The following is a 55,062-nucleotide window of genomic DNA, read 5'->3' on the forward strand; positions in this document are numbered from 1 at the left end:
CGGAGGAGGCCGTTAGAGACGTCGGATCATAGCCTGCAGGGAACGGCGAACCTTTGAAACCGGTATAGTCAGAGTGCCCACCGAATGGCGTTGTGTAGGTCACAGCGCACGCTAGTGCATCATTGACTTTGTACTTCGCAGCCACCGAAGGAATAACGTATGTCGGGTTCTCAAAACCGGACATCTGGTACGTAGTGCCACCGACCTTAAAGGTATCCTTGCCACGGTTTGGCTGGACAACCGTGACGCCGGCCCTTGCCGCATTGCCTTCTTCAAACAGAATATCCGTATCGGCCGTGCCGCGCGAAAAACCGCCGGCCTGGGCTGCGCCTGCCGCAACGATCGTCAGCGCCGTTGCCCCCAGCAGCGCTTTGAGACGCGAAATGTTCATGGTGGTCCTCTCCCGAATGCCTCGTGACGAGAATTGAACGAATTCAGCCTGCTCACGCAACATTGATTTTTTGCAAACAATGGCCGCCCTGCGGCAGCGGCGTGACCGAGGTCCTCGCCTTCCGCTTACGCAAACGTCAATTTTAGCCAAATCCGTATCAATCGATCCTGAATTCCCAAGGAAATCCGGCTTCAGAATGCAAAAACAGCCCGAAATCGGGCTGTTTTGGAGGCTTGTTACATTATGGCAACAATCGGGCGCAAAATGGTTACATTGGCCACAATTTACGCTGAGGCATGCCGTTTCTGACAGCACAAGCAAAACCTGCCGCAAGGTCATGGCGCGGCAGGTTTTGAGCTTCGAATCGTCAGCCGGCGTCGCGGACGCGGGACAGCGCGGTGTCGAGCTTCTCCTGCGTCCGGCGGTAGTCCTCGAGCTTCTCGCGCTCGGCCGCGACGATCTCCTCAGGTGCCGAAGCCACAAACTTTTCGTTCGACAGCTTCTTGTGCAGCCGGGCGATCTCCTCGGTCGTCTTGGCGAGCTCCTTCTGTAGGCGCGCAGCCTCTGCGGAGAGGTCGATCAGGCTGCCGAGCGGCAGGCAGGCGGTTGCTTCGCCAGCGACGATCTGGGCCGCGCCCTTGGGTGCGGCCGCCTCATGCGTGATCTCGCCGACGCGGGCCAGGCGCGCAATCGCCGACTGGTGTCGCTTCAGGCGCTCAAGCGTCTCGGCATTGGCGCCGACGAAGACCAGTGGCGCGATCGCTGCCGGCGGCACGTTCATCTCGGACCGAACCGAGCGGATGCCGCTGACGAGGTCGACGAGCCAGTTGATCTCGGCAGCCGCGCCCACGTCCTCGAAATCTGGCGCCGGCCAGGCGGCATGGCACAGCAGCGACGTGCGCTCCTTGCCCTCGCCTGCCGTGTGCGCCCACAGCTCCTCGGTCATGAACGGCATCATCGGATGCAGCAGCTTGTAGATCTCGTCGAGCACGAAGGCCGCGACCGCCTGGCTTTCCGCCTTGGCGGCCTCGTCATCACCCATGAAGATCGGCTTGAGCAGTTCGAGGTACCAGTCGCAGAAGGTGTTCCAGACGAAGCGATAAGCAGCACCAGCCGCTTCGTTGAAGCGGTAGGTGGTGATCGCGGCCGTCACCTCGCGCGTCGCGCGGGTAAGCTCGGTCAGGATCCAGCGGTTGACCGTCAGCTTTGCGTCGTTGAGCCAGAACGCGTCATTGCGCGCGACGCCGTTCATCTCGGCAAAGCGCGTGGCGTTCCACAGCTTGGTGCCGAAGTTGCGGTAACCGGCAATGCGCGCCGGATCGAGCTTCACGTCGCGGCCCTGCGCCGCCATGATCGCCAGCGTGAAGCGCAGCGCGTCGGCGCCGTACTCGTCGATCAGTTCCAGCGGGTCGATGACGTTGCCCTTCGACTTCGACATCTTCTGGCCGTTCTTGTCGCGAACCAGCGCATGGACGTAGACCGTGTGGAACGGCTCTTCTTCCATGAAGTGCAGGCCCATCATCATCATGCGGGCGACCCAGAAGAAGATGATGTCGAAACCGGTCACCAGCACGTCGGTCTGGTAGTAGGTGTCGAGCTCAGGGGTCTTGTCCGGCCAGCCGAGTGTCGAGAACGGCCAAAGTGCTGACGAGAACCAGGTGTCGAGCACGTCCTCGTCACGGGTCAGGATCTTGCCCGGCTCGAAATTCTCGAGACGCTCCTCAACCCAGGCCTTCCAAGGCCCTTCGAGCGCCAGATAGTGCTGGATAGCCGCATCGAGCGCCTCTTCTTCGCTGCGTTCGACGAAGACCTGTCCATCCGGGCCATACCAGGCCGGGATCTGGTGGCCCCACCACAGCTGGCGCGACACGCACCAGGGCTGGATGTTCTCCATCCAGTCGAAATAGGTCTTTTCCCAGTTCTTGGGCACGAAGTTGGTGCGGCCCTCGCGCACCGAGCGCAAGGCAGGCTTCGCCATCTCGGCGGCGTTGACATACCACTGGTCGGTCAGGAACGGCTCGATCGGCACGCCGCCACGGTCGCCATGCGGCACCACGTGCTTGTGCGGCTCGATCTTGTCGAGGAAACCGCCCTCTTCCATGATCTGGACGACCAGCTTGCGCGCCGCGAAACGGTCGAGGCCATGCAGTTGCGCCCACACGCCGTCGCGCTTCTCGGTGCGCTCGACGCCTTCGAGGAAGTCGTCGTTGTCGACGATGTTGATGCTGGCTTCGACGGTCAGGATGTTGATCTGCGGCAGGTTGTGACGCTTGCCGACCTCGAAGTCGTTGAAGTCATGCGCCGGCGTGATCTTGACCGCGCCCGAACCCTTTTCCGGATCGGAATATTCATCGGCGACGATGGGAATCTTACGGCCGACGATCGGCAGGATAACGTTCTTGCCGACGAGTGCCGCATAACGCTCGTCCTCGGGATGGACGGCAACGGCGGTGTCGCCCAGCATCGTCTCGGGCCGCGTGGTCGCAACCGTGATGTAGGTGGCCGGGTTTTCCGGATCGTAGACAGCGCCCTCGAGCGGATAGCGGAAGTGCCAGAGATTGCCGTTGATCTCGTGCTGCTCGACCTCGAGGTCGGAAATCGCGGTCAGGAGCTTGGGATCCCAGTTCACAAGGCGCTTGTCCTTGTAGATCAGGCCCTGCTTGTGCAGCGTCACGAACACTTCGACGACGGCCTTGGACAGGCCCTCGTCCATCGTGAAGCGCTCCCGCGACCAGTCGCAGGAGGCACCCAGCCGCTTGAGCTGGTTGAAGATCATGCCGCCGGATTCGTCCTTCCACTCCCAGACCTTGTCGACGAACTGTTCGCGCGTCAGGTCGCGGCGATGGATCTGCTTTTCCATCAGCTTGCGCTCGACCACCATCTGGGTGGCAATGCCGGCATGGTCCATGCCCGGCTGCCACAGCACGTTCTTGCCGCGCATGCGCTCGAAGCGGACGAGGATGTCCTGCAGCGTGTTGTTCAGCGCATGGCCCATATGCAACGAACCGGTGACGTTGGGCGGCGGGATGACGATGGTGAACGGGTCGGCGCCCTCGGGTGCGCCGGCGCCTGCCTTGAAGGCGTCGGCATCTTCCCAGGCCTTGGCAATCCTGGGTTCGACTGTTTTGGCGTCGTAGGTCTTCTCAAGCATCGGAATTGGTTCCGTTTTGGTCCGGATCTGTTGGTCCGGTGTAAATCGGATGGGTGCGGCCAAGTCAACAGCGCGGCCGGCGGCAGCTGGAAACGAAAACGCCGCCCGAAGGCGGCGCTTTCATGTCGGCAAGGCCGAAATCACTGCGCGCCGCGCGCCACGCGTTCAATCTCTTCGCGTACCAGCCGCTCGACCAGCGTCGGCAGGTTGTTGTCCAGCCAGTCCTGCAGCATCGGCCGCAGCATCTCGGTGGCGATGTCGTCGAACGACTTGCGGCTGCGCGCCGCATAGGCGTCGTTGAGCTCACCGAAAGCCGCCGAGATCTGGCGGCCCGCCTGCTCCGAGATGATCGCAGACTTGGGGGCGGCCTGCTCTTCGGTCAGAACAGGCTCCGGCGTTGCTACCACGGCCTGGGCCACGACCTGAGGCTTCTCCGCTTCGCGCGGACCGGCCAGGCGCTCCATCTGCTCGACGGCGATCGTCGATTGCGGCGCCCAGCTTGCAGCCGACGGGCGCGCCGCAGCAGGCGCCTCGACAACGGGCGCTGGAGTTTCGGCAACGGTTGGCCGCAGCGGCATTGCGGTTGCGGCAGCTACCTTCGGCTCCGCCGACGGCCACCTGGCGGGCTCATCGCGACGCGGAGCTTCCTGCTTCGCTACCACTGGGGCGGCCTCTGCCGGTTTCACCTCGACCGGCGCCGCCTTGGCAGCCTGGAACTCAGCCCGGAATGCCTCGACTTCGATGATGTTGCGTTCGCTGCGGTCGTCTTCGGGCTCCGGCCGCATCTGCTCGAAGTCGACTGCCGGACGGCGTCCGGTATCGTTGTCTTCGATGATCCTGCGGATGGAAGCGAGAATCTCTTCCATCGAGGGTTCGCGCTGAGCGCTGCTAGCCTGGGCCATCGTCACATCCGCCGCCTTTGTGACAGGATACAAAGTGCGCCCGCCAAAACGGGCGTCGAATCAGAGCCCAAGCGTAGCTGACTGATTCCCCTTAGAGAATCCCCAATCGGGCACCCCCGGCGATTTCAACAGAATACAGTGTTCCAGCCGCTTGCCGGCAAAACGAAAACGGGCGCCGGCTCCATCGGAGCAGGCGCCCGCCTGATAAGTGCCGGCTCGCTGAAGCTTAGCGGCCGTCTGGCGTCCGGAGACCGATCCACTTGTCCTTGACGGCGTTGTAGTGCTCAGTCGGGTCGTACTTGGTGACCTGCAGGTTGAGCCGGTCGACGGAAAGGTTGCCGGCGGCCGACAGGATGGCGTAGCTCGCCACCACGACATCACGTTCGGCATTTGCCAGATTGATCTGAGCGTCGATGACATCCTGCTGGGCGTTCAGCACGTCGAGCGTCGTGCGCTGACCGACATTGCGCTCCTCGATGACGCCGTTGAGCGCCAGCTGAGCTGCGGAGATCACCTGACGATTTGCATCCACTGCTTCGCGAGACGCGGTGTACTGCGTCCAAGCGGAAGTCACTGCCGCGCGCACCTGGTCACGGCTGACGTCGACTTCGATGCGGGCTTGGCCCAGCGATTCCTTGGACTGACGTACGGTCGCCGAGGCACGGCCGCCCTGGTAAATCGGCACGGTCAGCGTTGCGCCTATGTTCGCCGACGTCGTCCAGCCGTCTTGACTGCCGGGTGTCGGATTGGTGTCGCGATGACTTTGGGATACGCCCGCCGAAGCCGACAGCTGCGGCAGCAGCGCGCCTTCTGCAGACTTCACCGAGAAGCCCGCCGCGTCGACCAGATGCTCGGTCGCCTGGATCGCCGGATGCTGTTCGGCCGCCAGGGCCGTCGCGCTATCGAGGCTCCTGGGCAGAAGCTTGGCGAGCGGCGACGCCGCCTTCAGGTTCTTCGGTTCGTCGCCGATGACTTGACGGTAGATGGCAGCGCTTGACAGCGCCGCGGCGCGTGCCGCGGCCAACTGCGCGAGTGCCGCCGAGCGCGAGGCGTCAGCCTGAGCCACGTCGGTCCGGGTGCCCTCGCCCACGTCGAAACGCGAGCGCGCGGCGCGAACCTGTTCGCCGAGGAACTGCAGATTGCGTTCCCGCAGCGCCGCGATCTGGCGATCGCGGATCACGTCCATATAGGCGCTTGCCGCGTTGAACAGGATGTTCTGCTCGGTGTTCCGCAGGCTCTCGTTCGATGCCCGCACGCGCGCTTCGGCCGCCGCGACATTGTTCTTGGTCTGGAAACCGTCGAACAGCGACTGCCTGATCTCGATACCGAACGAACCGGTCGTCAGACGGCTCGTCGAGGAATTCCGCGAGTTCCGCGTTGTCGAGTAGTCGATGCTGGCCGAACCGTTGATGGTCGGGCGCCAGCCAGACTTGGCGATCGCCACACTCTCGTCGGTCACGCGCACACCGGCGCGGGACGAATTGAGCTGGGAATTGTTCTGATATGCCTTTGCCAAGGCTCCAAGGATCGTTTCCGCGGAGGCTGACAGCGGCGACAGCGCTGTTGCGGAAACCAATGCTACGGCAAACACACTTTTACGGAAAAACGACACGCGCGTCCCTCATTCATTCTGCGGCGAGCTGCCTGAAGACAGCTATAGATGCCCCTCGCCGAATCCGACAACAAGCGACCAATCTGGACCAGAACAGTCCAGAATCAATCACCCTCGTCCGCTCCTTAGATCATCACGGCGCATTGCCCGCCGCAAGAAAAAGGAGATCAGAACTCAAATTCGTGTGTGCGATTGAAGCCGGGTAGTGGCTTAACTGCCGCATTGAAAGCACGGCGGGCCGTCACTATGGCGCCGGCCTTGAGGTAGACGCTGGCGACGCCAGCGTTGCCGCGACCCTCGACGACGACCAGCCGGCCACCATCCTTGAGCTGGGCAAGAAGTGCCTCGGGGACCTGCTCGACGCTGCCGCCGACGAAGATGACGTCATAGGGTGCCTGCGACGGATAGCCGGCGGCCAGAGGTGCCGTGACCACGACGACATTGTCATGGCCGAGCGATGAAAGCGTCGAGGTTGCCTTCGCAGCGAGCGTGGCATCGCTTTCCAGCGCGATAACCGAGCTTGCGAGGCGCGACAGCACCGCCGAGGAATAGCCAGTGCCGCAACCGACATCGAGAACGAAGTCGCTCGACAGGATTTCGGCCAGCTGCGCCAGCTTGGCGAAGGGCGACGGCTCCATGAGATAGCGCGGCTGATCGGCATCGGCGGTCGCGCCGTAGCGCATGTCCTCGTCGATATAGGCAAGCTCGCGCTGGCCGCTGTCGACGAATTCTTCGCGTGGCACGGAAAGCATGGCGGAGAGAATGGCTGCGTCGGTCACATCGGTGGTGCGGACCTGGCCGTCCACCATCTTCACACGACGTTCGGAAAAATCAGCGTTCATGTTCAACTGGCCCGCCTTCGACGCGTGATGCGCAACTGCTACTGCCCGAATGGGTCCTCGGCGGCGGTTGCCGAGGAAGCTGGAGGCCTCGCCCGGAATCGAACCGGGGTGCAAGGATTTGCAGTCCTCTGCGTAACCACTCCGCCACGAGGCCTCGCCGCTTCGGGCGTCTACAGCGCTCCAATAGGTTGCCAGGATTCCGCCGTCAAGCGGGAGACGACTCTTTCTCCGTGGGTTTTGGCTGCCGCCACGGCAAAGGACTGACGGAGCCGCATCAAAGCACTCGATCGCTCACTGCTGCACGAATCCTCACCCCGGCCTCGTCTTGGCTCTCGACGGGATTCGGCCACGCCCAAGGCAACGAGTCCTTGTTCGCCACTGCAGTGTCAGGCGAATCCCTCGTCGCGAGTGCGCTAGTTGGCCGGGCGCTTGCGCCGCTCCCACCAGATGATCAGCCTGCGGCGTACGCGGCGCACGACATGGAATTCGTGCGACAGGACCAGAAGCCCCAGCGGAATCATCCAGAAGCCAAGCACCGGCAGGAAGCCCAGCAGGCCGAAGAAGCAGAGTGCGACGCCGATGCCGATGCGCACCCCTCGCGAACGCGGCATGGCGAATTCGCGGCCGAAGATCGAAATCTTGCGTCTGGGTGGCTGCTGGGGAGTGGAGCTGATCATTATCCCTGCATTTGTTCGGTGAAGCCTGTGCGCCCGAATGACGCGCCAAGCCGGCGAAAGGCTTGGTAAAGCGGACATATGAGGCCGTCCCGGGGTGATTACCAGAAAGCTCTCGGGGAAAAACTCGCAAAAAGCTTCGATTAGCGCTTTGCAAATCGGATTACCGTTGCTATACGCCGCCTCGTTCACACCAGAGCGCTGTTCCCCGGTAGCTCAGTGGTAGAGCAACCGGCTGTTAACCGGTTGGTCGCTGGTTCGAATCCGGCCCGGGGAGCCACTTCATTCTCAAAAGCATTGAAGTCTTGAAAGCTACCCTCGCCCCGGCGTGGTTGCTCATGCGGTTCGTGTCGCCGCGCAAACCCTTCCTGCCTGCCTGCAACCCTTTGTTCGGCCTATATCGCGTTAGGCCGCGCCCGACTCAGTATTGATCGGCCCCGTAAGCCACTGCCACTCCAGCGATTCGCTGATGATTCGTCATCTCAACAATTGCACATGCGGCTTTAAGCAACCTGCAATATGTCATCACTAGATGTGCAACCATATCTACATGTCATTTGTCAGGCGCACGATGATACGCTTCCTTTCACTGGGCATTCTAACGCTGCTGCTGGCCGGATGTTCGGACAGCGATGCGCCACCACAGGGCAATCCTGCTGATTCCTTGAGAACGGACCGCTTCGGATATCAGGTCGGTTCGGACGTCGTTGTCGGAAAGGACAACTCGCTCAGTTGGCTCAAATCAGTCGTCACGGGCTACGCACCCGTCGAAGGCGAGCGCCCGGCCAAGATCGGCTGGATCGAGACCACGCCAAGCTGCAAATTTCCGCTTCCGTCCGTCGGCGACAAGCTCGTCCAGGTCCACACCAACGGGACCAAGCAGGTTTCCGACGTCTTCGCCCTGTCGCAGGCCGATGTGCTCGAACGGGCGCAGAACTATGTCTCGCAATGGCAGAACGACGGAAAGGACCCTGGCATCAACTCGAACCGCTCCGGCGACCGGCTGCGGGTGGTCGACGTGATCGTCACAGAAACAGAGGCGCCGGTCTATCTGGTGCTTGCCGGCGGCTTCGACACGCTCTGGAACATCCAGAAATCGGCCAAGGCCCGCATCTCCCGCGTCGCCATTATCGGCACGCGTAATGCAGGCATCGTCAACCTCGAGCCCGGCACGCCGGTAACCGTGCTGGCTGGCAACGCAGTCAAGGATTGCAAGATCTCGCCGTCGCGCCGCCCACAACCGTTCTGGAGGGTCGTCGAGGCTGCCAAGGGCGGTGACCAGATCTCGAAAGAGGCCGTCGCCAGCCGCAATGCGATCTACAACAGATACGACAGCTGGTTCCGGGCCAGCTTCGGCAAGGCCAGCGAAGAGGTCACCGTCGGCATCGACCAGATGAACCACGCCATCGTCGGGCCGCTGCCGGCGTCACCGGACGAGCGCCTGCCTTACCGCGGCATCACCGACGCCACCGTGCAACTCGCCCGCACCGACTACGCCTTCGTCGCCGCCTCCCGCGACGATTACGATTCGAAGCATACCGAACTCGTCACCAAGAAGGCGCAACAGCTCGCCGGCGGCGACCTCTCCTCACTCAACCGGACGCAGTGACGGCCATGCAGGGCAGTTTCCTCAAAATCGTTGTCGTCGTGCTTCTGCTGTTGGTCGGCGCGCCGCTCATCGGTAGTCTGATCTTCAACGTCGCCGCCGCCGCCTACATCATGCAGATGATGGGCATGATGAGCGGCAGCCAGCAGGAGGCGGCCGAACGCCGCGCCACGGACTTCCATGGCGTCAAGGTCGTGCCCGAGGGCGCGCTGGGTCTGGTGGCGCTGCGCAACTTCGACGACTTCGAGCAGACGCGCACTGTATCCCTCAACATGCATATGCGGCTGACGGACATTCGCCGAGGCGACCAGACCGCGTTCGACGGCAACGACGCCGACGGCTATCTCGCCTCTCGCCTGCCTGTCCTTGCGCGCGCCGAATGCGACCTGATCGTCAAGGCCTTCGCCAGCAAATGCGCCGTCAACAAGGTCTCGGCCCGGCCGACGGAAGATCTCTACCAGGTCAACATGCGGCTGACCTTCGTCCAGCGCGAGCCATTCGGCGAGGTCGCCAAGGCGCCGGAGCTCAACTATGTCGAAATCCCGCTCAACCTGAATGACGGCGACGACAAGTCGATCATGCCCGACAGCTGGGTTTCGCAACGGTCGAAATATTACGACGCCGTCGCCAAGGGCTGCGCCAAGGTCCGAGCCCAGAACAAGAACTGCGCCGTCATGACGGTGACGATTGCCTCGACTCCGCAGCGCGGCAGCTCGGCCATCAAGGTCAACGCCGGCGCTCGCTACGCGATCCTGCAGTGACAGGCTGAGCCGAAGCAACGCCTCGGTGACAGTGCCTCGTTCACTGGAAAACCGTTGGTGCTAGATCGTGTGGAACGGCACCGGGGCGTGCAAAGCCACCTCCCCGATCCATTGAGCTAATTGTCCACGGGTTGACGCGAAGCGTAATATTCAGGCTTGGGAAGGCGGGATTGTAGGCTGGCGCAATGCCTTACATCGACGAATGAGCGTTGCGTCGGCTGCCCGTCACCCCAAGCCTAGCAACAGGCGGTCCGACTTGGCGATGTCCGAGCGGGCCGCTTTTGTTTGCCATCCTCCCAAATGCCGCCCACCCCGATACCAGCCCCGTTGCCACGCATGCGACGGAACCAACCCCGCCTAAAGGAACCCTTGCTCCTTGACGAAACGATACGGGCCGTTTAGTTATTTTCATATAAACGATCCGTTTCGTTTTGTATGAAAGGAGCATTTCTATGATCTACCCCCGTCTCGTCGGCATGGCGGCCTCGGCCCTGCTGCAAATCACGCTTCTTCACGTCCCTCCAGTCAGCGCGGAAACCATGGCAGAAACCAGCACAGCCCAGCTATCGTCCGCCACCACAGCTTCGCCGCAAGGCGTGCTTGCTGCCCTCCCCGTCCCTGCCGGCTATGCCAACGTCGAACAGGGGCCGGTGGAAGTCGACGGCGAAAGCGCCCTGCTCATCCGCATGGAACGCGCCGACGGCCGCAATGGCGGTCTGGGCGGCGAGCATTTCAGCGCCGTGACCGCTCCCTCCGGCAAGCTCAAAGGGTTCGTACGCATGGACCTCGCGCTGCGCGACGGCGCGCTGCCGAGCCAAGATGAGGCGCACGACATCGCCATGCATTTCCTGTCCGTCCATGCCGCCGATCTTCTGCTACGCCATGCGGTCAGCTTCATCGCGCCGCATGACGAGACGATCCGCGCCAATGGCGAGAGCACGGCGCTGACCGGCATGAAGGTGAAAATGCGAAATCTCGCCGACGGCCGCTGGTTCTGGGTGATCGTCGGCGCCGATCGCGAGGTCATGGTGTTCGAGCGCGACATCGTCTGGGCCAACCTGAAAGGCCGCCGCCAGACCGAAAAATGGCTGCATGACAGCTGGCTGGCGGAGCAGCGCAAGGCAGGTGGCGCCTGAGCGAGTCTCTGCCCGGCCGGCGATACTGGCCGGCACAGCCTCAGCGCGAAGCGAAGATCGACCAGTTCATCCTTTTGGTCAGCCGTTCCAGCGCGATCGAGCCCAGCATTGAATTGCCGCGCGCGTTGAGCCCCGGCGACCAGACGGCGATCGAGGCAATCCCCGGCACGATCGCCAGGATGCCGCCGCCGACGCCGCTCTTGCCGGGGATGCCGACGCGGAAGGCGAACTCGCCCGAGCCGTCATAGTGGCCGCAGGTCAGCATCAGCGCGTTGATGCGGCGGGCGCGTTCACTCGACACGATCGAATGGCCCGATGATTCGATGCGTCCGGCATTGGCCAGAAACCGCCCGGCATTCGCCAGCTGCAGGCAGCTCATGGCGACGGCGCAGTGATGGAAATAGACGCCGAGCGTCATCTCGGGCGCGTGGTTCAGGTTGCCGAAACCCTTGAGGTAGTTCGCCAGCGCGAAATTGCGGAAGCCGGTGGCGCGCTCGGAATTGGCAACGTCGCGGTCGATGATCACCGAATCGTCGTCGGCCACCGTGCGCATGAAGCTCAGCACCTCGCCGATCGCCTCGCGCGGCTGGTGGCCGGACAAAAGCACGTCCGAGACGACGATCGCACCCGCATTGATGAAGGGGTTGCGCGGAATGCCGTGTTCGAGCTCGAGCTGGACGATGGAATTGAAGGCCGTGCCGGAGGGTTCGCGCCCGACGCGATTCCACAGTTGATCGCCGACGCGGCCGAGCGCCAGTGCCAGCGTGAACACCTTCGAAATGCTCTGGATCGAAAACGGCTCGTCGGCATCGCCGGCGGCAGCCACCTCGCCGTCGTTCTTGACCACAGCGATGGCGAATCTGGCCGGATCGACCTTGCCCAATTCTGGAATGTAAGACGCAACCTCGCCGCGCTCCGGCTGCGCTGCCATTTCGGCGACGATCTCGTTCAGCGTATCCTGGAGGCTGGGCATGGCACTTCCTGCAAGCTCTTCGACCGGCTCGAACCGGCAGGCCGTTCTACATCAAGTCGCGCGCGCCGCCATCCGTCCCCTCTTCATCAACCACCCATCGCAACCCCAGCACTTTGTGCGCTGTCTGCAGCCGAATCGATAAAAGAAGTGCCGAAAGCGAAACTTTTGTAGCCGCGATTCACGTATCCCTCACGTTGCGTCAACACGGCACTGTTACAAGCAACCTCTAATGTTCGTTCAACCCACCAAACGGAGAAGTTGCGATATGCGTTTTTCTGATGTGCGTGAGAGCCTGCGGAGCATCGGCGTTGTCATGAGCAAGCGTGGCGAAACCATCCGTCTCAACTATTTCGGCGGCCTCGAAGATACGGCCAAATATGCAACCGACCTGCAGGAAGCGCTCGCGCTCGGCAGGGAACTCGCCGGCCCGCGCCGCAGCAACAGCTCGTCGGGGCGCTGAATCTTCACGACTGGCGACGCGACAGCGCACGATCTGCGCGTCGCGATCACCGAGGCGATTGCCTAAACACTTGGCGCGTGAGGGATATGTGCCCCATTTGATGGCCCGCCAAAACAGCATTTCACGGCTGCTTTGACGTTTCACTCACGCCGCAATCACCCCGCCTACCCTAACGTCCTTCCGAAATCAGGCCGGAATCAGCTCCGGCAAGAGTGGTGAGGAACGCTGGAATGCTGCAGGTTTTGCCCGGTGCCAGAAGCATACAAGCACGCGCACTTGCCGGAATGTCGTTGTATGCTCCCGATGGAAGTTGCGAGGACCACAGGCGATTCGACCTGTGGTACCCTCTTCAGGGGCATGGACGACCTGCAGCGAAGGTCCGCACGATGGCTGGTGACGACGCCAGTACGCTTTGCAATATCTACCTGTTCGGGGCGCTGGCCGTCACCGACGCAGCCGGCGCGTCGTGCACGCCCAAGGCGCAGAAATCGCGCGCGCTCATGGCCATGCTGGCACTTGCCCCACGCGGTGCCCGATCGCGCATCTGGCTTCGCGACAAGCTGTGGAGCGACCGCGGCGAGGAACAAGCCGCAGCCAGCCTGAGACAGGCGCTCGTCGACGTCCGCAAGTCCCTGGGTCCGATCGCCGACAGCATCATCATTTCCGACAACCACACCATTTCGCTCGATCTCAATCGCGTAACGGTCGACGCCCTGCAGCTGCTCGATCCGTCGCGCCAGTCGGTGCCCAGCGAAGTGGAACTTGAATCCTGGCCGGAATTGCTCGAGGGCCTCGACATCGGCGACCCCGAATTCGAGGAATGGCTGATGCTCGAGCGGCAGGTCTGGCAGGGCCGGCTCGAAAACGCACTCGGCCAACGCGACGTCAGCCCCAAGGACAGGCGCAGCAACGGTCTCATCCCGGTCCAGGGCCAGAAATCGGGACCGAATTCCTCCGACGGCGGAAACCGCAAGTCGCTGCCGCTGAACGGCGGCCGGACCGGCTGGTCGGTGGCGCTGCTGCCGCCGGCTATCTCGGGCGATGCCTTCGAGGCGGAATCGCTGCCCGACATGTTCGCCGAATTGCTGGTGCGCTCGCTGCTCGAAGGCGGCGAACTGACCGTCTCCGACCTGTCGCGGCCGGACCTTTCACCGGGTCAGGAGCCGGATGCGACATTCGGGTCGGTGGCGCTGGCCATTCAGGTCCGCTACCGCTTCTCAGCCCACCAAGCCTACATCAGCGTCAGCGTTCATCGCACCGCCGACAAAAGCCTGCTGTGGATGGGCGGCGCTACCCTCGAACGGCGTGCCGTCGAGGCGGGGGAAACCTCGGCCGCGCACCAGCTCATCAACGAGGCGATGGACGAGCTGCGCAAATACTTCATCGCACGCTCCGAACAGACCGACGACGCCATGGAGGCGGAGAGCCTCTATGCCGCCGTCAACGCCATGTTCCGGCTGTCGCGCAACGACCTCGTCATGTCCGAGGCGTCGCTTCGGCGCATCATTGCCCAGCGGCCGTCGTCACAGGCCTATGCCTGGCTCGCCTTCCTGATGACCTTCCAGGTTGGCCAGCGCTTCTCCGACTCCGCCGTGGCCATCGAGCAGGCCCAGCACTACGCCCGCAAGGCACTGGAGCTTGATTCCAGCAATTCGGTCACCCTGGCCCTCGTCGGCCATGTGCATTCGTTCCTGTTCGGCGAATACGACTACGCATCGGGCCTGTTCGAGCGCGCCATCCGCGCCAACCCGACCCAGGTGCTCGGCTGGGACCTCTATTCGATGCTGCATGCCTATGCCGGCCAGCCGGACAAGGGCCTCAGCCTCGCCAACTGGGCGCGCCATCTCGGTGCCTACAGCCCCTACCGCTACTATTTCGACACCTCGCGGCTGATCAACGCGACGCTCGCCGGCAATCACCGCGTCGCCATCGAAGCCGGCGAGCAGGCCCTGCGCGAGCGGCCCGACTTCAACTCGCTGCTTCGCTATCTCGTGGCGAGCCACGCGCAACTCGGCGACATCCGCGCCGCCCGCTCGCTTCTCGACCGGCTGAACGTCGTCGAGCCCAATTTCTCGATCAGTTCGCTGATCGACGCCCGCTATCCCATCATGCGCACCGAGGGCGGCGCCAATCTGATCTCCGGTCTGATCAAGGCCGGCGTCAAAAAAACATGACGGACGCGCCGAGCACCGCACATTTCGATCAATTCAATGGGGAATTCAGTGTCTGGCAACGACAGCTCCGCGCCTGTTGAGGGCGGCTTTTCGCACTTTATGGATCAGTACCGCTTCAAGATCGCCGGCGACGACGTGCTGCCTTGTGCGGCCACGGACCGGCCTCCGATCGTACTGGAAACCAAGTTCGCATCAGGCGCCGAGGCGATGGTGATGTCGGCAGGCGTCGCCAGTGCCGTCATGAGCCCCGGCGTGCTGAACAAGGCCTCACTCAACAAGAACAAGAACAAAAATAAGAACAAAAACAAAAACAAGGGCAGCGCCATTCAATCAGGTTCGGGCGGCGGCTCGCAGGCAAGCCTGATCCCGGCCTTCGAGCTCAGGCGCCTGCATACGTCGCCCTCGCCACACGCGTTTACGGCGGCGCGCAAGTTCACCTGGGAGCAGCTCGACATTCCGCTGCCGCCCGGCCCGGATGTCACCCGGCTCGAAACGACAGTCATGCTTTCGCTCCAGGCCCGCGACCGCGAACGCTCGCGCCGCAAGGAGGACATCGAGCGCGAAGCTACCCTCGACATCTCGGACTTCACCAAGCCGCTTGGCATCGACGGCATCAGCGGCTTCGACCAGACCGAAGGCCTGTTCCAGTCGATCCTGACGGCCTGCGAATATGTCGGGCTGATCTACAAGGCAAAATTCAACCGCACCCGGCCCAACCAGGTTGAGCCGCGCCTGCGGCTGATGCTGCCCAACCCGGCGCACCAGGCCTATCCGAGCAACCACTCGTTCCAGTGCCATTCGATTGCCTTTGCCTTCAACGCCATCCTGCCGGAGCACCCGGCGACGGAAGAGCTGTCGCGCATCGCCCGCAAGGTCGCGGAAAATCGCGAATGGGCAGGTCTGCACTATCCGAGCGACACCAATGGCGGCCGAGCGCTGGCGCAGCGCTTCCAGCCCTATCTCAGGGACGCTTTCATGGCGAATTATCTCGCTGCACAGCGCGAATGGCTTTGAGGGGGCGATCATGGCAAACGGCAACCCATTCTCCTTCCAGCACCCTCAGTCCTATTACTACCTCTGGCACCTTGCGGCGCTCGGCGTCATCGATGCCACCTTCGGTCCGCTGACCCCGGGCGGCGAGGTCGACTTCTCCTCGCCCACCATCAACGGCACCGTCTGGGACACGATCGCAGAGGCTTTCCCGGCAGCGACCGCTCCCGCGACCGTCGCGCTGATCGACGTCGGCGTCAGCCGCAGCCATCCCAACCTCAAGAGCCGGCTGGACGCGGTGAAGTCGATCGACCTGGTGAGCCATCCCTATGGCGCCAAATACGTCGCCGCCCCTGCCGCCAGCCCCTACGACCCGGAGGTCAAGGCTGCCTTCTTCGCCGGCATCTCCACCGCGGGGCTGGGCGCGCTCAACCTGACCGGCCCTGAGACGGCCTATCTTAGCAGCCTGATCGCCGAACTGGTGGCTTCGGAAGGCGTGCTGCACACGCTGATCGAGGGCGACGAAACCTTTGGCAGCCATGGCACCGCCGTTGCCGGCCTGGTCGTCGGTGAACCGGCGGCAACAGTTGCACCCAATCCGGCAATTGCCCTGCCCGACGTGCTGGCCGCCGACGACGGCAGTGCGGCGCCGAACCCGAACCGCAACATGCTGCCCTATTTTGGCGTCGATCCGCTGTCGCGACTGATCTCGATCAGGACCGGCTTCGAGCAGCAGCCCGACCAGTTCATCGCCGCGTTCCTCTACGCCTTTGCCAACGGCGCCGACGTCATCCTGTTGCCGCGCGGCATTCCCGACCCGGTGCGCAGCGTGCTGAACGCCAAGTCGGAGCTGTCGCAGGACCTCGACGACCGCGCCAACTGGGAACGCGCCGACCTGTTTGCTCGTCTCGAAGAGGCGACGCCGCCGGCAAGCGAGATCAGGCCGCATGCGGTCGGCAAGACCGGCAACCGCGAAGTTGCCTGGAACACGCTCGCCAAGCTCATCGTCGCCATCAGCCGCAAGGTGCCGGTCGTCTGCGCGGCCGGCAATGACGGCGAAAGCCAGCTGATCTACCCGGCCAATCTCGCTGCCGCCAACAACGGCATCGTTGCCGTCGGCGCGGTGACGCCGCATGGCTACCGCTCGGGCTACAGCAACTATGGCGCCAAGCTGACGCTGGTTGCACCGTCCGACGATTTCGAGATCTACAACCGGCACCAGCTGCGCGTCGACCGCACCGACCCGATGATCGACCAGCACTACTACCATCCGGGCAAGGGCAAGGTCGTTCCGCACAGCCACTTCTCGCTGCTGACCACCGACCTGCCCGGCACGTTCGGTTATGCCGGCGGCTCCGATCCCTATTCCTCGATCCTGCCGCCGCTCGATAACCAGGGCATCGGCGGCGGCTACTACACCACCTTCGGCGGAACCTCCGGGGCGGCAGCTCTCGTTGCCGGCGTCGCAGCACTGACGGCACGCGCCCACAAGGCAAAGCACGGCGCTGCGGCCAGGTTGGACGGCATGGCGTCCAAAGCCAACCTGATCGCCGCCTGCGACCAGAACGCTTCGGTGAAGCCGGGGGCAACGCCGCTCACGCCCGATCCGATGAACGCGGACAACGAACCGGCGAAGGGCAAGACCTATTTCTTCGGCGCCGGCCTGCTTGACGCCGGCAAGGCGGTCGCGGCGGTGCTTGGACCCTGACCGGTCGCAAAACGCATGTCGGAATGCGTGCTGTGGGGGGCTACGGCATTCCGGCGCTCAGGCGGCAAAGCCCATCCTCCCCTTTGCCCCTGTCCGCCCCGTTGGCACGACCGACGGGGCGGTTGCATTTCAGCGCAGCCAGCGCTCCAGCCGGTCCATCGCCTCGATCATTTCGTCATGGCTGCCGGCATAAGAGAATCGCATGTAGCGGTGGCCTGCGAGCGGGTCGAAATCCCTGCCCGGCGTCGCCGCGACGTGGGCCTCGGCCAGCATGCGGCTGGCGAACTCCATGCTGTCATTGGTCAGCCGCGAGACATCGCAGAAGGCGTAGAAGGCACCGTCCATGGGTGCGGCGAAGCTGAAGCCCAGTTCCGGCAACCTTTTGGCCAGCAGCTCGCGGTTCCAGGCATAACGCGCCTTGATGACCTCGAGCTCGTCGGTGACGTTGAACGCCTCGATGGCGGCGACCTGCGACAGCTCGGGCGCCGAGATGTAGAGCGATTGCGCGATGCGCTCGACCGGCCGCACCAGCCGCTCCGGCAGCACCATCCAGCCGATGCGCCAGCCGGTCATGCAGTAATATTTGGAGAACGAGTTGATGACGGTGACATCAGCGTCATAGGCAAGTGCGGTCACATCGGGCGCGCCATAAGCGAGCCGGTGGTAAATCTCGTCCGAGATCACCGCAATGCCGAGTTCGCGGGCGGTATCGACGAGTGCCTTGAGGTCGCCTGCCGGCACGACGGCGCCGGTCGGGTTGGCGGGACTGGCAAACAGCACACCTTTCAGAGGCTTCTGTTCGTGCGCGGCACGCAGGTGTTCGGCATGCAGATATGCAGCCCCCTGCAGCTCGATCTCGACCACGTCGAGGCCAAGCGCGCCCATGATGTTACGATAGGCAGGATAACCGGGGGCTGCGATGGCCACACGGTCGCCGGCATCGAACATCGCCAAGAAGGCGAGATTGAAGGCAGCGGACGAGCCGGTTGTGACGGCGATTCGCGAAACCGGCACGTCGATGCGGTAATGTTCGGCATAATGCACTGATATCGCCTTGCGCAGATCAGCAAGCCCGAGCGCGTCGGTGTAGCCGATGCGGCCGAGCCTGAGTGCTGCCGCCGCGGCATCGCGCACCCGCTGCGGTGCCGGATCGGAGGGCTGGCCAACCGCCATCGAAATGACCGGCGCGCCCAACGCCTTGAGCCTGTTGGCTTCGGCCAGGATGTCCATCGCATGGAAGGGCTCGACCTCGCCGCGCCGTGAAATCGCAACCGCCATCTTCGTCCACTTTCTACTGTCGCCCACCAGGCAATGTGCCGCACAAATGCCTGATTGATATGGGGATCACAAGTTGATGAGTTTTTTGAACCAGCCTTTTCACAGCCCGATGGCTCGTTTACGAGTGTTCCCCGCTATGCAGAGCATCACAAGTCTTTCGCGTTTCGTCGCAAGATCAACACGCGCGGTCACCGCGCTTGCGCTGTCGGCCGGGCTTGCTCTCGGCGCGACGGGAACTGCTCATGCGCAGGGTGTTCCGATCGTCCGCGACGCCGAGATCGAGGCCCTGGTTCGCGACTACGCCCGGCCGATCCTCAAGGCGGCGGGGCTTGCCAATTCGAACATCAACATCGTGCTCGTCAACGACCCGGCGTTCAACGCCTTCGTCGCCGGCCGGCGCATGTTCATCAACACCGGCGCGCTGATGACCGCCGAGACGCCGAACGAGATCATCGGCGTCATCGCGCACGAAGCCGGCCATATCGCCGGCGGCCACCAGGAGCGCCTGCGCGACCAGCTGGCACGCGCCCAGACGATGGCGATCGTCGCCGCCCTGCTTGGCGCCGGTGCGATGGTCGCTGGGGCCGCCACCGACACCAGCGGCCTTGGTGCTGCGGGCGCCGGCGTCGTTGCCGGCGGTTCGGAAATGGCGCGGCGCAGCCTGCTCGGCTACCAGCGCTCGGAAGAAGTCACCGCCGACCGCTCGGCGATCACCTATCTCAATGCCACCGGCCAGTCGGCGCAAGGCATGCTGAAAACCTTCCAGCGCTTCCAGAACGCCCTGTCGCTGTCGGGCGCGCGGGTCGACCCCTACCAGGTCAGTCACCCGATGCCGCGCGAGCGCATCGCCAATCTCGAGACGCTGGCGCGCGAAAGCCCGTATTTCGACAAGAAGGATTCCGAGGCGCTGCAGCAGCGCCACGACATGATGCGCGTCAAGATTGCCGCCTACACCCAAGGCCAGGCCGCCACCTCGCGCCTGCTGCGCGGCACTGACGGCCTCGCCTCGCGTTATGGCGACGCCCAGTCGACCTATCTGTTCGGTGACCTGCGCTCGGCGCTCAGCAAGACCGACGCGTTGATCAAGTCGCAGCCGAAGAACGCCTATTTCCACGAGCTGCGCGGCGACATCCTGATGAAGTCGAACAAGCCTGCAGCGGCAGCGGAGGCCTACACCACGGCGGTCAAGCTCGACACGGCAAAGTCCGGCATCCTGCCGATCCAGCTCGGCCAGACCTATCTCGCCATGGGCACGCCAGACGCGCTCAAGAAGGCTGTCGTCGAAATCCGCAAGGGCCTCGACCGCGACCGCGAGAACGCCTCGGGCTACCGCTACCTCGCCCAGGCCTACGGCATGCTCGGCGACGTCGCCGACGCCGATCTTGCAACCGCCGACGGCCACTACTACAGCGGCGCCTATCAGGACGCCAAGATCTTCGCGATGCGGGCGCAGCAGAAGCTCAAGCCGGGTTCGCCGGGCTGGGTGCGCGCGCAGGACATCATCAACTACAAAGCGCCGAGCAAGAAAAAGAAGTGAACCTTCTTTCGGCGGACAGCGACAGAGCCGAAACGGCTGGAGACTCAGGGACCATGAAAAAAGCACTTCTTCTCGGCACGACCGGCATCGCTGTCGCCCTCGCCATGCTGGCGTTCGGCCTCGCCGGTTCGCCAAACGCCGCACATGCGGAAACAGCGGCTGCTGCTACCCTAGACAAGAAGCAGGTCGAGACGATCGTGCGCGACTATCTGCTCAACAACCCTGAACTGCTGCTCGAAATGCAGGGCGCGCTCGAAGCCAAGCAGAAGGAAGAGCAGCGCATCGCCAGCCTGAGCGTGATCAAGGACAACAAGGACGAGATCTTCAGCTCGAAGTTCGACGGCATCGTCGGCAATCCCGACGGCAAGATCACCATCGTCGAGTTCTACGACTACAATTGCGGCTACTGCAAACGCGCCCAGGCCGACATGAACGCTCTGACCAAGGCCAACCCCGACCTGCGCTTCGTGCTCAAGGAATTCCCGATCCTCGGACCGGATTCGCAAAAGGCCCATGTCGTGTCGATGGCCTTCCGCAAGCTGATGCCGGAGAAGTACGGCGAATTCCACGACAAGCTGCTCGGCGGCGAAGGCCGCGCCGGCGAGGACAGCGCCATCAAGCTGGCGCTCGAGCTCGGCGCCGACGAAGCGAAGCTGCGCGAAGCGATGAAGGATCCGGAGATCGGCGAGGCCTTCAATCGCACCTACGATCTTGCCAACAAGCTGCAGATCAGCGGCACCCCATCCTATGTCGTCGGCAACGAGGTCGTCTTCGGCGCACTCGGCCAGGACGTGTTGGCTGAAAAGATCGCCGCGGCAGCCGCCTGCCAGGCAAATTCCACCTGCTGAGCAAGCTTTGTTCAGCGCGAGCCGTTGTGGACAGCGCAAGAAGTCGCTTGCGCTCTTTCCGCGACGGCTTATGCCGATTATAGAGGGTCCGCCGCGCCAGAGAGGATCTGGCGGGTGGAAAGGTCTGTAATTTGAAAACGGTTTACGTCCTCAACGGTCCGAACCTTAACATGCTGGGCAAACGCGAGCCCGGCATTTATGGCGGCAAGACCCTGGCCGACATCGAAGCCGACTGCCAGGCGGCAGCCGCCTCGCTCGGACTTGCGATCGAATTCCGCCAGTCGAACCACGAGGGCGTTCTGGTCGACTGGATTCACGAGGCGGGCGAAAAAGCCGCCGGCATCGTGCTCAATGCAGGCGCCTATACCCACACCTCGATCGCGCTGCAGGACGCCATTCGTGCCGTCTCGCCCTTGCCGGTCGCCGAGGTGCACCTTTCCAACATCCACGCCCGCGAGCCGTTCCGCCACAAGTCGATGGTGGCACCGGTGGCCGTGGGCATGATCTGCGGCTTCGGGCCGCTCGGATACACGCTGGCGCTGCAGGCGCTGGCCGCCCGGCTCTGACCGGAAACAGGAAGAGAAAAGGCTAGAAAATGGCGACGAAGAAGACCGACGGTGTTGATCAGCAGCTCGTCCGCGACCTCGCAGGAATTCTGAACGACACCAACCTGACCGAGATCGAAGTCGAGCTCGGCGATCTCAAGGTGCGCGTGTCGCGCCAGGCAGCAACTGCTGTCCAGGCCTATGCAGCACCGGCGCCTCTCCCGGTCGCAGCCGCTGCACCGGTTGCAGCCGCCGCTCCTGCCGTCGTCGACACCTCCAAGAACGCAGTGCCCTCGCCGATGGTCGGCACCGCCTATCTCGCGCCGTCGCCGGATGCCAAGCCGTTCATCGAGGTCGGCTCGGTGGTCAAGGAAGGCCAGACCCTGCTGATCATCGAAGCGATGAAGACGATGAACCAGATTCCGTCGCCGCGCTCCGGCACGGTCAAGGCGATCCTGATCGAAGACGCGCAGCCTGTCGAATACGGCATGCCGCTCGTCGTCGTCGAGTAAGCCGGAAGGCTGCGCGCAATGTTTCAGAAAATCCTGATCGCCAATCGCGGCGAAATCGCCCTCAGAGTGCTGCGCGCGGCCAAGGAGCTCGGCATCCAGACGGTTGCCGTCCACTCCACCGCCGACGCCGACGCCATGCATGTGCGCCTCGCCGACGAGAGCGTCTGCATCGGACCGCCGCCGTCGCGCGACAGCTATCTCAACATCCACCAGATCGTCGCGGCCTGCGAGATCACCGGCGCCGACGCCGTGCATCCGGGCTACGGCTTCCTGTCGGAGAACGCCAAGTTCGCCGACATCCTGGCGGCGCACAACATCACCTTCATCGGCCCCTCGGGCGACCACATCCGCATCATGGGCGACAAGATCGAAGCCAAGCGCACCGCAAAGCGCCTGGGCATTCCGGTCGTTCCCGGGTCGGAAGGTGCCGTCAGCGACGAGAAGGAAGCCAAGCGCGTTGCCGCAGAGATCGGCTATCCCGTCATCATCAAGGCGTCCGCCGGCGGCGGTGGCCGCGGCATGAAGGTGGCGCTCACCGAGGCTGACCTTGAAGTGGCGCTGCAGACGGCGCGCACCGAAGCCGGTGCTGCCTTCGGCGACGACGCCGTCTACATCGAAAAGTACCTGCAGAAGCCGCGCCACATCGAAGTGCAGATCTTCGGCGACGGCGCTGGCAAGGGCGTGCATCTCGGCGAACGCGACTGCTCGCTGCAGCGCCGCCATCAGAAGGTCTGGGAAGAGGCCAATTCGCCCGCGCTTAACGCGGAAGAACGCTCGCGCATCGGCGACATCTGCGCCAACGCTGTGGCCAATCTCGGCTATTCCGGCGCCGGCACGATCGAGTTCCTCTACGAGAATGGCGAGTTCTACTTCATCGAGATGAACACCCGCCTTCAGGTCGAGCATACGATCACCGAAGCGATCACCGGCATCGATCTGGTGCATGAGCAGATCCGCGTCGCCTCGGGCGGCGGCCTATCGGTCACCCAGAACGACATCCGCTTCCACGGCCATGCCATCGAGTGCCGCATCAACGCCGAGGACCCGCGGACCTTCGTGCCCTCGCCCGGCACGATCACGCATTTCCACACGCCAGGCGGCCTCGGCATCCGTGTCGATTCGGGTGTCTATTCCGGCTACCGGATCCCGCCCTACTACGACAGCCTGATCGGCAAGCTCATCGTGCACGGCCGCAACCGCGTCGAATGCATGATGCGCCTTAGGCGCGCGCTCGACGAATTCGTGGTAGATGGTATCAAGACGACATTGCCGCTGTTCCGCGAGCTTGTCGGTAACCCCGACATCGCGAACGGCGACTACGACATCCACTGGCTGGAAAAACATCTCGCGAAAGGCGAGTAAGTAGAATGAGGGTCGCATGACCCGACCTTATGCGCCCGGCTATGGCATACCCACGGACCTTCTGCTGAAGGCCTATGCGTCGGGCGTCTTTCCCATGGCGGAAAGCGCGTCGGATCCGGAAGTTTTCTGGGTCCGGCCCGAGACACGCGGCATCATTCCGTTCGACGGCTTCCATGTGCCGCACAGCCTCGCCAAGACCATCCGGCAGGGTCATTTCGAGATTCGCTTCGACAGCGACTTCGAAGCCGTCATTGACGCCTGTGCCGAACGGCGCGCCGGCCGGCTCTCGACCTGGATCAACGCGCCGATCCGCGAGGCCTACACACACCTTCACCGCATCGGCAACGCCCACTCGGTCGAGGCCTGGCGCGAAGGCGAGCTTGTCGGCGGGCTTTATGGCGTCTCGCTCGGCCGTGCCTTCTTCGGCGAAAGCATGTTTTCGCGCGAGACCGACGCATCCAAGGTCTGCCTCGTGCACCTCGTCCAGCGGCTCAGGGAGCGCGGCTTCCTGCTGCTCGACACCCAATTCACCACCGATCACCTGAAGCGCTTCGGCGCGGTCGACGTGCCGCGCGACAAATACGAGAAGATGCTCGCCAAGGCCCTCATTGGCGAAGCCACATTCATGCCCTGAGGGGCTAGGCTAGCTCTTCTTCTGAGCGCCCTGCGCTATCGGCGTCTGGGCATGGAACATCATCTTCCAGCCCTGCAGGCGATGCACATAGCCGGTGCTCACCAGTGCCTGATACGGCTCGCCATTGTCACGGATCGCCTTGGCCTCATAGGTCAGCATGACGATGTCGCTGCCCGGCTCGACGATGCCTTGCACCTTCATCTCGAGATTGCGCCAGCGGTGCGGCTTGGTCGCGGTCGCGGCGAGCTCGGCATTGCTCATCACGCCGGCCATCTCGGGAAAGGCGACAAGGCATTCCCTGTCGGCGTTTTCGGCAAAGAACTCCTGGTTTCCGGTCCAGAATTCCCGTTCGAGCTCAAGCAGTTCGTCACGGTTGACGGTCACGGCACGATCCTCCGTTGGCGTTGCTCACGACGCCAAACGTCAGGGACCCCAAGCGGTTCCGAAAAAGGATCAGTTGGTCTTGGCGGCTTCCGGTGCCGGAACGTCCGACTTCTGCTTGCAGGCCTTCAGCCAGACGTCATAGACGGCGTGCTCGACGGCGTTGAGGCCCGGGCTTTCGGCAAACATCCAGCCGGTGAAGATGCGCCTGATCTTACGGTCGAGGGTGATCTCGTCGACCTCGACGAAGGAATCCGTCTTCGGCTCTTCGTTCTCGGGCCTCGAATAGCAGACGCGCGGCGTCACCTGCAGCGCGCCGAACTGCACGGTCTCGTCGACATAAACGTCGAAGGTGATGATGCGGCCGGTGATCTTGTCGATGCCGGCGAACTCGGCGACGGCGTTCTTGATGCGCTGGGGCGGGGCCGCAACCTTGGGTGCCGCCTGTGCGTCGCTGGGAGCCGGCTGGGCCTGGTCGGGAGCGGGCTGGCCCTCGCCCGGCAAGGGCGGGACGTCGATGGCCGGAAGATCGTCACCCTGCTCGACCTGCTGGTCGAGCGGCAGCCGCTCGATGCTGTCCTGGGCCGCTGCCTGGCCAAGCCCTGCGCACAGCGCCGCGGCCACAAGCAGGGCTTTCGCCTTCGATCGTCCGCTCGACGGAATCCGGCCAGGAAAAATCATTCAGTCGTTACCGCCGTTGCGCCCGGAGTGTGTCCCACTCGCTGATTCCCACGCGCCAAGGCTAATCGCCTGACGCCAATGGGCAAGGAGTTAGCCGCCAATTGTGGCGACAAATGTCCGCGCCGTTAAGCTGTCTGTCTTATGCGCCGGGCGTCCAGGCGTCGTAGTCGCCGGTGACCTGTGGGCGATGCGTGTTGCCCAGCACCGAACCCTTCGGGCGGTAAGCGCCACCGGTACCGGTCAGGTTGGGCTGATGCGGCTTCTGCCAGTCGCGCGGAATGTAGTTGTCGCTCGGCGGCGCCACGTCGACGCGGTGGTGCATCCAGCCGTGCCAGCCCGGAGGAATCATCGAGGCTTCGGCATAACCGTTGTAGATCACCCAGCGGCGCGTGCGGCCTTCCGAATCCTTGCCGCCCTCGTAATAGACGTTACCGAATTCGTCCTGGCCCACCTTGGTGCCTTTGCGCCAGGTGTGGAAGCGCGTGCCAAGGGTCTGGCCGTTCCACCAGGTGAAAAACTGGACAAGGAATTTCTTCATCGGATCCTCGCGGCAGGCGCGTCGAAAGTCTCCTGCTTATGGCGTCACGCTGGCGCGAAGGCAAGAGTTTAGAAGGCCCATCTTGCCGCCTGCGACGATTGGCAGACGATCCATCAACACCTACTGTTCGTGGCGAGCACCAGAATGGACGTAATCCATGCCCTTTATGCAGATCCTCGAAATGCTGAGCATGCTGGTGACGATCTTCGGCTTGCCGCTGGCGATCTTCATCTTCGTCTTCGAACAGCGCAAGGAACGGGTCAACGAGGAGGAAGAAATCTACCAGATGCTCTCCGACGGCTACACCAACTTCCTGACGCTATCGCTCGACCATTCCGACCTCTACCTGCAATCGCAAACGGCAACGAAGGACCTGACGGCCGAACAAAAGGATCGGCTGCTCGCCATGTTCGCCATCCTGATCTCCCTGTTCGAACGCGCCTATCTCGTCGCTTACGAACCCGAAATGTCCGAGCGCAAGCGCCGCCGCTGGGCCTCGTGGGAGGATTTCATGCGCGAATGGTGCCGGCGCGAGGATTTTCGAAATGCCCTGCCCCAGTTGCTGCCCGGCGAGGACCCGGAATTCGCCGTCTATATCAGGCGCCTGGCGCAGGAAGAGGCACAGCAGCGCTCGTCCTGATGGACGATGCCATCTCGCAGCTGCTCACGCCTTCATCTCGCACTTGCAAAATGCTTAGCCGGTCCGTAATGGACTCCGGCCCGTTGGGCTCTCGGACCGGCTCGAGCCGGACCGTCGAGGGAGGAAAAGACATGGCTTCTGACGCGCCTGCGGCTGCCGGCCGCATCACGCCCGCCGCTCTGTTGGCCCGCAAGGGCAAGGAGCCCATTGTCTGTCTCACTGCCTACACCTATCCGATCGCCCGGCTGCTCGACCCGCATGTCGACCTTCTGCTCGTCGGTGACAGCGTTGCGATGGTGCTGCATGGCCATCCAAACACGCTTGGCGCGACGATGGACATGATGGTCGCCCACGGCCAGGCGGTGATGCGCGGCTCGTCCCGCGCCTGCGTCGTCGTCGACATGCCTGCCGGCAGCTACGAGGACACCGTCGAAAACGCGGTCACCTCCGCCAGCCGCATCATGCGTGAAACCGGCTGCGATGCGGTCAAGCTCGAAGGCGGCGTGGCCATTGCCGCGCAGATCGCGGCCATCGTCGCGGCAGGCATTCCCGTCATGGGTCACATCGGGCTGTTGCCGCAGTCTGTCGAGAAGGAAGGCGGCTACAAGATCAAGGGCCGCTCCGAGGCCAATGCCGAGGCGCTCTACGCCGATGCCAAGGCGGTCGAGGCAGCAGGCGCGTTCTCCGTCGTCATTGAGGGCACCGTCGAGCCGGTCGCGGCCGAGATCACCCGGCGTATCAAAATCCCCACCGTCGGCATCGGCGCCAGCCCGGTTTGCGACGGCCAGGTTCTGGTCATCGACGACGCCGTCGGCCTGACCGTCGACCGCGTGCCCAAATTCGTCAAGGAATATGCGCATTTGCGCGATGTCGTCGCTAATGCGGCCGCGTCTTACGCCCGTGACGTCCGCAGCCGCGCCTTCCCCGGCCCTGAGCACCTGTTTTCCCTGAACAAGGACAAGGCATGACTGTTGTCGTCGAAACCATCGCCGCCCTTCGCGCCCAGGTGCGGGCATGGCGAGCCGAAGGCCTCAAGGTCGCGCTGGTGCCGACAATGGGCGCGCTGCATGACGGCCATGTTTCGCTGATGCGCGCCGCGCTCGAGCGCGCCGACCGCTGCGTCGTCTCGATCTTCGTCAATCCGCGTCAGTTCGCCCCGACCGAAGATCTCGACAAATATCCACGCCAGCTGGCGCTCGACCTCGACAGGCTGGAAAAGGCCGGCGTCCACCTTGCCTTCACACCTGGCGTCGACGAGGTCTATCCGCAAGGCTTTGCCACCTCGATCTCGGTCGGCGGTCCGTCCGCCGGTCTCGAAACCGATTTCCGCCCGGCCTTCTTTGACGGTGTCGCCACCGTCGTCGGCAAGCTGTTCATCCAGTCGGAGCCCGACCTCGCCGTGTTCGGCGAGAAGGACTACCAGCAGCTCTGCGTGGTGAAGAAGCTCGTGCAGGACCTGAACCTGCCCGTCGAGGTCGTTGGTTCGCCGACGATCCGCGATGGCGAAGGCCTCGCCATGTCGTCGCGCAACGCCTATCTCAGCGCAGCCGAGCTCGATATTGCGCGCCAGCTCAACAAGGTGCTGCGCAAGGCCGCGTCGGCGCTCGAAGGCGGTGCCGGCGAAGCCGCGACGATGGCCACCGCGCGCCAGCAGATCCTCGATGCCGGTTTCGACGTCGTCGACTATGTCGAGGCGCGGGAAAGCGTGACGCTGGCGCCGTGGCGCAAAGACCGCGACGGCCGCGTCCTGGTCGCAGCCCGCCTCGGCAAGACGCGCCTCATCGACAACGTCGAGATTTCGGCCAGCTAAGCCTGGTCTGTCTCAGCCCAGCTGCTTCTCGAAGATCAGCGCCGGGATGCCGGACTGGTCGGCGCCGCAATTGGCGGTCGCACCCACAGGCACGAAACCATTCGCCCCGTAGAAGGCAATAGCACCGGCATTCGCCTCTTCCACTTCGAGCCGCAGGGTGCGCGCTTCGGGAAAACTCTGCTCGACCTCGTCGAGCAGCAACCGGCCAATGCCCGCGCGCTGGTTCCCGGGGTGTACGTAGAGCTGGTGGAGCACCAGCGCCTTGCCATCGCTGGTCGCGGCGGCAAATGCCATGCCGGCAATCTTCTTGCCGTCGTCGGCAACGAGGAACTCGGAATTCGGCCGTGTCAGCCGCGCCTTGAGCGAGGCCAGCGAATGCCACTCGGCGGTGATCTCGTTGACCCGCTCGACGCCATAGATGGCGTCGTAGGTGGCGTGCCACGTCTCGGCGAGCAGCGTCTTGATCGTCTCAAGGTCGCGCTCGCTCGCCGTCCGGACAAACATCGCTCTACTCCTCGATGCCGAGCTTGGCCTTGACCAGGTCGTTGACCGCCTGAGGGTTCGCCTTGCCGCCCGTTGCCTTCATCACCTGGCCGACGAACCAGCCGGCCATTGTCGGCTTGGCGCGGGCCTGGTCGGCCTTGTCGGGGCTGGCGGCGATGACGTCGTCGACGGCCTTTTCTATGGCGCCGGTGTCGGTCACCTGCTTCATGCCGCGCGTCTCGACCAGTTCCTTGGGGTCGCCGCCCTCGTTCCAGACGATCTCGAACAGGTCCTTGGCGATCTTGCCGGAGATCGTGCCTTCCTTGATCAGGTCGATGATGGCGCCGAGCTGATCCGGCGAAACGGGTGCGTCTTCGATGTCCTTGCCGGCCTTGTTCAGCGCGCCGAGCAGGTCATTGATGACCCAGTTGGCGGCCGCCTTGCCGTCGCGGCCGCTCGCCACCTTCTCGAAATAGTCAGCGATCGACTTTTCCGAGACCAGGATCGAGGCGTCGTAGACCGACAGGCCGAGCGAGTTGACCAGGCGATCCTTCTTGTCGTCGGGCAGCTCGACGAGATCCTTGGCGAGCTCATCGACATAGGCCTGGTCGAATTCCAGCGGCAGAAGGTCCGGATCGGGGAAATAGCGGTAGTCGTGCGCTTCTTCCTTCGAGCGCATCGAACGCGTCTCGCCCTTGTTCGGGTCGAACAGGCGGGTTTCCTGGTCGATCTTGCCACCGTCCTCGAGAATGGCGATCTGGCGGCGCGCCTCGTATTCGATGGCCTGGCCGACGAAGCGGATCGAGTTGACGTTCTTGATCTCGCAGCGCGTACCGAACTCACCGCCGGGGCGGCGCACCGAGACGTTGACGTCAGCGCGCATCGAGCCTTCGTCCATATTGCCGTCGCAAGTGCCGAGATAACGCACGATGGTGCGCAGCTTGGTGACGTAGGCCTTGGCCTCGTCCGACGAACGCATGTCGGGCTTGGAGACGATCTCCATCAGCGCCACGCCCGAACGGTTGAGGTCAACATAGGACATTGTCGGATGCTGGTCGTGGATCGACTTGCCGGCGTCCTGTTCGAGATGCAGGCGCTCGATGCCGATCTCGATGTCCTCGAACTCGCCCTTGCGGTCAGGGCCGACGGATATGGTGATCTTGCCCTCGCCGACGATCGGCTGCTTGAACTGGGAGATCTGATAGCCCTGCGGCAGATCGGGATAGAAGTAGTTCTTGCGGTCGAAGACCGACTTCAGGTTGATCTGCGCCTTGAGGCCGAGGCCGGTGCGGATCGCCTGCTTGACGCATTCCTCGTTGATGACAGGCAGCATGCCGGGCATGGCCGCGTCGACCAGGCTGACATTGGCGTTGGGCTCGGCGCCGAACGCCGTCGAGGCGCCGGAGAACAGCTTGGCTTCCGAAGTGACCTGGGCATGGACCTCCAGGCCGATGATGACCTCCCAGTCACCGGTGGCACCGGAAATGAAGCGCTTGGCGTCGGGCGTGCGGGTATCGATGAGGGACATGGCGGCCTGCGTCATTGGATCGAGAAGATGCGGATCGAGAACGAACGAAACGCATAGTTTAGTGTGCGCCTTCGCTAGTGCAAACAGCCAATGGAGGCAAGCGCTGCCTGCGCGGCGGGCGCCTCGGCTCGCGTTCTTGTCTTGTTTTCAGGGCATCGCCTGGGCGGCGACAAGCCCTCTCGGCAGGTCGAGCTTGACCACGAGCCCGGTCGGACTGTTGTCGTCGAGCTCGATCCTGCCCCCATGGCCGTGCACGATGTCGGCGACGATCGACAAGCCCAGGCCGAAGCCACGCTTGGCGTTCGCGCCGCGTGAGGCGTCGACCTTGTAGAACGGTTCGAAGACGCGGGCCCGCACGGTTTCGGGGATGCCGGGTCCGTTGTCGCTGACCTCGATCAGGGCCGCATCGTCGGTGGCGGTCAGCACCACCTCGACATTGGGCGCGAATTTGACGCCGTTGTCGCAGAGATTGGTGATGGCGCGCGCCAGCGCATTCGGCTTGCACCAGCCGGGCAGCCGGTCGGGACCGGTGTAGGAAACCGAAAACCCGACATCGGTGAACTCGGCGCACACCGTCTGCAGCACACTGGCGATGTCGGCACGCTGCAGCTCTTCGGTCGAGACATCGTGGCGCAGGTAGGTCAGCGTCTCGTCGATCAGCCCCTCGATATGGCCGATGTCGGACAGCATGGCGCCGCGCAGCACGCCGTCGTCCATGCGTTCGGCGCGCAGCCGCAGCCGAGTCAGCGGAGTGCGCAGGTCGTGGCTCACGCTGCGCAGCATGCGGGTGCGGTTGTCGATCATCGTGCGGATTCTTGCGCGCATCGTGTTCAGGGCACGCGCCAGGCCGACCATTTCGATCGAGCCGCGCTCGATGAACAGCTCGTCGTCATTGTCGAGCTCGGCGGAGCCGACAGCAGCCGAAATCCGCTTCAACGGGTCGGTCACCGCCCACACGGCGAAGAACGAGAACAATACGAACAGCACCACAAGCGCCAGCAGGTAGTAGGTGGCGGGGCTGACGAACTGGGACGTCAGCAACGTATCCGGCGCGCCGAACAGTGCCGCAGCGGTGCCCTGGTCGAGTGCGAAAACGAGCGCTGGCTGGTCGGCGATCATTAGCCAACGGCCGCCCAGCGGTGGCTCCCTGTCGGGCGGAAACAGCGTGTTGATGATCCGCCCTATCGTCGTGCGCTGCTGCGGAGAGGACGTGCCGGCGAGTTGTTCCTGGCTCAGCAAGCGGAAATCCAGCCCGGCATCGTTGGCAGCCTTGAGAATCACCGCCCGCTCTTCGGCTGGCGCCTGCCGCAGCAGAGCTGCAACCACGCCGGCGCGCTCGGCGACGATCTCCATGTCGGGCACGTAGCCGGAATTGGTGATCCGCTCGAAGGCAGAGCCGATGACGATGACGACAAACATCGCCACCAGGATGATCGCCATCAGCTGGACGCGCAGCGATTGCGGCACGAGGCGGCGAAGCAGCGCTTTCATGCCTCCTCCACCGTGGCCGTGAACAGATAGCCGCCGAGCCGCACGGTCTTGAGCAGAACCGGGTCTCGCGCGTCCTTTTCGATCTTCTGGCGCAGCCGACTGACATGGACGTCGATGCTGCGCTCGATCGGCCCGGCAAGCCCGGCGTGGGTCACACCAAGCAGCTGTTCGCGCGAAAGCACCCGCCCGGCATTGCGGCAAAAGGCGAGCAGCAGGTCGAACTCATGCGTCGTCGTCGCCACCCGCGCATTGCTGGGGTCGTGCAGCTGCCGGCGGATCGGGTCGATCCGCCAGCCATTGAAGCGCAGGATCTTTGGCCGCGCGCGCTCCTGCGACGGATATGCCGTGCGCCGCAGCAGCGCCCGGATGCGCGCCATAAGCTCGCGCGCGCTGAATGGCTTTGTCACATAGTCGTCGGCGCCGATCTCAAGACCGACGACGCGGTCGACCTCCTCGCCAAGCGCGGTCAGCATCAGGATCGGGATCGTCGTTTCCAGGCGCAGCCGCTTGCAGATGCTGAGGCCGTCCTCGCCGGGCAGCATGACGTCGAGCACGATGAGATCGAATGTGCGGTTGCGCAGCAGGACGTCCATTTCGGCGCCGCTTTCGGCGATTTCGACGGCCATGCCACCTTCGACGAGCGTTTCGCCGAGCATGCGGGCGATCTCGAAGTCGTCCTCGACGATCAGGATGCGCGCGCCTGGCTTCGGCTGGCCGGCCGTGTCGTTGTCCTGGACAGCAAGACCGGAACTGAACCCACTCTCGGACATCGCGATCCCGCTTGAAGATTAACTTGCTTCAGAACTTGTAGCCGACCAGCAGCATCGCCGAAGGTTGAAGCTTTTCCAAGACGACCGGGCTGTCGGCAGCATCTCCCAGCAATACACCGAGCTGTGCTTCGCCGCGCACGATCCAGTTCTGATTGATACTATAGGTTGCGGAAAGCGAGAAATCGGCGCGTTTCAACCCGGCACCGGCATCGAAGCGCGCCAGCCCCGACCGCGTCGCCTGTTCCGCACTGACGCCGAAATAGGCCTGCATGTGGTTTTCGTCCGCCACGACGGCGGAAGCCGAAGCGCCAAGGACGAGCCTTTCCGAAACCGGCTGCGCCACCTCGAGCCCGACCCTGCCGACAAGGCCTTCGCTACCGCCAATGGTCTTGTCCACCAGCGCGAAAAGCTCGACCGGGCCGAGTTGGACGGCGGCTTTTGCACCGACGGTGGCGCCGAAATCGATATCGCCCATGCCCCTGAGATGGTCGGAATCATCCTCCTGTCGGCCCAGTTCGTAGCCAAGCCGCGCGCTGAGCTCGAATGCGTCACGCTCGACAACAGCGAGCGTCGCGCCGGTTGGATCAATGGTCAGGGTGTCGAACAACGTCGCCGAGACGAAGGGAACCGGCGTGACCTTGAACTTGTCGGACCCTTCATATTCGGGCTCGATCATCGCGCCGCCGCCGGCAACTACATGCCATTCCGCCAGTTTCTCGCCGATGCGTCCGAAGCGGCTGGGATCGGGCACGGCGGTCAGTTGCTCCCCGGATGACGTATCCGCAGCAAGCGCGCCAGAACATCCCCAGAAGCTGACAGCCATGACAGCCAGCGGTGCCTTGAAGGCAAGCGTTGCAGAACCCGTTTTCGCGAACATGCGCACTCCAAAGCCGAATGATGTGAGCGCCCCCCGCCCGCCAGGCGGCGAACCCGGCGCACCACTCATCCCAGTTCGGCACCGCGACCTGTATGAAGTAATGTTAAGTTTTGTTGCGGGCCTTGGTGCCGTAGCAGTGTGGCCGCCATGCAACGCGCACGAGCGCTAGCTTCTGCGGGATGGTATTTCGCCCGGATTCTCGCTATATCAGCGCCATCCCGATGGAGTGTGGATGTTTAATCTGGCTGAGTCCCGCTAAGGCCCCGACCTTCTGAGAAGGCGGGGCATGAAAACCTGAAACCCCGTGCCGCGAGCAATCGTGGCGGCGGCTTTTTGTTTTGGCTGCTTCAGCACATTTTCTGTCGCAGCCTGGTTTTCCAGGACTCATCCAACAATGGACATATCGCGCATAGAGCAGCGCATTCTGCACTTGCTCGCCCAGGGCGGGCGCATTGAAATCGAAAAAGACGACAACAATAGGATCGAGGACGTGATCTGCCTCACCCGCGAGGGCTGGCGCTATCCCGGTTTCGATCTCGAGCTGTTCCGGAAGCTGAAGCGAAAGAAGGCAGTCGCCTCGTCGCAAGGCGGGCCTTACCGCATCACCAGGGTAGGCCTGAAGCTGGTTCGCCCGGAACTCGACAACAGATAGCCGAACCTGCGCATGGGCGCCGTGTCTCCCAAAGAGGCACGGCGCTCAAATGCATAGGCTGCGTAAGGGGCTCAGGCCGTGGCGATGTAAGCCTTGATTTCCTCGGCCTCGCGCTCGACATCCTCGATGCGGCGCTTGACGACGTCGCCGATGGACACGATGCCATAGAGATAGCCGTCACGCTCGACCGGCAGGTGGCGGAAGCGGCCGACGGTCATGATCTCCATGACCTGGTTGACCGTGTGGTTCTCGTTGCAGATCTTGACCTTGGGGGTCATCACGTCGCGCACCGCCTTTTCAAGGGCGGCACCGCCTTCCTTACCGATGATGCGCACGACGTCGCGCTCGGACAGGATGCCGACGATCTTGCGGTCGCCATTGGTCACGACAAGGGCACCGATACGGTGTTCGGCAAGAATGCGAACCGCTTCCGACAGCTGTACATTGGGCCCAATGGTAAAAACGTCGTGGCCCTTCTTTTCGAGAATTGCCTTCACAGTCATTGTGGCCTCCTGCTGCTGTCGATCAGTCAAATCACTCCATGCCGGCCCACCGGGCCAACTGCATCGTGCGCTGCATTGGGTCGCATTTCAAGTAAAACGCGCTCAGGCGAACTCGCGCTTGCGGTCGAAAAACCTGATGCCGAGAAAGCCTGCCAGAAAGCCGCCAATATGGGCTTCCCAGGCGATCTGGCTGGCCTCACCCGGGGTAAGTCCGACGAGCCCGGTGACCAGGTTGATCACCATCCACACGCCCAGGAACGTCATGGCCGTCCGCGAGCGGAAGACATCGCGGATCGGCAGCGGCGCACCAGCAAAGGCCGGCTTGCCCTGCGAGCGGTCGACCTGGAAGCTGAAACGTGCAGCAGCGCCCATCATGCCTGAAATCGCACCCGACGCGCCGACCAGCGGCGCAGCATCTGTCGAATGCAACACATAGTGTAACGCCACCGCTGCAAGCGTCGTGACCGCGAAGAACGCCGAGAAGCGCATGTTGCCGAGACGGTTGGCAAGCGGCGATCCGAAGGCGGCCAACCACACCATGTTGATGATCAGATGGGCAAAACCACCATGCAGGAAGGCATAGGTCAGCGGGCTGGTGAACGCCCAGATTTCGAGATCGTATTGCCCGGAGTAGCGGATCGGAATGAAAGCCGCCCGTATCAGCAAGGCTACATCCTGGTCGGGGCTGAGAACGTAGACGCGGATCAGATGGATCGCAACGCAGGCGCCGATGATCGCAATGACGATGCCAGGCAGGTTGAACACCGGTTCGCGGCGCTGAGGCTCGGCCTCGATGATCTCGTCGGTGGCGTCGTTTTGGCTTGCTGGGTCGCTCATGCACTTCCGATCCGGTTATGGTCCGGCGTGCGCCAGCCTCTCGTTCCATCTAGAACAGCCCGGCTGAAAGCGCAAAAAAGAAAGCCGCCCAGGGTTTCCCCTGGACGGCTGGTCGAGCCCCCCTGCCCGTCCCCAAAAGTAACTCTTGACTGAAGTGCTGCCGACCGCGCCTGCGCGGCCACTTCATGGAGTGAATTGAACGTGCCACGTATGCCCGGGCACAGCAACGTAAACCCTTTGTTAACCTTAACGTCCCCGACCCGTTAACAACTGTTACCAAGACTGGCACGCGTCCTGCTCCGCGCCTCATGTAGTCCTCAAGAATGAAGCGATTCTGTCCAGAGATGGCACATCAGGCACAGAAGAGCTCGGAGCGGAGCAATATGAAACAGAAAGGATCGCTGGCACTGTTCCAATATTGGAACCGCCTTCGCGACGGCCGACCCGCGCCCAAACGTACGGAAGTCGAGCCGGCCGAGATCAAGGCCCTGCTTGCAGACACTTTCATCCTCGAACGCGACACCCGCGGCGAAGCGGTCTTCCGCCTCGCCGGCACCCGGCTGTGCGCCACCTTCGGCCGCGAGCTCAAGGGCTTTTCGTTCCCCTCGCTCTGGCGTCAGAAGGACCAGCGGTTGATGGCCCGCCTTGCCTATGGCGTGTTCCAGCAGAAGTCTGTGGTCGTGATCAATTTCGAAGGCTTCACCTCCAGCCTACGGACGACAAGCTTCGAGATGCTGCTCCTGCCGCTTGATGGCGGCGTCGAGAACCCTCGCAGCCTGGGCGTTCTGTCGAGCGTCGACCGGCCGTTTTGGCTCGGCTCCGACCCACTCACCGATGCTTCAATCGAAAGCGTGCGTGTCGTCGATCCGGACCTGGAGCCGATGTTCCTCAAGAACCGCCCGGCGGTCACCGTGCCATCGCTCGCGCCCAGCGACACCGCCCTTTCGGGCGAACCGAGCCCGCTCGATGGCGCGCGTCGCATACGTCATCTGTTCGTTCTCGAAGGCGGACGCGAAGAATAGCGCAGCCGGGCCGCTCCAAAGGCCCGCTGCTAGGCGTTTTGTTAACCTCTTTGGCGCTAGTTTCCCGCGATAGCTCCCCGATGCGGTTCGGCGGGAGTTTGCAGATATGAGGGTAACATGAGGCCAGCGGCGATTGACTACGCGCCGTCACGGGCGGAACGGCGCAACTTCCAGCGCGTCCGCGTGAAGATCTATGGCCGCTTCATGCTCGAGGATCGCACAGAGCATGCCGGCCAGGTCGTTGACATGTCCCCCGGCAACGTTGCCTTCCGCACTGACCGCTCAGGCGCACCCGGCGAGAAGGTCATCGCCTATATCGACCATATTGGCCGCGTCGAGGGTGTCATCACCCGCACGCTTGCGGACGGCTTCGCCATGACCGTCATCGCCTCCGAGCGCAAGAAGGACAAGCTTGCGGCGCAGCTGACCTGGCTTGCCAACAAGCACGAACTCGACCTGCCGGAAGACCGCCGCCACGAGCGCGTCGCGCCGCGCAATCCGATCAGCGCACTTCAGCTCATGGATGGCCGGCAATATCCCTGCCGCATCATCGATCTCTCGCTTTCCGGTGCTGCCCTCGAGATCGAGGTCAAGCCGGCGATCGGCGTTCAGGTTACCCTCGGCACCATGCGCGGCCAGGTCGTTCGCCACTTCGAAGACGGCGTCGCCATCGAATTCGCCGTCATCCAGCGCCCGGAATCGCTCGACTCGGAATTCAACCGCCCGCGCACCTGACGGCCCAGCCTTTCACCAACAAGCACAGCCCGGCCTTCACAGAAGGTCGGGCTGTTTGCTTTTGGCTAGACTTTTGCACGCCCGCTTGCGCGCCAGAATGAAATGGCCGCACGACTGCTGTTTCATTCCAGCACAGGTGAACCTGAACCGTCACACCAGCTCCAGCCTCACGGCATGGATCCTCGGGTCAAGCCCGAGGATGACGAAGCGGAGAGGCCGCTCCCAGCAACCGGGGCTGCCCACCCCAGCTTGCGAAACAGTTTCGTGCCATTCGGAACTGATAGTCCGTTCCCTGCGGCGTGCATCTTCGCCATGCCAAATTCGATAAAATTGTAATCAAATTTTCTGTAAGTTTTATTCTTATTCTATTCTTTGTTTACGCGAGTTCTCTTTTGTTTTTACTCAACATCTACTTCGCAGCTTTGCGTCAAATAAATCCGCGCCTGTCATTGTCACCTCAAACGGGGAGACAACAAAATGAACATGCGTCGGGGATGGCTTCTGCTTCTGGCCACGACAATTCAGGCTGGTGCTGTCAGCGCCGCCTTGGCGACACCTGCCGTGATGCAGACCAACGGCCGCACCACCCAGCCGGTCGGCCACTATGAGCTGTGCAAGCGCTCGCCGGTCGAGTGCAGCGAAAAGACCGCGAGCAACAAGCCGGTCGAGCTGACCCGCAGCCTGTGGAAGGCGATGATCGCCATCAACGACAAGGTCAACACCGATGTCGCGCCGCGCACCGACATGGAAATGTGGGGCCAGGAAGAAGTCTGGTCCTATCCCGATAACGGCGCCGGCGACTGCGAGGACTATGTGCTGGCAAAGCGCCGGCAGCTGATGGAACTGGGCGTTCCGGCCGGCAACCTTTTGATCACCGTCGTTCGCCAGCCCAACGGCGACGGCCATGCGGTGCTCACCGTGCGCACCAGCCTCGGCGAATACATCCTCGACAACCTCGACACGCGAGTCCTGGCCTGGGACGAGACCGAATACACCTATCTCAAGCGCCAGTCGGAGCGGAATTCAGGCGTCTGGATTGCGATCAACGACGGCCGCGCCGACGCGGTGGCGTCGGTTCGCTAAGCGCTGCAGGCCCGAGCGCGTCCATCACGGACGCGCCAAGGCCGCCGCAGCGCTCGGAATCGGTGCATGACCTTCCGAAAATCGGCTCCGGTTTTCGGGGGCATGCGCTGGTGAGAAAACCCGGTCGCGTCCCCACCCTCCCCGTCCCCAACGACCGGGTCTAGGAGCCGGCCCAATCCCCGGGCCGGCTCCGCCTTTTTTCGCGATAGGTTGCCTCGCCTAGTCAGCCACCTTCTTCAGCCCGCCGGAAAACCGCTGCTGATTGGCGACATAGTGGTCCGCCGACTTGCGCAGCCTGTCGGCTGCGGCTTCGTCGAGGACACGGATGGCTTTCGCCGGTGATCCGACGATCAGCGAATTGTCGGGAAATTCCTTGCCTTCGGTCACCAGCGCGCCGGCACCGACGAGGCAGTTCCTGCCGATGCGGGCGCCATTGAGCACGATCGCCCCCATTCCGATCAGCGAATTGTCGCCCACGGTGCAGCCATGCAGGATCGCCCTGTGGCCAATGGTGCAGCCTTCGCCGATGGTGAGCGGAAAGCCCGGGTCGGTATGCATAACCGCCTGCTCCTGGATGTTGGAGCGCGCGCCGATGGTGATCGGCTCGTTGTCGCCACGAATGGCGGAGCCAAACCAGATGCCCACATCGCGTCCGATCCTGACGTCGCCCACCACTGCCGCATCGGGCGCGATCCAGCTGGTTGCGCGGTCCTCGAACTGCGGCTCGACCCCGTCGATTGCGTAAAGCGGCATCGTCAAATCCTCTTCGTTGGCGCGCGCAAACTATGGAGCGCACCGCCACAAGGCAAGCGCGCGTAGCTGCCTTAACGCGCCATTAACCATGCGCACGCAATGTCGGAAAGATATCGGGCTCCCGAAAGCACGGGAGCTGGGGTTACCGACCCGGCAAGGCGCATAACGCGAACGCAAATGCCAGCCGTGGCTGCTCTGGAGACATCAGATGAAGCACGAGACGGCCGAACATTCCGGTTTCGACGTCGTCGATTCGGCGCTGATGATGAAGGTCTTCTACGGCTTTGCCGTGCTGGCGGTGCTCTCGGTGGCAATCAGCCTGGGCGGCCGCTGGTTCGGCCACACCATCGCCATGGCCGGCTACACGGATGAGGTCGCGCCGCGCGAGATCGTCATCGGCAACGACGTCATATCAGCCCCCGCCAACATGATCCGTTTCGAAAAGGCCCGCCGCGACGGCATTGCCGGGCGCCTCGACCTTTACTTGCGCTGGCCTGAAATGGACGGCTACAGCGAGGCGGCGCGGCCGGCCTTCAACAATCTCGACGGTCAGAAGCGCATCGTCTTCCTCAGCCTCGAACCGCGCATGATGACCCGCGACATGAGCGGACGCCTTGCGCCGATCTACAGCGAGCTCACAGTCAAGCCGGGTGTACCAGGCCCCGAGGGCATGACGCTGTTCGGCTTCACCGAAAATTCCGGCTATCTCAACGAGGTGCTGGCGGTTGCGTCGCGCAGCGGCGAGCCGCCCTTCGTCGCCCGCTGCCTCAGCGGCACGGAAGCGGAAGAATCGCTCGCGCCCTGCGAACGCGACGTCTTCGTCGGCAAGGATCTGAGCCTGACTTACAGATTTCCGCGGGAGCTGTTGGGAGAGTGGCGTGCGCTGGACCGGGCGGTGATCGCCAAGGCGAATGCCATGCTGCACGTGAAGTAGCGGCCGCGCGATCGTCGCCGCGCGGCGCTGTGGCCGACCGAAAGATCAGGCCAGATCGACGTCGAGAATCGCCATCGAGAAATTGTAGTCGCCGTCGTCCTCGTCCTTGAAAACGATGCCGAGGAATTCGTCGCCGATATAGACCTCGGCCGAGTCGTCCTTGCGCGGACGGGCCTTGACCATGAGGTTGGGGTTCTGGAACTGGCGCTTGAAATAAGCGTCGAGCTTTCGGATTTCTTCCGGCTTCAACTGGCTTCTCCGGCTTGTCGTTAAGAGACGCGCTTCTGACACGCCAACCATGGCGCTGTAAAGGCGAGGCTTGGCTTACCCCCGCGCAAATCGCGCCAGCGCCCGTCATGGGCGCCGGCGCTTGGTCTCAGATATCGAAGCTGACGACGTGATCCATTGTCTGCGACGGCAACAGCTGGTCCATCTGGCTCGACGGGCGGTCGCAGCCGGTTTCGCCAACGACGCGCGCCGGAACGCCCGCCACCGTCTTGTTGTGCGGCACTGGCGACAGCACCACCGAACCGGCGGCAATCTTGGAGCAATGGCCGATCTCGATGTTGCCGAGGATCTTGGCGCCTGCGCCGATCAGCACGCCGTAGCGGATCTTGGGGTGGCGGTCGCCGCCGGCCTTGCCGGTGCCGCCCAGCGTCACGCCATGCAGGATCGAGACGTCGTCTTCGACGACGGCGGTCTCACCGATGACAAGGCCGGTGGCATGGTCGATGAAGATGCCCTTGCCCATGCGCGCGGCCGGGTTGATGTCGGTCTGGAACACCGAGGACGAGCGGCTCTGCAGATAGAGCGCGAAATCCTTGCGGCCGCGGTTCCACAGCCAGTGCGCCAGGCGGTGCGTCTGGACGGCATGGAAGCCCTTGAAATACAGCACCGGCATCAGATAGCGGTCGCAGGCCGGGTCGCGGTCGTAATAGGCCTGGATGTCGGTGCGCACGGCGTCGCTCCAGTCCGGCCGGTCTTCCAGCATCGCATAGAATGTCTGGCGGATGAGATCGGCGCCGAGATCCTGATGCGCCAGGCGTTCGGCCAGGCGATGGATCACCGCCTCTTCCAGCGTGTCCTGATTCAGGATCGTAGCGTACAGAAACGCCGCCAACAGCGGGTCGCCCGCCACCGCGTCCGTCGCCTCGTCGCGCACCGATCGCCAGATTGGATCGACCGGCTTCACCGAACTCGGGCGCGCTGCGGATATGGTGTTCATCGACGGTCTCCGTTCACTGCCGGCTTGTGCAATCCCGCGCGGGACATATAAGCCAGATGTTAGCACGATTGAACTCAATTTTCCTTAGTGCTCGATCAAGTGGATTTGGTTCGCGGATATTCAAGGCGCCATGGAAACTGAACCCTTGCTGGTCACAACGGCCGATGGCATCGCCACGATCGTCATCAACCGCCCGGCGCGCAAGAACGCCGTCACCGGGGCGATGTGGGTCGATCTGGCCGATCACGTGCTCCGGCTGTCGTCCGGGCCGGACATCCGCGTCATCGTCCTGCGCGGCGCGGGCCAGGATTTTTCCGCCGGCGCCGACATCTCCGAGTTCGACACGCTGCGCGGCGACGCCGACAGCGCGCGCGCCTATGAGGCGACCAATTCGGCAGCTTTCGCCGCCCTGCGCAACAGCACGGTTCCCGTGATCGCCGCGATCCGAGGCATCTGCTTCGGCGGCGGTTTTGGCCTGGCCGCTGCCTGCGACCTGCGCGTCGCGACCCCGGACGCCCTGTTTGCCGTGCCTGCCGCGCGCCTCGGCCTCGCCTATCCGCAGGACGCGATGGGCGACATCGTCTGGGCCGCCGGCCCGCAGATGGCCAGATACCTCACCTACACCGCCGGCCGCATCGATGCGCAGGCCGCGCTTTCGGCGGGCTTCCTGCTCGAAGTCGTCGAACCCGCGCGATTCGACAGCCGCATCGGCGAGATCGCCCGCACGATCGCCGAAAATGCGCCGCTGTCGGTGCGTGCCTCCAAGGCAGCCATCCGCGCCGCGTTGAGCCACGATGCCGGCGAAATCGCCCTTGCCCAGGCCGCCGGCGATGCCACCTTCCTCAGCGACGACTATGCCGAGGGCCGCGCCGCCTTTGCCGGCCGGCGCACACCCGTGTTCAAGGGGCACTGACATGTCTTTGATCGACGACGCCACCAGGGCGGAACTGAGTGGCCTCTATCAGGCCGACGACCGCCACTACCACGGCATCCGCCACATCGAAGCGCTGTTGGGCCTGCTAACGGAGTACCGCACCCAGTTCGCCGATCCCGAGGCGGTCGAAGCGGCGATCTGGTTCCATGACGCGATCTACGACAGCCGCGCCAAGGACAACGAGGCGCAAAGTGCTGCCCTTGCAGCCGGCAGGCTCCACGGCCATGTCGACGCCCCTCGCCTTATCAGTATCGTCAAGATGATAGAAGCCACCGCCACCCATGAGGTGCCTGCCTTCGCAGATGCGTCAGCCAAAGCCGACGCCGCCCTGCTGCTCGACATGGATTTGTCGATCCTCGGCGCCCCGGCAGATATCTTCGACGCCTACGAAGACGCCGTCAGGCGCGAATATGGCTGGGTCGGCGACACCGACTGGCGCGCCGGCCGTGGCGCTGTGCTGCGCAATTTTCTCGCACGGCCACGCATCTTCCACACCGACATTTTCGTGACACGCTTCGAAGCCCAGGCCCGGGCGAACATGGAGCGCTCGTTGGCAAAGCTGGGCGGGTGACGAACATCAGTCCGGGAAGCTCTCCACGCGCTGCATGTAGGGCTTGAAGCCAGCGCGCCGATAGGTCGGTTGTGCGCCGGCGTGGTCATTGGTGTCGGTGTGCAGCCACACGCGACGTGGCGCCAGCGACCAGATCGCGCGCACCGATTGGTCGAGCAGATAGGGCCCAAGCCTCCTGCCCTGGAATTCTGGGATCAGCCCGAAATTTGCGAGTTCCACGTCTGCACCGCCAGCGCCTACGAATTCGCAAAGTCCGACTGCTTGCCCATCGACACGCAGGACGTAGACATGAGTCGTATTGTCGCTGAGCAAGACCTGCAGCGCATCCGACGGCATGCGCAGCCGCTGGTCCCATTGCAGCGGTTCACCGATCGCTCGATAGAGCGCGAGATAGTCGGATCGTTCGGGCTGCTCCCTCGCAACCCACGCGTCGGGAACCGGAGTCGGAAACGGCACTCCACCGGGCGCTTCGTTCATCTCCATATAGGTGACGAGCAGATCGACCATCACCCTTAGATCGGATGCCCGGCATAAAACTCCAACACGCGCTTCTTGAACGTCCTGTCGCCGACGGCCAGCATGTGGTCGCGGCCTTCTATGTCGAAGCTTTCGCCATGCGGCATCAACCGGGCGAGTTCCTCGGGTGAACCGGCGATGTCGTCCTTGGTGCCGACGGCGACCAAAGTCGGCTGCATGATCCGCCTGATGTCGTTGTCGGTCACCAGTTCCCGCGAGGTTGAAATGCAGGCTGCGAGTGCGTGTCTGTCGCTGCGCGTCTGGTCGGCGAAGGCGCGGAACATCTTTGCCCGCGGCTGCGTGATCGTAGCGGGATCCTCGGCCAGCAGTGCGGCTGCGATCGGGTCCCAGTCGCCGACGCCGTCGACCATGCCGATGCCGAGGCCACCGAACACCAGCGTCGCCACCCGGTCGGGTGCCTCAAGCGCCATGAACGCCGAGACGCGGGCGCCCATCGAATAGCCCATGACATGGGCGCGCTCGATGCCGAGATGGTCGAGCAGCGCCACCGCGTCGCCTGCCATCTTGCTCGGCGTGTAGTCGGCCTCGTTGTAGCTCTTGGTCGTGCCGCCATGGCCGCGATGGTCGAAGGCGATGGCGCGGTAGCCGGCTTCGGTCAGCGTCTTGAACCAGCCCGGCGACACCCAGTTGACGAAGTGGCTGGAGGCAAAGCCATGGATCATCAGCACCGGTTCGCCGCTGCCCGCTCCCGTCGGCGGCAGGTCCAGATAAGCCAGGTCGAAACCTTCATGGGAAAAATGATCGATAGCCATCGTTGCTCCGAATGGTCTTTGCCGAGGTCTAGCCTCAGCCCGGATTGCCGGCAGCGGCCGCGATCGCGCGATGCTTGAGCATGACGCCGTCGGCGATGCCGGTCCTTGCGGCGGTGCCTGCCTTGAGTTCGAGCACGAAGCGCGCCGGCTCGTCGGGCGCGATCACGGCTTCCGAAAACGGCGTTCCCGGCAAAATGTCGAGCACCTTGCCGTCGGGGCCGACAAACACCAGATCGAGCGGCAACGGCGTGTTCTTCATCCAGAAGCCGACCGGCTGGGTCTGCTCGAACACGAACAGCATGCCCTGGTCGTCGGCGAGATCCTTACGGAACATCAGCCCCATCGAGCGTTCGCCCGGTTCGTCGGCGATCTCGATGCGGAAAGGCACGTCGCCTTTGGCTGTGGCAGCGATCAGCGGCTCGGCGTCCGTAGGCAGCTTCATCGCCTCCTGGGCGATAGCGGGGCCGGTCGGGACGAGCGAAACGACAAAAGCCGGCGCCGCAAGCAATGCGGCACCGAAAGCTCCGGCCAGCAACGATTTACGTGTGATCATCAAATCCCCTGCGGCGGCCTCGACCTAGTGCGAAACCGGCAAGGTCCCTAGATCGGGGTGAATTTCGGCAGCCATAAGGCCTTTGTCGCCCTTGCCGAAACGAACCAGCACAACCTGCCCCGGACGAAGCTCGGTGACGCCGAAGCGGCGCAGCGTTTCCATGTGGACGAAGATGTCCTCGGTGCCCTCGCCGCGCGTCAGGAAGCCAAAACCCTTGGTGCGGTTGAACCACTTGACCAGCGCGCGCTCGAGGCCGCTTTCGGGCGTGACCGAGACATGGGTGCGCTGCTCCTGCATTTCGGCGGGATGCACGGCGGTCGAATTGTCGATGGAGAGCACGCGGAAGGCCTGCAGGCCACGGTCGCCCTGCTTGACCAGGCAAACGACGCGGGCGCCTTCGAGCGCGGTCTGGAAGCCATCGCGGCGCAGGCAGGTGACGTGCAGCAGCACGTCGCTGCCAATGCCATTGTCGGGAAGAATGAAGCCGTAGCCCTTGGCCACGTCGAACCACTTGATGGCGCCTGAAAGCTCGACCAGACCGACACCGTCGTTGCTGTCGTCGAGCTCGAAAGCGTCACGGCCAGTGCCGTTCTGCACCACGAGAGAGGCCTTTTCCCCCATCAGAACGCCCCCTTTCCTTGCAAACGCCATTACTGATTCTTGAGATAAGATTAACACTTCCGTTTTGGTCTTACGCAAGGGCCGACCGGCCATTTTTCGACTTGCCCCCCGGATAGACACAAGCTTCGCGCCAGTTCCGCAGAAAACGCACCGCCATGGTTGCCGAGCGTGCGGGGGCCGCCCTATGTATCGCGCCGAACCCCAACTCAAGGAACAGCGATGCGCTATCTGCACACCATGGTCCGCGTCAAAGACATCGACGCCTCACTGGACTTCTACTGCAACAAGTTCGGCCTGAAGGAGATCCGTCGCTCCACCAACGAGAAGGGCCGCTACACGCTGATCTTCCTCGCCGCCGATGAAGATGTGGGCGCCGGCAGCGAGCGCCAGACGCCGCTGCTTGAACTGACCTTCAACTGGGACACGGAAGACTATCAGGGCGGCCGCAATTTCGGCCACCTCGCCTATGAGGTCGACGACATCTACGCCACCTGCCAGGACCTGATAAACAAGGGCGTGACCATCAACCGGCCGCCGCGCGACGGCAACATGGCCTTCATCAAGTCGCCCGACGGCATCTCGATCGAGCTGTTGCAGAAGGGCGAGCGCCAGGCACCGGCGGAACCCTGGCTGTCGATGCCGAACATCGGCGGCTGGTAACAGCACCGGCCGAAACCCGGACCGGTTTCGAAAGCAGGACGTGCAGGGGCCAAAAGCCCTCAGGCCTTCTGGGCCATCTCGAGCAAGGTCAGCACGGTGCGCCAGTTGCGCATCGTGCCCGGCACCTTGAGGGTGCGCGGCAAAACTTCGGCGAACTTCGATTTGCCGAGACCATCGGGCGCGTGAAGGTAGAGCACGTCGCCCTTGACCTCGAAGCTTTCTGGACCTGTACAACGCTCCGCCAGCCGCGCGATCTCTTCTGCCGTCGGCTCCCGCTCCAGCGCGCTCGCATGCAGCTTGGTATGGTCCCCCGCCACCTCCGGATAGGGATTGTTCGCCACCAGCCTCTCGAGCCAGCCGAGGTCGCGCACCATGATGCGCGAACGAAAGCCCCAGCGACTTTCGAAAGCCGCCTCGATGTTCTCGGTCAGGGTGCCGGCGTCGGCAGCTGCGACCCTGAACACCACATTGCCGCTCTGGATGTAGGTCGCGACATCGGCGAAGCCGAGTTCTTCGAAGAATGCCCGGAGCTCAGCCATCTTCACGATGCGGTTGCCGCCGACATTGATGCCGGAAAACAGCGCTACGAAGACGCTCATATGATGAAGCCGCCCAGCGTTTCGTTGTCGGTGATGTCCTGGTACTGCACACCCTCGAGGTCGAAGCGCGCCTTGAGCAGGTCGAAATTGCGCCGGTCCTTGGTTTCGATGCCGATCAGCACCGAGCCGAAATTGCGTGCCGACTTCTTGAGGTATTCGAAGCGGGTGATGTCGTCGTCCGGGCCCATCAGCTCGAGGAAGTCGCGTAGCGCACCTGGGCGTTGGGGGAAGCGGATGATGAAGTACTTCTTCAGCCCCTCGAAACGCAGCGCACGCTCCTTGACGTCGGGCAGGCGCTCGAAGTCGAAATTGCCGCCCGACACCACCGCGACTACGGTCTTGCCCTTGAGCTCCTTCTTGGAAAAATCCTTGAGCGTGTCGATCGCCAACGCGCCTGCCGGTTCCAGCACCACGCCCTCGATATTGAGCATCTCGATCATTGTGGCACAGAGGCGGTTCTCCGGAACCAGATGGACGCTATCGGCCGGAAAATCCTTGAGCAGGCGCAGCGGCTCGCGCCCGAGTTCGCCCACGGCAGCGCCGTCGACGAAGTTGTCGACCTTGGCGAGTTTTACCCGTTTGCCGGTGGCCAGGCTGTCGCGCAGGCTCGGCGCGCCGGCGGGCTCACAGAAGACGAAACGAGGCGTAGCACCTGTTTCGGCGAAGTAGCGCGTCACCCCTGCCGACAATCCGCCACCACCGACAGGCAACAGCACCATGTCGGGGGCACGCCCGTTCGGCATCTGGGCGGCAATCTCGAGGGCGACGGTCGCCTGCCCCTCGATGATGTCCTTGTGGTCGAACGGCGGCACCATGTGACCGCCAGAGCTTTCGCAGAATTCCAGGGCGGCGCGATAGCAGTCGTCGAAGAAGTCGCCGACAAGCTTGATCTCGACGAACTCGCCACCGAACAACCGCGTCTTGTCGATCTTCTGCTGCGGCGTGGTGACAGGCATGAACACCACGCCCCTCTTGCCAAAATGCCGGCAGACGAAGGCAAAACCCTGGGCGTGATTGCCGGCCGAAGCACAGACGAACAGCTCTGCCTCGTTGCCGGCGGCAAGCGTCTTGCGGAAGAAGTTCAACGCGCCGCGGATCTTGTAGGAGCGCACCGGCGTCAGGTCTTCGCGCTTCAGAAGCACGCGCGCCCCAGTCTTGCGCGAGAGATAGTCGTTCTCCTGCAGCGGTGTCTCAGGAAACAGTTGCCTCACCGCCGCAGCTGCCAACGAAACCCTTTCGGCAAAACTGGTCATGGCTTGGGCACTCCTGAAATCGACCGGGCAAATGCTGTGGCCCGCGTCCCCGCGCTATTGCATATTCGGCGCCGTGAAGCCACTGTCCGGCTCCCGCCGCTAGGTTCAGGCCGACAGATTGGCTCGCCGCGATACATTGGGGATACGTCTCGGTGAACAGAATTGCCGTCCGCGCCGCGATCCACATCGCAGCCGTCTTTGCCATCTACCTGTCTGTTGCAATGCTCCTGCCGGCGGCTGTCGACCTCTACTACGGCAACGACGACTGGCGTTCCTTCGCCTTCACGGCCCTGTTCATGGGAGGGCTTTCGCTGGCGATCGCACTCGCCACGCAAGGGCGCGTGCCGCCGGCCAACACCCGCTTCGGCTTCCTGCTGGTCAATTTCCTCTGGATCACGCTGGCGATCGCCGGTGCGGTGCCATTCATGACCTCGTCGCTCGGCCTGAGCGTCACCGATTCCATCTTCGAATCGGTCTCGGGCGTCACCACCACCGGCTCGACCGTCATCAACGGCCTCGACACCGCACCGCCCGGCATTCTGCTCTGGCGCTCGCTTCTCAGCTTCATGGGCGGTCTGGGCGTCATCGCCCTCGGCCTGTTCCTGCTGCCGTTCCTCAACATCGGCGGCGTGTCCTACTTCAAGATCGAATCCTCCGACATCGAGGACCGTCCGTTCGAACGTTTCCAGACCTTCACCGTCTCGCTGATCGGCATCTACACGGTGCTGGTCATCGCCTGTACCATCTCCTATGTCGCCGCCGGCATGGAAGGCTTCCACGCCGTCAACCACGCCATGTCGACTGTCGCGACAGGCGGTTTCTCCACCCACGACACCTCGTTCCTGCGTTATGCCGACAATCCCGCCATCCTGTGGACCGGCATCATCTTCATGTTCATCGGCGGCCTGCCGTTTTCGATCATGATCCTGTTTGCCGTGCGCGGACGGCTCGATGCGCTGCGCGACCCGCAGATCCGCGTCTATGCCGGCTACTGCATCGTCTTCGCCGTCGCGGTTGCCATCTACCTGCGCGTCAACATGGGCATGCCGTTTTTCAATGCCCTGACCCACTCGACCTTCAACCTGATGTCGATCATCACCACTGCCGGCTTTGCCAGCGACGACTACAATCAGTGGGGACCGTTCGCCATCGGTTGCATCTTCGTCGCCACCTTCCTCGGCGGCTGCTCCGGCTCCACGACAGGCGGCATCAAGGCCTACCGCTTCCTGGTCCTGTTCGAACTGTTGTCCAACGGTCTGCGCCGCCTGATCTACCCCAACACGGTAACACCGGTGCGTTATGGCGACCGCACGGTGGCGCCCGAGATGCAGAGCGCGGTCGTGCTGTTCATCGCCTCCTTCATGGTGCTGTGGGCCATCACCATCGTGCTGCTCAGCGCCACCGGGCTCGACTTCATCACCGCCGTCACCGGCTCGCTGACCTCGCTCACCAATGTCGGCCCCGGCCTCGGCCCGATCATCGGCCCGGTCGGCAACTTCTCCTCGCTGCCTGATGCCGCGAAGTGGATCTGCTCGGCGGCGATGCTGCTCGGCCGTCTCGAAATCCTCGCCGTCCTGGTGATCTTCACGCCAACTTTCTGGGGTCGCTAACTCCGTGAACTCAGGTGCGGAAACCCTTGTTTTCGCCACAATTTCGGCAATCCGGCAACACTCGTCCACCGACTTCCGCCGAAGCTGATACTTTCGGCTGGACCCGACTTACTTCCGCCACTATCAGCCGGTCGGGAGGAAGGCATGCTGAACGCACTGCCCGTCAGAGAGATCATCAAAGTGTCGCCGTCGAAATACTGCCTTGTCATCGCCGCCCTCCTTTTGTCCGGTTGCATCGGGCAGCCGTCCGGCGCGCTTTTGACAGGTGCCGTGGTCAATGTCCCGGTCCAGGAGATCGCCGGCAACCATGCGATCTTCGTCGCCTCGACGCGCCAGTACGCCGCCGACAACAAGGAGGTCTTCGACCGCGACCGTTCGGCGATACTGAACTTCGCCCGCGTCGACGTGACCGTTCCCAAAGTCCACAAGACCGGACAGATCGAGCTGCGCGGCCGCAAGGACCCCGATCCGACCAAGTTCTTCACCGCCACCAACGCGGTCGGCTACCAGACGCAGCCTGAATTCTCCAAGGCGCTCAGCGCCGACATCGCTGCGCGCGGCGGCCGCGCCATGCTGTTCGTGCACGGCTACAACACCTCCTTCGACGCCGGCGTCTATCGCGCCACCCAAATCGCGCACGACTCGGGCTACACCGGCACACCGGTGCTGTTCTCCTGGGCCTCGGGCGGCAGCACGACCGACTATGTCTATGACAGGGAAAGTGCCGCCGCCGCACGCGACCAGCTCGAAGTGACGCTGCGCATGCTCGCCCAGTCGGGTGCCCGCCGCATCGACATCGTTGCGCATTCGATGGGCACATGGGTAACCATGGAAGCGCTGCGCCAGCTGGCGCTCACCGGTGACCGCGACCTTGGCGGCAAGCTCGGCGACGTTGTGCTCGCCTCGCCCGACATCGATGTCGACGTGTTCAAGAGCCAAATGCGCCGCTACGGCAAACCGACCAAGCCGTTCTTCCTGATGACCTCGGGCGACGACCGCGCACTCAAGCTGTCGGGCATCCTGGCCGGCTCCAAGCCGCGCCTCGGCGACTACAAGAACGCCGCCGATCTCGCTGAATACGGTGTCATCGTCGTCGACCTGTCGGATGCCAAGGGCGCTGACAGCTTCAACCACACCAAGTTCGCCGACAACCCGCAGATGGTGAAGCTGCTCGGCCAGCGCCTGCGTGCCGACGACGGCTTTGCCAGCGACCGCGAGGTCACCGACCGCATCAACATGCTCGGCGGGCTGCAGTAAGACCGGCTTCAAGAACGAAAAAGGGCGCCTCTGGCGCCCTTTCTTTTGTCTTCATCCTTGGCGCTCCCGCTCAGATGAACAGGTCGACCTTCTCGAAGGTCCTGACGTCGACAAGCCCGACATCCGAGATGCGCAGTTCGGGGATCACCACCAGCGCCAGCAGCGAGTGCTGCATGTAGGCGTTGTTGAGGCTGCAACCCATGTCGCGCATCGCCTGGACCAGCTTGTCTGCCTTGGCGGCGACGATCTCGGCGCGCTCGTCCGACATCAGGCCGGCGATCGGCATCTCGACCAGCGCCAGTTCCTTGCCTTCGGAGAACAGCACCACGCCGCCGCCGACCTGCCCGAGCCGGTTGGCGGCGAGCGCCATGTCGGCCTTGTTGGTGCCGACGACGATCATGTGGTGGCTGTCATGGGCGACCGTCGAGGCCAGCGCGCAGTCCTTCATGTAGCCGAAGCCGGACACAAAGGCATTGGTCACCTGCCCGGTGGCGCGGTGGCGCTCTACAAGCGCGATCTGGCAGACGTCGTTGCGGCGGTCCATGCCGACCAGCCCGTCCTCGACCGGCAGGTCGGCCTCCAGCGCGCGCGTCGGTGCCTGGTTCTCAATCACGCCGATGACCCGCACCCTGACCTCATTGGCACCCTCGGGCGCCTTGATGTCGAAGTCGCCTGCGCCCAGCTGCTTGCCGAGCTTGACGGTGTTCTTGGCCTCGGCGGGATAGGCATAAGCAGGGATGTCGATGTCGAGCTTGCCGGCCTTGGCGACACGCACGCCGCGGGCATAGACCTCGTCGATCTTCATCTCGGCCAGATCTGAGACGATCAGCACGTCGGCCAACCGGCCCGGCGTGATCGAGCCCAGCTCGCGCTCGAGGCGGAAATGCTGGGCGGTGTTGATCGTTGCCATCTGGATCGCCGTCACCGGCTTCAGTCCCTGCTGGACGGCGTGACGGACGACGCGGTCCATGTGCCCGTCATGCACCAGCGTGCCGGAATGACTGTCGTCGGTGCAAAGGATGAAGTTGCGCGGGTCGATGCCCATCTCGGTCACGGCCTTGATCTGGCTGGCGACGTCGTACCATGCCGAGCCGAGGCGCAGCATCGCCTTCATGCCCTGGCGGACACGGGCGATGGCGTCCTCGGCGCGGGTGCCCTCGTGGTCGTCTTCGGGGCCGCCGGCGACATAGCCGTGGAACGGCAGGCCGAGATCGGGCGAGGCATAATGGCCGCCGACAGTCTTGCCGGCCTTCACCGTCTCGGCGATCTCGCCCGACATGACCAGATTGTTGGCGGCGACGCCCGGGAAGTTCATCACCTCCCCCAGGCCAATAATGTTCTCCCAGGTCATCGCCTCGGCGACGTCCTCGACGGTCAGCACCGCACCGGCATTCTCCAGCCCTGGCGCGGAAGGCACGCAGGACGGCATCTGCACATGCACATTGATCGGCATGGCCAGCGCCTCGTCATGCATCAGCCTGACGCCCTTGAGGCCGAGCACATTAGCGATCTCGTGCGGGTCGATGAACATCGAGGTGGTGCCATGCGGGATGACAGCGCGGGAGAACTCGGTCACCGTCACCATGCCGCTTTCGACATGCATGTGCGCGTCGCACAGGCCGGGCACGAGATAGCGCCCGCCGGCGTCGACAACCTTGGTGCCCTGGCCGATGGCGTGGCTGGCATTTGGCCCGCAATAGGCGAAGCGCCCGGCGATGATTGCCAGGTCCGTGCCCGCGATGATCTCGCCCGAATGCACGTTCACCCAGCGGCCGTTGCGGATGACGAGGTCGGCCGGCTTGCGGCCCATGGCGACGTCGACCAGCTCGGGGGCGGTCTCGGTCCAGGGGCGCGGCTTGGCGAAGGGCGAGCTATTGGGCATTGCAAGGAATCCTGTGTTCTTTCGTAGCGACTGTAGCGAAAGCCACGCCGGAAAACAGAGCCTTGGTTGTGCGGCATGGCCGCCCCGGTATACTTGGCGGCAGAAACGGTTCGGACCGCGTCATGCAGCATCTTCTTTATAGTCGCCGCTGGGTGTGGCCGGGGCTTGCCCTGGCAGCGCTGGCGCTTGCGATCGTGGTGCTGGGCGGACGGCTGGCCACGCGTGCCTATATGGACGAGGCCGAGGCACGCGGACAGACGACGCTCAGGCTCGCGGTCTCTGCGCTGACCGGCCAGATCAGCCGCTACAAGTCGCTGCCGCAGCTGATCGCCGACAATGACGACATCCAGCTGCTGCTCGCCTCGCCCGACGACCCGGCGCTGCGCGACGTCGCAAACCGCTATCTCAAGTCGATCAACGGCCTGCTCGAATCGTCCGACATCTACCTGATCAAGCCGGGTGGCGACACGATCTCGGCCAGCAACTACGATCTGCCCACCACCTTCGTCGGCGAGAATTATTCCTACCGCCCCTACTACCAGGACGCCATCCGTGGCGGCATCGGCCGCTTCTTCGCGCTCGGCGTCATGTCCGGCATGCGCGGCTATTATTTCTCCGCGCCGGTAAAGCTCGGCGACCAGATCGCCGGCGTCGTCGTGCTCAAGGTCCATATCGAGGAGATCGAGGCGTCCTGGCGCGGCGGCGACTTCGAGCTGACAGTCACCGATCCCGAAGGCATCATCTTCATGAGCAGCCGTCCGCTTTGGCTCTATTCGAGCATGAAGCCGCTGACGGCTGACATGCTGGCGCGCACAACCGCCTCGCGACGCTATTCCGACGCCATCCTGCGCAACCTGCCTGTCTCGCGCTTCATGGCCGACGGCCGCGAATTGCTGGCGATCAACGAACGCGGCAATACCCGCGAGTTCCTCGAGGTCGCAGAGGAGATGCCAGAGGCCGGCTGGACGGTGCATGTGCTGGCCGACACGGGTTCCGCCCGCGCCCAGTCGCTGACCGCGGTGGTGCTCGCCCTGCTCGCGCTCGGCCTTGCGGCACTCGCCGGCGCCATCGTCCTGCAGCGCCGCGCCCGCCTGGCCGAGCGTATGCAGATGCAGCAATCGGCGCAGCTGGAGCTGGAGCGCCGCGTCGAGGAGCGCACCGCCGACCTGGCACTGGTTAACAGCCGGCTGGAAACCGAAGTCGCCGAGCGCCGTGCCACCGAACAGCAATTGCGCCAGACCCAGGCCGACCTCATCCAGGCCGGCAAGCTCGCTGCCCTTGGCCAGATGTCGGCGGCACTGTCGCATGAATTCAACCAGCCGCTGGCGGCGGTGAAGACCTATGCCGACAATGCGGCGATCCTGATCGACCGCGAGCGCATCGCCGAGGCCCGCGACAACGTCTCGCGCATTTCGAGCCTCACCGACCGCATGGCCTCGATCAGCAGGCACCTGCGCAACTTCGCCCGCAAGCCGAACCAGAAGCTCGGCCCGGTGTCGCTGCAGGAAGTCGTGCACGACACTCAGGAAATCGTCGGCTGGCGGCTCAAAGCGGCCGACGCGACGCTGTCTGTCGACCTCGGGCCGACGCCGCTGACGGTCAAGGCGGGTTCGGTGCGCCTGCAGCAGGTGCTGGTCAACATCGTCACCAACGCTGCGGACGCCGTGGAAGGCCTGCCCGACCGCCGCATCGAACTGGTGGCGCGGCGCAAGGCTGGAAAGGTCACCGTCACGGTTCGCGACCATGGCCCAGGCGTGCCCAAGGCGATCGCTGAGCGCATCTTCGACCCGTTCTTCTCGACCAAGGGCGTGGGCAAGGGCCTTGGCCTCGGGCTTTCTATTTCATACAACATCATCAAGGACTTCGGTGGGAGTCTTGTTGTCTTGAATCATCCTGAAGGCGGGGCCTTGTTCACAATCGAGCTCGATGCGATGCGCTCCGCCATGCGCGAGGCTGCGGAATGAAGCCGCCAGTCGTGCTCCTTGTCGACGACGAGGACGAGCTGCGCCGCTCGACCGCGCAGTCGCTCGATCTCGCCGGTCTCGCCGTCCAGGACAGCCCCAGCGGCGAGCGTGCGCTCGACTTCATCACCCAGGGCTTCAACGGCGTCGTCGTCTCCGACATCCGCATGCCGGGCATGGACGGCATGACGCTGATGGGCCGCATCCATGAGGTCGATGCCGACATCCCCGTCATCCTCGTCACCGGCCATGGCGACGTCCAGCTTGCCGTGCGCGCCATGCGCGAGGGCGCCTACGACTTCATCGAAAAGCCCTTCACCTCCCAGCACATCGCCGAGATGGCCGCACGCGCCATCGATCGTCGCAAGCTGGTTTTGGAAAACCGTGAGCTGCGCGCCGCAGCCGGCAAGAACGACGACATCGAGGCCCGCCTGCCCGGCCGCAGCAACATCATGGTCGAGCTGCGCTACAAGCTGCGCGCCATCGCCGGAACCGACGCCGATGCGCTGATCATCGGCGACACCGGCACCGGCAAGGAAGTGGCGGCGCGTGCCCTGCACGACATCAGCAGCCGCGCGACAAAACCCTTCGTCGCCATCAATTGCGCCGCCCTGCCCGAAACCCTTATCGAGAGCGAGCTGTTCGGCCACGAGGCCGGCGCCTTTGCCGGCGCGCTTCGGCCGCGCTACGGCAAGTTCGAGCATGCCCGCGGCGGCACCGTGCTGCTCGACGAGATCGGCTCGATGCCTGCCGATCTTCAAGCCAAGTTGCTGCGCGTCATCCAGGACCGCGTCATCTTTCGCCTCGGTTCCAACGAGCCGATCCCCCTCGAC

Annotated in this window: 56 protein-coding genes and 2 tRNA genes (2 of these 58 cut by a window edge); 29 read left to right on the forward strand and 29 right to left on the reverse strand. The window is 63.5% G+C overall.

The features are described 5' to 3' along the window. From ACSQ3E_RS13485 to ACSQ3E_RS13515, 7 genes are all read right to left on the reverse strand, one after another. On the reverse strand, positions 1-391 hold the start of the coding sequence (locus tag ACSQ3E_RS13485) for an OmpP1/FadL family transporter (RefSeq protein WP_436123073.1). The gene continues 794 nt to the left of window position 1, outside the view; only the first 391 of its 1,185 coding nucleotides appear in the window; it begins with the start codon at positions 389-391; the stop codon falls past the left edge of the window. Positions 392-758: 367 nt separating this feature from the next. Then, the gene (locus ACSQ3E_RS13490; protein WP_436123074.1) at positions 759-3,542 is read right to left on the reverse strand and encodes a valine--tRNA ligase; all 2,784 of its coding nucleotides are present in this window, start codon (positions 3,540-3,542) and stop codon (positions 759-761) included. A gap of 140 nt (positions 3,543-3,682) precedes the next feature. After that, a complete protein-coding gene (locus tag ACSQ3E_RS13495) occupies positions 3,683-4,444 on the reverse strand; it encodes a PopZ family protein (RefSeq protein WP_436123075.1) in 762 nt (253 codons plus the stop codon). Positions 4,445-4,670: 226 nt separating this feature from the next. Further along, the gene (locus ACSQ3E_RS13500) at positions 4,671-6,056 is read right to left on the reverse strand and encodes a TolC family outer membrane protein (protein ID WP_436123076.1); all 1,386 of its coding nucleotides are present in this window, start codon (positions 6,054-6,056) and stop codon (positions 4,671-4,673) included. A 167-nt stretch (positions 6,057-6,223) separates the two neighbouring features. After that, entirely contained in the window at positions 6,224-6,898 is a 675-nt protein-coding gene (locus ACSQ3E_RS13505; RefSeq protein WP_436123077.1) for a protein-L-isoaspartate O-methyltransferase family protein, read from the reverse strand. Positions 6,899-6,978: 80 nt separating this feature from the next. After that, positions 6,979-7,052, reverse strand: a tRNA-Cys gene (locus tag ACSQ3E_RS13510). A 259-nt stretch (positions 7,053-7,311) separates the two neighbouring features. Then, positions 7,312-7,575, reverse strand: coding sequence for a hypothetical protein (locus ACSQ3E_RS13515; protein WP_436123078.1), 264 nt, complete (start codon positions 7,573-7,575; stop codon positions 7,312-7,314). Positions 7,576-7,777: 202 nt separating this feature from the next. On the opposite strand from ACSQ3E_RS13515, the gene ACSQ3E_RS13520 reads away from it, so the two are divergent. The 4 genes from ACSQ3E_RS13520 (at position 7,778) to ACSQ3E_RS13535 (ending at position 11,075) form a co-directional block, all read left to right on the forward strand. Continuing rightward, positions 7,778-7,852, forward strand: a tRNA-Asn gene (locus ACSQ3E_RS13520). A gap of 252 nt (positions 7,853-8,104) precedes the next feature. Then, positions 8,105-9,181 (forward strand): hypothetical protein, encoded by a 1,077-nt coding sequence (locus tag ACSQ3E_RS13525; protein WP_436123079.1) that lies wholly within the window; start codon positions 8,105-8,107, stop codon positions 9,179-9,181. A 5-nt stretch (positions 9,182-9,186) separates the two neighbouring features. After that, positions 9,187-9,939 carry a hypothetical protein gene (locus tag ACSQ3E_RS13530; RefSeq protein WP_436123080.1) on the forward strand — a complete coding sequence of 251 codons (753 nt, stop codon included), beginning with the start codon at positions 9,187-9,189 and terminating at the stop codon, positions 9,937-9,939. Positions 9,940-10,391: 452 nt separating this feature from the next. Then, positions 10,392-11,075 carry a hypothetical protein gene (locus tag ACSQ3E_RS13535; protein ID WP_436123081.1) on the forward strand — a complete coding sequence of 228 codons (684 nt, stop codon included), beginning with the start codon at positions 10,392-10,394 and terminating at the stop codon, positions 11,073-11,075. Positions 11,076-11,115: 40 nt separating this feature from the next. Here ACSQ3E_RS13535 and ACSQ3E_RS13540 read toward each other — a convergent pair whose 3' ends face one another. Further along, the gene (locus tag ACSQ3E_RS13540) at positions 11,116-12,048 is read right to left on the reverse strand and encodes a glutaminase (RefSeq protein ID WP_436123082.1); all 933 of its coding nucleotides are present in this window, start codon (positions 12,046-12,048) and stop codon (positions 11,116-11,118) included. A gap of 265 nt (positions 12,049-12,313) precedes the next feature. Here ACSQ3E_RS13540 and ACSQ3E_RS13545 point away from each other — a divergent pair, with 265 nt between their 5' ends. The 4 genes from ACSQ3E_RS13545 (at position 12,314) to ACSQ3E_RS13560 (ending at position 17,380) form a co-directional block, all read left to right on the forward strand. Next, positions 12,314-12,508 carry a hypothetical protein gene (locus ACSQ3E_RS13545; RefSeq protein WP_310327249.1) on the forward strand — a complete coding sequence of 65 codons (195 nt, stop codon included), beginning with the start codon at positions 12,314-12,316 and terminating at the stop codon, positions 12,506-12,508. A 386-nt stretch (positions 12,509-12,894) separates the two neighbouring features. Beyond that, a complete protein-coding gene (locus tag ACSQ3E_RS13550; RefSeq protein WP_310327247.1) occupies positions 12,895-14,682 on the forward strand; it encodes an SARP family transcriptional regulator in 1,788 nt (595 codons plus the stop codon). Positions 14,683-14,781: 99 nt separating this feature from the next. Then, positions 14,782-15,696: a phospholipid phosphatase gene (locus ACSQ3E_RS13555; RefSeq protein ID WP_436123083.1), complete on the forward strand. Its 915-nt coding sequence runs from the start codon at positions 14,782-14,784 to the stop codon at positions 15,694-15,696. Between the two features lie 10 nt (positions 15,697-15,706). Then, positions 15,707-17,380: a S8 family serine peptidase gene (locus ACSQ3E_RS13560; protein WP_436123084.1), complete on the forward strand. Its 1,674-nt coding sequence runs from the start codon at positions 15,707-15,709 to the stop codon at positions 17,378-17,380. Positions 17,381-17,509: 129 nt separating this feature from the next. Here the strand turns inward: ACSQ3E_RS13560 and ACSQ3E_RS13565 are convergent, their stop codons facing one another. Further along, on the reverse strand, positions 17,510-18,658 hold the full coding sequence (locus ACSQ3E_RS13565) for a pyridoxal phosphate-dependent aminotransferase (protein WP_436123085.1): 1,149 nt from the start codon (positions 18,656-18,658) through the stop codon (positions 17,510-17,512). Between the two features lie 136 nt (positions 18,659-18,794). Here ACSQ3E_RS13565 and ACSQ3E_RS13570 point away from each other — a divergent pair, with 136 nt between their 5' ends. From ACSQ3E_RS13570 to aat, 6 genes are all read left to right on the forward strand, one after another. Next, complete coding sequence (locus ACSQ3E_RS13570; RefSeq protein WP_436123086.1) at positions 18,795-20,195, forward strand: M48 family metalloprotease; 1,401 nt, start codon at positions 18,795-18,797, stop codon at positions 20,193-20,195. Between the two features lie 53 nt (positions 20,196-20,248). Continuing rightward, positions 20,249-21,043, forward strand: coding sequence for a DsbA family protein (locus tag ACSQ3E_RS13575; protein ID WP_436123087.1), 795 nt, complete (start codon positions 20,249-20,251; stop codon positions 21,041-21,043). Between the two features lie 131 nt (positions 21,044-21,174). Beyond that, the gene (aroQ, locus tag ACSQ3E_RS13580; RefSeq protein ID WP_310327241.1) at positions 21,175-21,609 is read left to right on the forward strand and encodes a type II 3-dehydroquinate dehydratase; all 435 of its coding nucleotides are present in this window, start codon (positions 21,175-21,177) and stop codon (positions 21,607-21,609) included. A 29-nt stretch (positions 21,610-21,638) separates the two neighbouring features. Next, complete coding sequence (gene accB / locus ACSQ3E_RS13585; RefSeq protein ID WP_436123088.1) at positions 21,639-22,100, forward strand: acetyl-CoA carboxylase biotin carboxyl carrier protein; 462 nt, start codon at positions 21,639-21,641, stop codon at positions 22,098-22,100. An 18-nt stretch (positions 22,101-22,118) separates the two neighbouring features. After that, the gene (gene accC / locus ACSQ3E_RS13590) at positions 22,119-23,462 is read left to right on the forward strand and encodes an acetyl-CoA carboxylase biotin carboxylase subunit (RefSeq protein WP_108608339.1); all 1,344 of its coding nucleotides are present in this window, start codon (positions 22,119-22,121) and stop codon (positions 23,460-23,462) included. A gap of 16 nt (positions 23,463-23,478) precedes the next feature. After that, complete coding sequence (gene aat / locus ACSQ3E_RS13595) at positions 23,479-24,096, forward strand: leucyl/phenylalanyl-tRNA--protein transferase (protein WP_436123089.1); 618 nt, start codon at positions 23,479-23,481, stop codon at positions 24,094-24,096. Between the two features lie 9 nt (positions 24,097-24,105). On the opposite strand, the gene ACSQ3E_RS13600 is transcribed toward aat, so the two are convergent. From ACSQ3E_RS13600 to ACSQ3E_RS13610, 3 genes are all read right to left on the reverse strand, one after another. Then, the gene (locus ACSQ3E_RS13600) at positions 24,106-24,480 is read right to left on the reverse strand and encodes a hypothetical protein (RefSeq protein WP_436123090.1); all 375 of its coding nucleotides are present in this window, start codon (positions 24,478-24,480) and stop codon (positions 24,106-24,108) included. Between the two features lie 69 nt (positions 24,481-24,549). Beyond that, positions 24,550-24,981: a DUF2155 domain-containing protein gene (locus ACSQ3E_RS13605; RefSeq protein ID WP_436123361.1), complete on the reverse strand. Its 432-nt coding sequence runs from the start codon at positions 24,979-24,981 to the stop codon at positions 24,550-24,552. 316 nt (positions 24,982-25,297) lie between these two features. Beyond that, positions 25,298-25,696 carry an NADH:ubiquinone oxidoreductase subunit NDUFA12 gene (locus ACSQ3E_RS13610; RefSeq protein ID WP_067961550.1) on the reverse strand — a complete coding sequence of 133 codons (399 nt, stop codon included), beginning with the start codon at positions 25,694-25,696 and terminating at the stop codon, positions 25,298-25,300. A 157-nt stretch (positions 25,697-25,853) separates the two neighbouring features. On the opposite strand from ACSQ3E_RS13610, the gene ACSQ3E_RS13615 reads away from it, so the two are divergent. From ACSQ3E_RS13615 to panC, 3 genes are all read left to right on the forward strand, one after another. Then, the gene (locus ACSQ3E_RS13615; protein WP_436123091.1) at positions 25,854-26,336 is read left to right on the forward strand and encodes a hypothetical protein; all 483 of its coding nucleotides are present in this window, start codon (positions 25,854-25,856) and stop codon (positions 26,334-26,336) included. Positions 26,337-26,467: 131 nt separating this feature from the next. Then, positions 26,468-27,304, forward strand: coding sequence for a 3-methyl-2-oxobutanoate hydroxymethyltransferase (gene panB, locus ACSQ3E_RS13620; protein WP_436123092.1), 837 nt, complete (start codon positions 26,468-26,470; stop codon positions 27,302-27,304). After that, the gene (gene panC, locus ACSQ3E_RS13625; protein WP_436123093.1) at positions 27,301-28,146 is read left to right on the forward strand and encodes a pantoate--beta-alanine ligase; all 846 of its coding nucleotides are present in this window, start codon (positions 27,301-27,303) and stop codon (positions 28,144-28,146) included. The genes panB and panC overlap by 4 nt, the downstream gene beginning before the upstream one ends. A 12-nt stretch (positions 28,147-28,158) precedes the next feature. Here panC and ACSQ3E_RS13630 read toward each other — a convergent pair whose 3' ends face one another. The 5 genes from ACSQ3E_RS13630 to ACSQ3E_RS13650 form a co-directional block, all read right to left on the reverse strand. Further along, the gene (locus ACSQ3E_RS13630; RefSeq protein ID WP_436123094.1) at positions 28,159-28,650 is read right to left on the reverse strand and encodes an N-acetyltransferase family protein; all 492 of its coding nucleotides are present in this window, start codon (positions 28,648-28,650) and stop codon (positions 28,159-28,161) included. A gap of 4 nt (positions 28,651-28,654) precedes the next feature. Then, the gene (gene gatB / locus ACSQ3E_RS13635; protein WP_436123095.1) at positions 28,655-30,157 is read right to left on the reverse strand and encodes an Asp-tRNA(Asn)/Glu-tRNA(Gln) amidotransferase subunit GatB; all 1,503 of its coding nucleotides are present in this window, start codon (positions 30,155-30,157) and stop codon (positions 28,655-28,657) included. 147 nt (positions 30,158-30,304) lie between these two features. Next, complete coding sequence (locus ACSQ3E_RS13640; RefSeq protein ID WP_436123096.1) at positions 30,305-31,648, reverse strand: sensor histidine kinase; 1,344 nt, start codon at positions 31,646-31,648, stop codon at positions 30,305-30,307. After that, a complete protein-coding gene (locus ACSQ3E_RS13645; protein WP_436123097.1) occupies positions 31,645-32,418 on the reverse strand; it encodes a response regulator in 774 nt (257 codons plus the stop codon). Before ACSQ3E_RS13645 ends, ACSQ3E_RS13640 begins: the two co-directional genes overlap by 4 nt. 28 nt (positions 32,419-32,446) lie before the next feature. After that, positions 32,447-33,295: a MipA/OmpV family protein gene (locus ACSQ3E_RS13650; protein WP_436123098.1), complete on the reverse strand. Its 849-nt coding sequence runs from the start codon at positions 33,293-33,295 to the stop codon at positions 32,447-32,449. A 394-nt stretch (positions 33,296-33,689) separates the two neighbouring features. Here ACSQ3E_RS13650 and ACSQ3E_RS13655 point away from each other — a divergent pair, with 394 nt between their 5' ends. After that, positions 33,690-33,947 (forward strand): YjhX family toxin, encoded by a 258-nt coding sequence (locus ACSQ3E_RS13655; protein ID WP_018427633.1) that lies wholly within the window; start codon positions 33,690-33,692, stop codon positions 33,945-33,947. A 71-nt stretch (positions 33,948-34,018) separates the two neighbouring features. Here the strand turns inward: ACSQ3E_RS13655 and ACSQ3E_RS13660 are convergent, their stop codons facing one another. After that, the gene (locus ACSQ3E_RS13660; protein WP_067961538.1) at positions 34,019-34,450 is read right to left on the reverse strand and encodes a CBS domain-containing protein; all 432 of its coding nucleotides are present in this window, start codon (positions 34,448-34,450) and stop codon (positions 34,019-34,021) included. A 102-nt stretch (positions 34,451-34,552) separates the two neighbouring features. Then, positions 34,553-35,287 (reverse strand): rhomboid family intramembrane serine protease, encoded by a 735-nt coding sequence (locus ACSQ3E_RS13665; protein ID WP_436123099.1) that lies wholly within the window; start codon positions 35,285-35,287, stop codon positions 34,553-34,555. A 383-nt stretch (positions 35,288-35,670) separates the two neighbouring features. On the opposite strand from ACSQ3E_RS13665, the gene ACSQ3E_RS13670 reads away from it, so the two are divergent. The 3 genes from ACSQ3E_RS13670 (at position 35,671) to ACSQ3E_RS13680 (ending at position 38,127) form a co-directional block, all read left to right on the forward strand. Further along, positions 35,671-36,309, forward strand: coding sequence for a PAS domain-containing protein (locus ACSQ3E_RS13670; protein ID WP_310327210.1), 639 nt, complete (start codon positions 35,671-35,673; stop codon positions 36,307-36,309). A 117-nt stretch (positions 36,310-36,426) separates the two neighbouring features. Then, positions 36,427-37,044: a PilZ domain-containing protein gene (locus ACSQ3E_RS13675; protein ID WP_115732276.1), complete on the forward strand. Its 618-nt coding sequence runs from the start codon at positions 36,427-36,429 to the stop codon at positions 37,042-37,044. Between the two features lie 477 nt (positions 37,045-37,521). Further along, positions 37,522-38,127: a transglutaminase-like cysteine peptidase gene (locus ACSQ3E_RS13680; protein WP_436123100.1), complete on the forward strand. Its 606-nt coding sequence runs from the start codon at positions 37,522-37,524 to the stop codon at positions 38,125-38,127. Between the two features lie 219 nt (positions 38,128-38,346). On the opposite strand, the gene ACSQ3E_RS13685 is transcribed toward ACSQ3E_RS13680, so the two are convergent. Beyond that, positions 38,347-38,880 (reverse strand): gamma carbonic anhydrase family protein, encoded by a 534-nt coding sequence (locus ACSQ3E_RS13685; RefSeq protein WP_436123101.1) that lies wholly within the window; start codon positions 38,878-38,880, stop codon positions 38,347-38,349. A 208-nt stretch (positions 38,881-39,088) separates the two neighbouring features. Between ACSQ3E_RS13685 and ACSQ3E_RS13690 the strand changes: the two genes are divergently transcribed. Continuing rightward, a complete protein-coding gene (locus ACSQ3E_RS13690) occupies positions 39,089-39,814 on the forward strand; it encodes a hypothetical protein (protein WP_310327203.1) in 726 nt (241 codons plus the stop codon). 45 nt (positions 39,815-39,859) lie between these two features. Here ACSQ3E_RS13690 and ACSQ3E_RS13695 read toward each other — a convergent pair whose 3' ends face one another. Next, entirely contained in the window at positions 39,860-40,063 is a 204-nt protein-coding gene (locus tag ACSQ3E_RS13695) for a DUF3126 family protein (protein ID WP_310327201.1), read from the reverse strand. Between the two features lie 127 nt (positions 40,064-40,190). Next, a complete protein-coding gene (cysE, locus tag ACSQ3E_RS13700) occupies positions 40,191-41,039 on the reverse strand; it encodes a serine O-acetyltransferase (RefSeq protein ID WP_436123102.1) in 849 nt (282 codons plus the stop codon). 130 nt (positions 41,040-41,169) lie between these two features. Between cysE and ACSQ3E_RS13705 the strand changes: the two genes are divergently transcribed. Together ACSQ3E_RS13705 and ACSQ3E_RS13710 are read left to right on the forward strand one after the other, a co-directional pair. Further along, positions 41,170-41,952 carry an enoyl-CoA hydratase-related protein gene (locus ACSQ3E_RS13705; protein ID WP_436123103.1) on the forward strand — a complete coding sequence of 261 codons (783 nt, stop codon included), beginning with the start codon at positions 41,170-41,172 and terminating at the stop codon, positions 41,950-41,952. Between the two features lies 1 nt (position 41,953). After that, positions 41,954-42,544 (forward strand): HD domain-containing protein, encoded by a 591-nt coding sequence (locus tag ACSQ3E_RS13710; RefSeq protein WP_436123104.1) that lies wholly within the window; start codon positions 41,954-41,956, stop codon positions 42,542-42,544. A 6-nt stretch (positions 42,545-42,550) separates the two neighbouring features. Here ACSQ3E_RS13710 and ACSQ3E_RS13715 read toward each other — a convergent pair whose 3' ends face one another. The 4 genes from ACSQ3E_RS13715 to ACSQ3E_RS13730 are packed head-to-tail and all read right to left on the reverse strand — an operon-like array spanning position 42,551 to position 45,007. Next, a complete protein-coding gene (locus tag ACSQ3E_RS13715) occupies positions 42,551-43,051 on the reverse strand; it encodes a GNAT family N-acetyltransferase (RefSeq protein WP_436123105.1) in 501 nt (166 codons plus the stop codon). Positions 43,052-43,056: 5 nt separating this feature from the next. Next, the gene (locus ACSQ3E_RS13720; protein ID WP_436123362.1) at positions 43,057-43,827 is read right to left on the reverse strand and encodes an alpha/beta fold hydrolase; all 771 of its coding nucleotides are present in this window, start codon (positions 43,825-43,827) and stop codon (positions 43,057-43,059) included. Between the two features lie 40 nt (positions 43,828-43,867). Beyond that, positions 43,868-44,386, reverse strand: coding sequence for a DUF192 domain-containing protein (locus tag ACSQ3E_RS13725; protein ID WP_436123106.1), 519 nt, complete (start codon positions 44,384-44,386; stop codon positions 43,868-43,870). Positions 44,387-44,410: 24 nt separating this feature from the next. Beyond that, positions 44,411-45,007, reverse strand: coding sequence for a cold-shock protein (locus ACSQ3E_RS13730; protein WP_310327186.1), 597 nt, complete (start codon positions 45,005-45,007; stop codon positions 44,411-44,413). Positions 45,008-45,226: 219 nt separating this feature from the next. Between ACSQ3E_RS13730 and gloA the strand changes: the two genes are divergently transcribed. Then, positions 45,227-45,667 carry a lactoylglutathione lyase gene (gene gloA / locus ACSQ3E_RS13735; protein ID WP_436123107.1) on the forward strand — a complete coding sequence of 147 codons (441 nt, stop codon included), beginning with the start codon at positions 45,227-45,229 and terminating at the stop codon, positions 45,665-45,667. Positions 45,668-45,726: 59 nt separating this feature from the next. Here gloA and ACSQ3E_RS13740 read toward each other — a convergent pair whose 3' ends face one another. After that, positions 45,727-46,266, reverse strand: a complete 540-nt coding sequence (locus ACSQ3E_RS13740; protein ID WP_436123108.1) for a DUF1697 domain-containing protein — start codon at positions 46,264-46,266, stop codon at positions 45,727-45,729. Then, the gene (gene ilvA / locus ACSQ3E_RS13745) at positions 46,263-47,519 is read right to left on the reverse strand and encodes a threonine ammonia-lyase IlvA (protein ID WP_436123109.1); all 1,257 of its coding nucleotides are present in this window, start codon (positions 47,517-47,519) and stop codon (positions 46,263-46,265) included. The genes ACSQ3E_RS13740 and ilvA overlap by 4 nt, the downstream gene beginning before the upstream one ends. Before the next feature lie 152 nt (positions 47,520-47,671). On the opposite strand from ilvA, the gene ACSQ3E_RS13750 reads away from it, so the two are divergent. Both ACSQ3E_RS13750 and ACSQ3E_RS13755 read left to right on the forward strand, forming a co-directional pair. After that, the gene (locus tag ACSQ3E_RS13750; protein WP_310327178.1) at positions 47,672-49,129 is read left to right on the forward strand and encodes a TrkH family potassium uptake protein; all 1,458 of its coding nucleotides are present in this window, start codon (positions 47,672-47,674) and stop codon (positions 49,127-49,129) included. Between the two features lie 144 nt (positions 49,130-49,273). Beyond that, the gene (locus ACSQ3E_RS13755; protein WP_436123110.1) at positions 49,274-50,386 is read left to right on the forward strand and encodes an alpha/beta hydrolase; all 1,113 of its coding nucleotides are present in this window, start codon (positions 49,274-49,276) and stop codon (positions 50,384-50,386) included. A 70-nt stretch (positions 50,387-50,456) separates the two neighbouring features. Here the strand turns inward: ACSQ3E_RS13755 and ade are convergent, their stop codons facing one another. After that, the gene (ade, locus tag ACSQ3E_RS13760; protein ID WP_436123111.1) at positions 50,457-52,268 is read right to left on the reverse strand and encodes an adenine deaminase; all 1,812 of its coding nucleotides are present in this window, start codon (positions 52,266-52,268) and stop codon (positions 50,457-50,459) included. A gap of 122 nt (positions 52,269-52,390) precedes the next feature. Between ade and ACSQ3E_RS13765 the strand changes: the two genes are divergently transcribed. Both ACSQ3E_RS13765 and ACSQ3E_RS13770 read left to right on the forward strand, forming a co-directional pair. Further along, positions 52,391-54,232: a sensor histidine kinase gene (locus tag ACSQ3E_RS13765; protein ID WP_436123112.1), complete on the forward strand. Its 1,842-nt coding sequence runs from the start codon at positions 52,391-52,393 to the stop codon at positions 54,230-54,232. Beyond that, positions 54,229-55,062: the 5' portion of a sigma-54-dependent transcriptional regulator gene (locus tag ACSQ3E_RS13770; RefSeq protein ID WP_436123113.1), read on the forward strand. 522 nt of this gene lie beyond the right edge of the window; 834 of the gene's 1,356 nt are visible here — the first part of the coding sequence; its start codon is at positions 54,229-54,231; its stop codon lies off the right edge, out of view. The genes ACSQ3E_RS13765 and ACSQ3E_RS13770 overlap by 4 nt, the downstream gene beginning before the upstream one ends.

Source organism: Aminobacter sp. LjRoot7, from assembly GCF_964252895.1.
Lineage (GTDB): Bacteria > Pseudomonadota > Alphaproteobacteria > Rhizobiales > Rhizobiaceae > Aminobacter > Aminobacter aminovorans_B.

Bases quoted from the DNA above. Each gene is read 5' to 3' on its own strand.
- ACSQ3E_RS13490 (WP_436123074.1), bottom strand. From the start codon at position 3,542: ATGCTTGAGAAGACCTACGACGCCAAAACAGTCGAACCCAGGATTGCC.
- ACSQ3E_RS13495 (WP_436123075.1), bottom strand. From the start codon at position 4,444: ATGGCCCAGGCTAGCAGCGCTCAGCGCGAACCCTCGATGGAAGAGATT.
- ACSQ3E_RS13505 (WP_436123077.1), bottom strand. From the start codon at position 6,898: ATGAACGCTGATTTTTCCGAACGTCGTGTGAAGATGGTGGACGGCCAG.
- ACSQ3E_RS13515 (WP_436123078.1), bottom strand. From the start codon at position 7,575: ATGATCAGCTCCACTCCCCAGCAGCCACCCAGACGCAAGATTTCGATC.
- ACSQ3E_RS13525 (WP_436123079.1), top strand. From the start codon at position 8,105: ATGTGCAACCATATCTACATGTCATTTGTCAGGCGCACGATGATACGC.
- ACSQ3E_RS13530 (WP_436123080.1), top strand. From the start codon at position 9,187: ATGCAGGGCAGTTTCCTCAAAATCGTTGTCGTCGTGCTTCTGCTGTTG.
- ACSQ3E_RS13535 (WP_436123081.1), top strand. From the start codon at position 10,392: ATGATCTACCCCCGTCTCGTCGGCATGGCGGCCTCGGCCCTGCTGCAA.
- ACSQ3E_RS13540 (WP_436123082.1), bottom strand. From the start codon at position 12,048: ATGCCCAGCCTCCAGGATACGCTGAACGAGATCGTCGCCGAAATGGCA.
- ACSQ3E_RS13545 (WP_310327249.1), top strand. From the start codon at position 12,314: ATGCGTTTTTCTGATGTGCGTGAGAGCCTGCGGAGCATCGGCGTTGTC.
- ACSQ3E_RS13550 (WP_310327247.1), top strand. From the start codon at position 12,895: ATGGCTGGTGACGACGCCAGTACGCTTTGCAATATCTACCTGTTCGGG.
- ACSQ3E_RS13555 (WP_436123083.1), top strand. From the start codon at position 14,782: ATGGATCAGTACCGCTTCAAGATCGCCGGCGACGACGTGCTGCCTTGT.
- ACSQ3E_RS13560 (WP_436123084.1), top strand. From the start codon at position 15,707: ATGGCAAACGGCAACCCATTCTCCTTCCAGCACCCTCAGTCCTATTAC.
- ACSQ3E_RS13565 (WP_436123085.1), bottom strand. From the start codon at position 18,658: ATGGCGGTTGCGATTTCACGGCGCGGCGAGGTCGAGCCCTTCCATGCG.
- ACSQ3E_RS13570 (WP_436123086.1), top strand. From the start codon at position 18,795: ATGCAGAGCATCACAAGTCTTTCGCGTTTCGTCGCAAGATCAACACGC.
- ACSQ3E_RS13575 (WP_436123087.1), top strand. From the start codon at position 20,249: ATGAAAAAAGCACTTCTTCTCGGCACGACCGGCATCGCTGTCGCCCTC.
- accB (WP_436123088.1), top strand. From the start codon at position 21,639: ATGGCGACGAAGAAGACCGACGGTGTTGATCAGCAGCTCGTCCGCGAC.
- accC (WP_108608339.1), top strand. From the start codon at position 22,119: ATGTTTCAGAAAATCCTGATCGCCAATCGCGGCGAAATCGCCCTCAGA.
- aat (WP_436123089.1), top strand. From the start codon at position 23,479: ATGACCCGACCTTATGCGCCCGGCTATGGCATACCCACGGACCTTCTG.
- ACSQ3E_RS13610 (WP_067961550.1), bottom strand. From the start codon at position 25,696: ATGAAGAAATTCCTTGTCCAGTTTTTCACCTGGTGGAACGGCCAGACC.
- ACSQ3E_RS13615 (WP_436123091.1), top strand. From the start codon at position 25,854: ATGCCCTTTATGCAGATCCTCGAAATGCTGAGCATGCTGGTGACGATC.
- panB (WP_436123092.1), top strand. From the start codon at position 26,468: ATGGCTTCTGACGCGCCTGCGGCTGCCGGCCGCATCACGCCCGCCGCT.
- panC (WP_436123093.1), top strand. From the start codon at position 27,301: ATGACTGTTGTCGTCGAAACCATCGCCGCCCTTCGCGCCCAGGTGCGG.
- ACSQ3E_RS13630 (WP_436123094.1), bottom strand. From the start codon at position 28,650: ATGTTTGTCCGGACGGCGAGCGAGCGCGACCTTGAGACGATCAAGACG.
- gatB (WP_436123095.1), bottom strand. From the start codon at position 30,157: ATGTCCCTCATCGATACCCGCACGCCCGACGCCAAGCGCTTCATTTCC.
- ACSQ3E_RS13640 (WP_436123096.1), bottom strand. From the start codon at position 31,648: ATGAAAGCGCTGCTTCGCCGCCTCGTGCCGCAATCGCTGCGCGTCCAG.
- ACSQ3E_RS13645 (WP_436123097.1), bottom strand. From the start codon at position 32,418: ATGTCCGAGAGTGGGTTCAGTTCCGGTCTTGCTGTCCAGGACAACGAC.
- ACSQ3E_RS13650 (WP_436123098.1), bottom strand. From the start codon at position 33,295: ATGTTCGCGAAAACGGGTTCTGCAACGCTTGCCTTCAAGGCACCGCTG.
- ACSQ3E_RS13655 (WP_018427633.1), top strand. From the start codon at position 33,690: ATGGACATATCGCGCATAGAGCAGCGCATTCTGCACTTGCTCGCCCAG.
- ACSQ3E_RS13660 (WP_067961538.1), bottom strand. From the start codon at position 34,450: ATGACTGTGAAGGCAATTCTCGAAAAGAAGGGCCACGACGTTTTTACC.
- ACSQ3E_RS13665 (WP_436123099.1), bottom strand. From the start codon at position 35,287: ATGAGCGACCCAGCAAGCCAAAACGACGCCACCGACGAGATCATCGAG.
- ACSQ3E_RS13670 (WP_310327210.1), top strand. From the start codon at position 35,671: ATGAAACAGAAAGGATCGCTGGCACTGTTCCAATATTGGAACCGCCTT.
- ACSQ3E_RS13675 (WP_115732276.1), top strand. From the start codon at position 36,427: ATGAGGCCAGCGGCGATTGACTACGCGCCGTCACGGGCGGAACGGCGC.
- ACSQ3E_RS13680 (WP_436123100.1), top strand. From the start codon at position 37,522: ATGAACATGCGTCGGGGATGGCTTCTGCTTCTGGCCACGACAATTCAG.
- ACSQ3E_RS13685 (WP_436123101.1), bottom strand. From the start codon at position 38,880: ATGCCGCTTTACGCAATCGACGGGGTCGAGCCGCAGTTCGAGGACCGC.
- ACSQ3E_RS13690 (WP_310327203.1), top strand. From the start codon at position 39,089: ATGAAGCACGAGACGGCCGAACATTCCGGTTTCGACGTCGTCGATTCG.
- cysE (WP_436123102.1), bottom strand. From the start codon at position 41,039: ATGAACACCATATCCGCAGCGCGCCCGAGTTCGGTGAAGCCGGTCGAT.
- ACSQ3E_RS13705 (WP_436123103.1), top strand. From the start codon at position 41,170: ATGGAAACTGAACCCTTGCTGGTCACAACGGCCGATGGCATCGCCACG.
- ACSQ3E_RS13710 (WP_436123104.1), top strand. From the start codon at position 41,954: ATGTCTTTGATCGACGACGCCACCAGGGCGGAACTGAGTGGCCTCTAT.
- ACSQ3E_RS13715 (WP_436123105.1), bottom strand. From the start codon at position 43,051: ATGGTCGATCTGCTCGTCACCTATATGGAGATGAACGAAGCGCCCGGT.
- ACSQ3E_RS13725 (WP_436123106.1), bottom strand. From the start codon at position 44,386: ATGATCACACGTAAATCGTTGCTGGCCGGAGCTTTCGGTGCCGCATTG.
- ACSQ3E_RS13730 (WP_310327186.1), bottom strand. From the start codon at position 45,007: ATGGGGGAAAAGGCCTCTCTCGTGGTGCAGAACGGCACTGGCCGTGAC.
- gloA (WP_436123107.1), top strand. From the start codon at position 45,227: ATGCGCTATCTGCACACCATGGTCCGCGTCAAAGACATCGACGCCTCA.
- ACSQ3E_RS13740 (WP_436123108.1), bottom strand. From the start codon at position 46,266: ATGAGCGTCTTCGTAGCGCTGTTTTCCGGCATCAATGTCGGCGGCAAC.
- ilvA (WP_436123109.1), bottom strand. From the start codon at position 47,519: ATGACCAGTTTTGCCGAAAGGGTTTCGTTGGCAGCTGCGGCGGTGAGG.
- ACSQ3E_RS13755 (WP_436123110.1), top strand. From the start codon at position 49,274: ATGCTGAACGCACTGCCCGTCAGAGAGATCATCAAAGTGTCGCCGTCG.
- ade (WP_436123111.1), bottom strand. From the start codon at position 52,268: ATGCCCAATAGCTCGCCCTTCGCCAAGCCGCGCCCCTGGACCGAGACC.
- ACSQ3E_RS13765 (WP_436123112.1), top strand. From the start codon at position 52,391: ATGCAGCATCTTCTTTATAGTCGCCGCTGGGTGTGGCCGGGGCTTGCC.